Origin of the sequence: Amycolatopsis camponoti (genome assembly GCF_902497555.1) — a bacterium.
Taxonomy (GTDB): domain Bacteria; phylum Actinomycetota; class Actinomycetes; order Mycobacteriales; family Pseudonocardiaceae; genus Amycolatopsis; species Amycolatopsis camponoti.
On record NZ_CABVGP010000002.1, the window covers coordinates 1822064 to 1876231 of the forward strand.

The following is a 54168-nucleotide window of genomic DNA, read 5'->3' on the forward strand; positions in this document are numbered from 1 at the left end:
TGATCTCGGCGTTCTCGACGATCCGGAACGCGATCTTGCCCTCGATCTTCTCCGGCACGAAGCCCGGCATGTCCTTCTCGACGACGAAACCCTTGACGTGGTTGTCGTCGACGTCGCGCGCCCAGACGACGATGTAGTCGGCGAAGGTCGCGTTGCCGATCCACTTCTTGGCGCCGTTGAGGATCCAGCTGTCGCCGTCGCGCTTGGCTGTGGTGCGCATGCCACCGGCCACATCGGACCCGCCGAGCGGCTCGGTCATCGCGAACGCGCCGATCTTGTCCATCGCGGCCATCTCGGGGAGCCAGCGGTCACGCTGTTCCTGGTCGCCGCCGGAGTAGATCGAGTACATCGCGAGTCCGTTGTGGACACCGAAGAACGTCGCGACCGAGGCGTCGATGCGGCTCATCTCCATCGCCATCATGCCGGTGAGCAGGTGGCTGACCGCGGGCTTGTGCTCGCCGTAGCCCTCGTAGGGCAGGCCGGCGAGGCCGCTCTCGCGGAACATCCCGATCAGTTCCTTCGGGAAGGTGCCGGCTTCCCAGTTCTCGTTCACCAGCGGCTTGACGTCGTTGGTCATGAACTCGCGGGCCTGCACGAGCAGCTTGCGCTCGTCGTCCGGGAGCAGTGCCTCGAAGTCGTAGAAGTCGGCGGTCAGCTTGTCCTTGAGCGGTTCCATGTCAGTTCTCCTCCACTGCGTGCAAAACGGCGAGCTGCTTGCGGTCGCGCGTCTCGGCGAGTTCCGAGTACGTGGAGGAGCCGTAAGCCTGTTCGACGGCTTCGATGAGCCGTTCCTGCTCTTCCGGGCTCTGGCTGGGGGTGCCCAGGCCTGCCCACATCTTCTTCATGGACTTGCCGATGTGCTCGGCCATGTGCCGGTAGCCGCCGGGGCCGCCACCGAGGTGCGAGCCGAGGAACGGCCCGACGGTCGCCCAGCGGATCCCGAGCGAGTTGGTGATGACCTTGTCCAGGTCCTCCGGCGTCACCACGCCCTGCTCGACGAGGTAGATGGCCTCGCGGCTGAGCGCGTTCTGGAGCCGGTTGCCGACGAACCCGGGGATCTCCTTGCGCTCCACGACCGGCGTCCGGCCGAGGGAGGTGTAGAACTCGACGGCCTTGTCCACCGACTCCTGGCTGGTGTGCTCGCCGGGGACGACCTCGACCAGGGGGATCAGGTGCGGCGGGTTGAACGGGTGTCCGATGAGGACCCGCGTTCCGTCGATCTCTTCGGTGAAGGCCGTGGACGGAATGGCGCTCGACGAACTCAGCAACAGTGCGTGGGCCGGGGCTTCCTGCTCCAGCTTGGCGAACAGGTCCTTTTTGAACTCGACGCTCTCGGGTCCGTTCTCCTGCACGACATCCGCGTCGCGCACGGCTTCGGCCACGTCGGTGGCGATGCTCACCCGGCTCGCCAAGTCGGCGGCGGTCGTGCCGAGGTGCGGGGCGAACGTCTTCAGTGCGTCCGCGATGGCTTCGGCGAGGTCGGGGCGGGGATCGGTGACCCGGACGGTCAGGCCGTGGTGGGCGAACAGCGCCGTCCAGGACAGGCCGATGGTGCCGGCACCGATGACTGCGGCGTTCTTCATGACTGTGTCATTCATACAAGCGCTCCCTTCAGGTAGTCGAAGACCGGCTTGACCGGGGCGAGCGTCAGGTCGGTGAGGATGTGGCTCGCGGAGACGACCTCCAGCACGGGCAGGTCGGCCAGCGGGGCCAGGACGTGCTGGAACAGCTGCAGCCGCGCGGGGCCGGTGTAGGCCTCCTTGACCACTACGTCGGTGATCTCGGTGCGGACCAGCTCCTGCACGCGGGGCGCGCCGTCGTAGCCGGGGATCGTCTTGAGCATGAACGTCGGGACCGTGATCTGCTGCTCGGCCGCGCGGGCGTCCAGCTCGTGGTGCTTGTAGCCCATGGTCGCGGTCGCCACCCGGAGCGTCCCGTAGTCCAGCGTGCCCACGAGAACGCCGTTGTCGACATAGAGGTTCGGCGACCCGACGGTCTTCGGGTACGCGCTGACCTCGCGGCCGGACGCCGTCGCCGGGAAGTTGTCGAGGTACATCGCGTGCAGGTACTCGCCGCGCTCGCCGTCGAAGCTGACCTCGATCGCCTGGCCGGACTCGGTGTACGGGCCGTAGCCGGAGACGTCGCCCATCTTCATGACCTCGAAGCGCACCAACGGTTCTTCGACCTGAAGGGGCTCCGGGACGACGGCGCGCAGGGCGTCGGCGTCGGTCCGGTAGACGATGTTCAGGTACTCGCGGTTGGTGAACCTCGGGACCACCGGCGCGAACGCCGGGGCGGTCAGGGGAGTGGTCACGTGCTGCCGGACTTCTTCGATCTTCATTCGCCTGTCCACTTCGGAGCGCGGCGCTCGGCGAAGGCGGTCATGCCCTCGCGGACGTCTCGGGACTGCATCAGTTTCTTGACTTCCTCGCGCTGCACGGCTTTCGGATCCGCCGCGCGCACGATCTTCTTGACGGCGGCGAGCGCGAGGGGCGCGTTCTCCGCCAGCTTCTCGGCCAGCTGGAGCGCGACGGCGGCGGCGTCGCCGGCCGGGGTCACGCGGTTGACCAGGCCCAGCTCGCCGGCGCGGTGGCCGGTGACCGGCTCGCCGGTGAGGAGGAACTCCATCGCCAGGTGGTGCGGGATCCGCTTCGGCAGCCGGAGCACGCCACCACCGGCGGCGATCAGGCCGCGCTTCACTTCCGGGAGGCCGAACTTGGCGTTTTCGGCGGCGACGATGAGGTCGCAGCCGAGCGCGAGTTCGAACCCGCCACCCATCGCGAACCCTTCGACCGCGGCGATCAGCGGCTTGGCCAGCTCGGCTTCGGTCAGGCCGCCGAACCCGCGTCCCGGGATCTCCGGTGACTCGCCCTTGAGCGCGGCCTTGAGGTCCATCCCGGCGCTGAAGGTGTTCTCGGCGCCGGTGAGGACACCCGCCCGGAGCGTGGGGTCGCTCTCGAGGTCGTCGAGGGCGGCGGCCAGCTGGGTCGCGACGGCGGCGTTGACCGCGTTGCGGGCCTGCGGCCGGTCGATCGTGATCAGCAGGGTGCTGCCGATCCGTTCGGTGCGTACTTCGGTCATGGTCTTGCTTCTTTCAGTTCAGTTCCGCGAGGACTTCGGCGGTGTCCTGGCCGGCCAGCGGGGCCAAGCGGCGGATCGAGCCGGGCGTCGCGGAGAACTTCACCGGGATGCCGACCGTGCGGATGGCGCCCTCGCTCGGGTGCTCGACGGTGTCGAGCAGGTGGCCGTCGCGGACGTACGGGTCCTCGTGCGCGTGGTCCAGTTCGAGCACCGGCGCCATCGGGATGCTGTGCTTCGCGCAGACCTCGGACCACTCTTCGGTGGTCAGCGCCGGGGCGCACGCGGCGATCTGCTCGGTCAGCCACTCGTTGTCGACGCGGTCGATGGCCTCGCCGTTCACGCGCGGGTCCTGCGCGAGGTCGGGGCGCTCGGCAGCGGCGAAGAAGTCGCGGAAGTTCTTCGGGTTGTAGGGGATGACGCAGGCGAGGCCGTCCTTGGTGCGGACCGCGGCGTGGCCCTTCGTCATCGACAGCGCGAACCCGGTGGGGCCTTCGGCCGGCTCGTAGGTGTGCCCGGCGAGGTGCTCGACCAGGTTGAACGCGAGCAGCGTGTCCGTCATCGGGATCTCGATCTGCTGGCCCTGGCCGGTCTTGTCGCGGTGCACCAGCGCGGCGAGCACGCTGTAGGCGATGGTCAGCGACGACACCTTGTCGCCGATGATCGTCGGCAGGTAGACCGGCTCGCCCAGTGCCCGGTTGGTGACGTCGACCAGGCCGGAGGAGGCCTGCACGGTCTCGTCGTAGGCGGCGTTGCCGGCGCGGTCGGAGTCGCCGCGGAAGCCCTGCGCGTGGGCGTAGACCAGGCGCGGGTTGCGCTCGGCGACGTCGGCGTAGTTCAGCCCGAGGCGGCTCAGCGCGCCAGGGCGCATGTTGGTGATCAGCACGTCGGCGGTGTCGATCAGCTTGAGCGCCTGCTCGCGCTCGGTTTCGTCCTTGAGGTTGAGGGCCACGCTGCGCTTGTTGCGGTTGACGTTCAGGTTCAGCGGCGTCATGCCCGGCGTGGTGCGGTACTGGCCCACCCGCACGGTGTCCGCGGGGGACTCGATCTTGATCACGTCGGCGCCCAGGTCGCCGAGGATCTGGGCCGCGTACGGGCCCATCACCACGGTGGAGAGGTCGATCACACGCACGCCGTCGAGCGGGCCGGTGCTGTTCGTCATCTTTTCGTCCTTTCGCGCCTTGCTGTTTCGCTCTACTTACGAACGTAGGCGCGGGCGGCGCGAAAGGGAATGATCATGATGCGAACAATGGTATGACCGCGGTGGTCATACCATTTGTCTAGGTGGTGATCGGGTTTTTGAAGACGTCTTTCGCGGCTTCGACGAGCTCCTGCAGGTCGCCGTCGGTGCGGTCGCGGCGCCAGAGCAGGCCGGTGTCCAGCTGGGGGCGGAAGTCGGTGAAGGGGAGGACGATGACGTTGTCGAGCCGGTAACCGTGCATCGGGCTCTTGTCGTCGAGCATGGAAATGGAAAAGGCTTCGCCGCTGGAAATGATTTCCGACGTCCCGCCGTAGCCGGTATTGGTCAGGCGAATCCGTTTCTTGATGCCGAGCTCGTTCAATTGGTGGTCGAGCTGGTCGAAGTACGCCGGCGTGATTTCCCCAGGTGAGGCCACGTACGGGAATTCGGTCAGCTCGGCGAGGCTCACCGAGTCCCGGCCGGCGAAGAGATCGGCCGGGACGACCGCGCCGAGCCGTTCCGACATCACCGGCACCTGGTCGAGCGCGGGATCGGTGACCGGCAGCCGGGCCAGCGTGAGGGCGAGCTTGCCCTCGTGCACGCCCTGGACGAGGTCGGCGGTGGTGCCGGGCCAGCGCTTCAGCTCGTACCGTTCGCGAACGCGCCCGGCGAGGGTGTTGACGCGGTCCCGCAGGTCGGGGTGCACCCCGGCGGGCATGCCGAGGAAAACGGTGCTGCGCTGCGGCTCGGTCGCCTCCTTGAGCCGCCACGGAATGGCGTTGACCTGCTCGAGGACGTCCCGGGCGAGCGGCAGCAGCGCGGCCCCGGCGGCGGTGAGCGTGACGTGGTGGGTGCTGCGCTCGAACAGCTGCTGCCCCAGCTCGTGCTCGAGGTCCTTGATCCGCTGGCTGAGCGGGGAGGCGGCCATGTGCAGCTTCCGCGCGGCCGCGGAGAAGTTCAGTTCCTCGGCGACCGCGACGAAGTAGCGCAGGTGCAGCATCTCCATGACCTCGACCCTACGGCCCGCACCGTGTCGTCCACCCAGGTACGCGTGTCGTCCACTCCGGTACGCGTGTCGTCCCTCCAGACACGCGAGTTGACCCTCCAGACACGCGAGTTGACCCTCCGATCACGCCAGTTCCGTCTCCGATCACGCGAGTTCCGTGTGCCGGAACGGACGACACGTGTGTCTGGATGGACGACACGTATACCTGGACGGACGACACGGGTGTTCAGGGGGGCGACGCGCCTCGGCGGACCATCCCCAGGAGGTGGGGTGTGCGGGGTCCGGCGCCGGACAACGCGATGCCCGTGGCGAGCAGGAGGAGGTCCAGCTCGGTGACGTCGACGGCCACCGCCCCGGCGGTCCGCGCGCGGTCGAGCAGGGCGGCGGCGGTCGTGTTCATCGCCGCGTGCCAGCCGGCGAACAGGCTCTCGTGGTCCCCCGCGGGATCGGTCAGCGAAAGCGCGAGGGCGCGCTTCGTCCGCACGTGCTCGACGAACAGCCCGAGCCAGGCGAAGAGCGCTTCGCCGGGGTAGTCGGCGTCGAGGTCCGCGCGGCTTCTCAGCTCCGCGACTTCGTCGGCGTACACCGCGACGACCAGCTCGCGCCGGTTCGGGAAGTGCCGGTACAGGGTGGCGTTGCCGACGCCGGCGCGACGGGCGATGCGGTCGAGCGGCGCGTCCGGGCCGTCTTCGGCGAAGACCTCCTTCGCCGCGGCGAGCACGAGCGCCTGGTTGTCCCGCGCGTCCGATCGGCGGGCCCGTGCGGTCATGCTGCTCCTTGCCAAGTGGGGATGTCCCCGGTTAGCGTAGCGGAACACTAACCGGGGAACTCCCCACTTGAGGAGTGAGCATGGATGCCGCCGAGGTCCACCGCCGCTTGGTCGCGTTGACGCCGTTCACCGCGGAGAGCCTCGCCGAAGGCCTGCGCTACATCGACCCGCAGGTGGTCGACCACCGCGGCGGCGCGGGCGGCGACCACCACGGCATCGACGCCTGGCGCGCGAAGTGGGAGGCCATGCTCGGCGGCGAGTTCTTCGCGGACTTTCGCGACGTCGGCGTGCGGGTCGAGCAGAACGTCGCCGACGGCGAGTTTTCGGTCAACCGCTACACGAGCACGGGAACGCAGCTCTCGACCGGCCGCAGCTACGCCGTGACCAGCATGGACATGATCCGCGTCCGCGACGGCCGGGTCGTCGAGCACTGGGCCCTGATGGACGTGACGGACCGCGCGGCCCAGCTGGCCCCGCCGGTCAGCCCAGGTGCAGGGGAACCGTCGCGTCCGACGCCGCCAGGGGGAACGTGATCGTGAAGGCCGCGCCGCCCTCCGGGGCCGGGCCCGCGGTCAGGGTTCCGCCCATGCGCGTGACCAGGCCGTGGACCAGGGCCAGCCCGATGCCCGACCCGACCGGACGGCGGTCGCGGTAGCGGGCGTTCAGCACGCCGCGCTCGAACGCCACCGCGTAGTCCTCCGGCGCCAGGCCGGGGCCGCCGTCGCGGACCGAAACGTGAGCGGAAGCACCGGACACCGACAGCGAAAACACCATGGGGGCGCCGGCCGGGGTCACCCGCAATGCGTTCTCCGCCAGCCCGTCGACCACCTGACGCAGCCGCCGCGCGTCCGCCAGGACCGGGACCGGCGAAGACGGCACCGAAACGGACAACCGCACGTCCTCCCGCGCGCACCGCAGCTGCCAGACGTCGGCGCAGTCGCGCACCAGCGCACCCAGGTCCAGCGACGCGACGTCCAGCCGGAACTCGTCGGCCCCCAGCCGGGCCAGCTCCAGCAGGTCCGTCACCAGCCGCTCCAGCCGCACCGCCTCGCGTTGGATCGTCTGACCGGCCCGGACCGCGTCGGGACCGGTCGCGACGCCGTCCGCGATCGCCTCGGCGAACCCCGTCACGGCGGTCAGCGGCGTTCGCAGCTCGTGCGACACCGACAGCAGGAAGTCCCGCTGCCGCGCTTCGCTCACGGCCAGCGCGTCGGCCAGCGAGTTCAGCGACCCGGCGACCTCCGCCACCTCGCGCGGCCCCTCCACCGGCACCCGGACGTCGCGCCGGCCCGCCCGCAGCGATCCCGCGGCCAGTGCGGCCCGCCGCAGCGGACGGCCGAGCAGCCGGCCCGAGAACCAGCCCGCGAGCGCGGCCACCAGCAGCCCGATGCCCAGCGCCAGCGCGATGCTGCGCACCAGCGCGCGTTGCGTCGCTTCCGCACTGCGAGCCGGCTGCACCAGCGCGAACGCCGCCCCGCGCGTGCCGACCACCCGCGTCTCGACGAGGTACTGCGCGCCGCCGGCCGTGACGCGCCCGGAGTGGTCCGCGCCGAGCCCGAGCTTGCCCGCGGCCTGCACGGCGACCGCGTCGCCCGCCGCCGGCCCGCCCGCGCGCCGGACCACCACTGAGATGCCCTGCCCGCGCACGACGTCGGCCACCTTGCCGACGCCGAGCCGGTTCCCGATGCCGGTCTCGTCGAGCTGCGACGCGACGACGTCGGCCTGCGCGGCCAGCGACGACTGCAGCACGTTGTCCGCCGTCGTCCGGATCAGCCGGGCCGCGACGAGCCCCGCGACGATCACCGCCACGCCCGCGACGGCGAGGCAGACCAGCGTGATCCGCCCGGCCAGGGTGCCGCGGTACCTCATGCCTGGTCCGCCGCGTAGCCGATGCCGCGGACCGTCCGGATCGGACTCGACGCACCCAGTTTCGCCCGCAGCTGCGCCACGTGGACGTCCACCGTCCGCGTGCCGGCCGCGGCGGCGTAGCCCCAGACGGCGCTCAGCAGCTGGTCGCGCGAAAGCACCTGCCCCGGGTGCCGGAGCAGGTGCGTGAGGAGGTCGAACTCGGTGGACGTCAGGGAAACCTCGGCGTCTCCGGCCCAGGCGCGGCGGCTGGTGAGGTCGACGCGCGCGCCGCCCACGGCGAACGTCTCGGCAGCCGGTGCCGCCCCCGACGCGCGCCGCAGCACCGTCCGGACCCGGGCGGCCAGCTCGCGCGGGCTGAACGGCTTCGTCAGGTAGTCGTCGGCGCCGATCTCCAGGCCCAGCAGGCGGTCCAGCTCGTCGTCGCGGGCGGTGACGAACAGCACCGGCGTCCAGTCCCCGCCCGCGCGCAGCGTCTTGCAGATCTCGATACCGTCCATTCCGGACAGTCCGATGTCGAGCACGATGGCCACCGGCTTGAGCCGCCGGACGGCGTCGAGCGCCCGGCCGCCGTCCGGCTCGACGTGCACGCCGAAGCCGTCGCGCTTGAGGTAGAGCGCCGCCAGCTCGGCGATCGCGGCCTCGTCCTCGACCACGAGGACGAGGCCGCGCCCCGGTGACCCCATACCCGCTCCCGTCTCCGCCGTCACAGACGAGGAGACGCTAGCCGGTCAGGGCGAGCCATCGCTGTTCATGTCGGATTCGATGCCGTTCAGCGTCGACTCGACCCCGCTCAGCTCGGACGACGCCGGGGAGGTGCCGGAGTCCGGCGAGCCCATCAGGTTGTCGCGGCAGGCCGAGCAGCCGAGCGCGATGAGCGCGGCGGCCCCGACCGCCGCCGCGACCCTCGCGCCCCTCACTTGGCCGGCTTGCAGTGCGCGGACGCGAAGGCGTCGAGCTTCTGCTTCGCCGTGGTCAGCTCACCGATCTTGCCCTGACGCTTGGTGGCGCGGTCGTCGAGCTTCTTGGCGCGGTCCTCGTGCCCGGCGGTGCGCTGGTCCTGGGCGCGGGCCTTGAGGTTGGCGACCGAGCCGGCCACCTCCGGTCCGCCGTTGATGCGCTTCTGCAGGTTGTCGGCCTTCTTCTGCAGCTTCGGCACCCAGTCGCCGCAGACCTGCTGCGACTCCTCGGGGCTGAGCGTGATCGGCGCGACCGGCGCCGGCGACGTCGTCTGGGCCGAGGCCAGCGGCGCCGCCACCAGCAGGCAGGCCGCGCTCCCGCAGCCCGCCAGCGCCAGCCGCGTCCAGGTGGTTCCTCGCATCGTGTCTCCCTTGGGTGAGGTGCTTACGGGGAGAACTTTCGCGGTGCGGTGTACGGGCGACGTCCGCCCAGTGTTCGGGCTTTGTAAGGTCGAGCCGGCACCCCGAAGCTTGATTGTGACTACGGCCGGCCGCACCGCGTCAAGGCGGGAAAGATGCCTTGACCCGGCACCGCCGGCCGTGTTCTGGCTTCGGATCGGGGTGCGGGGGAGGTCTGGGTTCTCGCTCGTCCTCGTTCTTCGTGACCCAGGCGTGTCAGTAGCGCGCCGTGAACTGCTCCATCGCCGCGTTCACGGCGTCCAGGTCACCCGTCGTGACGAGGTCCAGCAGCAGGCCGCGCGTCACGGCCAGGCCGAGCCGGGCGTGTGCCGGTCGGTCGGCTTCGGGAACTCCGCGCTCGGCCAGCAATGCCTCGATCGGGCCCAGCCAGTCCTCGATGACGCCGTCGAGGAACTCGGCCGTTCCCGGGGTGCCGCCTAGGGCCTGGCCGTAGAGCTGGAAGAAGAGCTTTTCGTTGGCGCGCAGGTCGTCCGCGGTGAGCCGGCGCCAGAACTCCGCCGGGTCCAGGCCGGCCAGCGCCGCCCGCTGGCGGGCTTCGACCTCGCGCGCGACGGCCGTGAGCAGGCCTTCCTTGGAGCCGAAGTGGTAGATCAGCATCCGGTGGCTGGTGCCGAGGTCGGTGGCCAGCGCCCGCAGGCTCTTGCTCGCGCCGCCGTGGTGGGCGATGCGGTCGATCGCCGCGTCGAGGAGCTTCGCGCGGGGGCTTGCGTCGATCATGTACCAAATGGTACACGTACCAAATGGTACAGAGAATCTCGGTCCGCGGGGTGACGGCCGCGGACGCCGACACGGTGTACGCGTTGCTGCGGGACGGCGCGAGCTGGCCCCGCTGGTCGCCCCTGGGGTCGTTCGAGCTGGTCCGCGAAGGCGAGGGCGAGCCCGAAGGCCTCGGCGCCATCCGGCTGTTCCGGACCGGCGGCATCCGCTCGTACGAGAAGATCGTCGCGCTCGAACCCGGCCGCCGGTTCGGCTACGCACTGGATCACGGCCTGCCGCTGCGGGACTACGTCGCCTACGTCGACCTCGCGCCGGTGGACGGCGGCACGGAGATCCACTGGCACTCGACGTTCACGGCGAAGATCCCCGGCACCGGCTGGTTCTACCGCCGGTTCCTCGGCCGCTTCATCGGGCGGGTGGTCGCCGGGCTGGTCGACGCGGCCGGGGTGCGCGCGGCCCCATAAAGTGGGCGCATGTCAGCGCCACGACGGGGATCGACCGGCCGCACCCAGGAGGAACGCAGCGCGGCGATGCGCGTCCGGCTGCTCGACGCGACGATCGACTGCCTCGTCGAGTACGGCTACGCGGGCACGACGACCACGCGGGTGGCCGACCGCGCCGGCGTCACGCGCGGCGCGCAGGTGCACCACTTCCCGACGAAGGCCGACCTGGTGACCTCGGCGATCCGGCACCTGGCCGAGAAGCGCACCGAGGTCGCGATGGCCGAGCTCGACCGGCTGCGCGCGTCCAGCGACCCGGTCGGCGACGCGCTGCAGCTGATGTGGGAGATGCACCAGGGGCCGGTGTTCTCGGCGACGGTCGAGCTGTGGGTCGCCTCCCGCACGGACCCGGAGCTGCGCGGTCAGATGGCGGCGGTCGAGCCGATCGCGACGTCGAGTCTCGTGGAGTTCGGCAAGGCGCTGCTGCCGGAGCACGCGGCGCACCACGAGTTCCTGCACGCGGTGTACACGGCGATGGACGTCGTGCGCGGCATCCTCATCGCGAGCTGGGCGACGCGGGGCCAGGACGAGCTGGAGGCCCGCTGGGAGCGCGGCCGCCGGCACCTGCGCCTGCTGTTCACGACCTTGATGGCCGCTACCGCCTGAACGGCGTGTTACTCTCCCTGGGAAAGTAAGGAGACGCGCTGTGCTGTCGAACCCGTACGACCGCAACTGCCCGACCCGCCAGCTGCTCGACCGCATCGGCGACCAGTGGACGGTGCTGATCGTCGGCGCACTGAGGGACGGGCCGCTGCGGTTCACCGAGATCGGGCACCGGGTCGACGGGATCTCGCAGAAGGTCCTGACCCAGACGCTGCGCAGCCTGGTCCGCGACGGGATCCTGACCCGCACGGCGTACGCGGTGATCCCGCCGAAGGTGGAGTACGAGCTCACGACGCTGGGCCGTAACCTGTCCGAGCCGCTGGAGGTGCTGGACCAGTGGGCGAGGCAGCACATGACGGCGGTCCAGGAAGCCCGGGACGCCTACGACGCGGAGCACACCCCCGCGTCGGCCTGAGGTTCGGCGTTCGCCGAAGCGTCGCGCACCTAGATTCGAAGCCATGGACGAATTCCGTGCCCTGCACGTGCCCGGTGCCCCGCTGCTGCTGCCGAACGCGTGGGAGTTCGGCGTCGGCGCTTTCCTTGCCGCACAGGGGTTTCGCGCCCTCGGCACGACCAGCCTCGGTGTGTCCGCGGCGGCCGGTGAGCCCGACGGCGCGCCGTCGACGCGGGACGCCACCGTCGCCCTCACCCGCCGCCTGGCCCGGCTGGACGTCCTGGTCAGCGTCGACATCGCCGACGGCTTCAGCGCCGACCCCGCCGCCGTCGCCGACCTGGCCGCCGAACTCGCCGACGCCGGTGCCGTCGGCGTCAACCTCGAAGACGGCCGTGCCGACGGCTCGCTCGCGCCGGTCGAACACCACAAAGCGCTGGTCAAGGCGGTGAAGGACCGTGTCCCGGAGCTGTTCCTCAACGCCCGCACGGACACCCACTGGTCCGGCGACCGCTCGATCGACTCCGCCGAAACGCGCGTGCGGGCCTACGCGGAAGCCGGCGCCGACGGCGTCTTCGTGCCCGGCCTGGCCGACCCCGCGGACGTCGAGCGGATCGTCGCCGCCGGGCTCCCGGTCAACCTGCTGTTCCTGCCCGGGAAGGTCACCTTCGCCGGGCTGGCGGAGCTGGGCGTCGCGCGGGTCAGCCTGGGTTCGCTGCCCTACCGCGCGGCCCTCGCGGCGGCGGCCGGCACGGCGCTGGCGGTCCGTGACGGCGGTGACCTCCCGCTGAGCCCGCCGAGCTACGCCGACGTCGTCGCGCTACTGCCGTAAACGCCGTAAACGGGTTGCCCCGGTCTGCTTGGGTCGGGGCATGCGCGCCTTCGGAACCGACTTCGCCGTCCCGCCCGGCTACCTGAACACGCCCAGCGTGGGCATCCCGCCCGCGCCGGTGGCCGCCGCGGTGGCCGGGTCGGTCGAACGCTGGCGGACCGGCGCGACCCGGCCGGGGGAGTTCGACCAGTACGTCGACCGGTCCCGGGCCGGGTTCGCGCGGCTGCTCGGCGTCGAACCCGGGCGCGTCGCGATCGGCGCGTCGGTCTCGCAGCTGGTCGCGAACGTCGCCGCCGCGCTGCCCACCGGCACCCGCGTGCTCGCCGCCGAAGGGGACTTCACCAGCGTGACCTTCCCCTTCGCGGCCACTCCCGGTGTCACGGTGACCGAGGTGCCGCTGGACCTGCTGCCCGAGCGGGTCGAGGGCCACGACGTCGTCGCGGTGAGCGTCGTCCAGTCCGCCGACGGCCGGATCGCGGACCTCCCCGCGCTGCGGGCCGCCACCGAGGCCGCCGGGGCCGCGGTGCTGCTCGACGCCACCCAGGCCGTGGGCTGGCTGCCGCTGGACGTCGCCTGGGCGGACTGGGTGGTCGCGGCGGGCTACAAGTGGCTGCTGTCGCCGCGCGGCTGCGCGTGGCTCGCCGTGCGGCCGGACGCGCACGAGCGCACCCGGGCGGTCGCGGCGAACTGGTACGCGGGGGACGACCCGTGGGCCACGGTCTACGGCCTGCCGCTGCGCCTGGCCGGCGACGCCCGCGCGTTCGACCTCTCGCCGGTCTGGCTCGCCCAGGTCGGCGCGGCGGCCGCGCTGGAGTACCTCGGCGGCCTCGACCTCGCGCAGGTCGAAGCGCACAACGCCGGCCTGGCCGACCAGCTGCTCGAGAAGCTCGGATTGCCCCCGCGCGGCAGCGCGATCGTCTCGCTCGACGCCGATCCGGAGCGGGTCGCGGCGGCGGGGATCGTCTCGAGCGTCCGGGGCGGCCGGGTGCGCGTCGGCTTCCACCTCTACAACACCGCTGACGACGTCGAACGCGTCTTACCCGCATTCGAGTGAACGCGGCTGAGCGGGTGAACTACCGTATGGCCCCGTGGTTGGTGCGCATTTCACCCCAGGCCCGTCCGACACGGCCCCGCTGGGCGCGGTGCCCCCGCAGCCCCGGCCGCCCGTGCCGGGACCGCCGGCGCGCGACACCCGGTCCCTGCTGCTCAGGGGCGCCGGGCTGGTCGCGATCGCCGTCGTCTCCGGGCTGCTGTGGTTCCTGATCCGGCACGACTCGACACCCGACGAGCCGGTCGCGCAGCCGCCGGCCCAGAACACCGGGAAGTACCAGTTCACGCTGGTGGCCGGGCCGGCGAAGTCCAACGAGTGCGCCACGAAGTCGTACGGCAAGACGCACGACTTCTTCCAGGACAACGAGTGCCAGTCGCTGGTCCGCGCGCTCTACACGACGGAGTCGGGCGGCGCGAAGGCGCTGGTGTCGGTGGTGCTGGTCGGGATGCCGGACTCGACGAAGGCGAAGGCGCTCAAGACGCTGACCGAGCAGGACGGCACCGGCAACGTCACGGACCTGGTGAAGGACAAGACGTTCACCGGCGACGACGTCCCGAGCGTGAGCGGTTCGGACGCGGCGTACGCGTCGAGCGTGGACGGCACGAACACGACGATCGTGCTGGCCGACTTCTACGCGAAGCACAAGGACAAGAAGCTGATCGAGGCCATCGCGGACGACGCCGTGCGCCTCTCGGCCGACCTCAAGGGCTGACCCGCTCTCCCGAAAGCCGTGAAGGCCGGCAAGAAGGCCTTCACGGCTTTCGGCAGGGGCTCAGCTCGCCTGGCCGGGCATGGCGATCGCCACCGGCTTCTCGCCCGCCTCGGACCGCCACGGCGTGCCGCGCCGCGATGCCGCCACCAGCGCGTGCAGCGCGGTCGTGCGCAGGGCCTTGTCGTCGGTGTGGTTCACCACCGCCAGCCACGCCGACGCGCAGTCTGCCTCGGCCGTCGCGACCACCAGCGACGCCGACTTCGCGTCCGTCACCGGCTTCTTCGGCACGTACGCCGCTTCGGGCGCGACAGGCGTCGCCCCGGAGGCGGCCAGCATCGTCTGCAGCAGGTCGCGGCGGACGGCGTGCTCCGCCGCGCCCGCCTTCTCGCCCTCGGCGAAATCGTCCGGCAGGAACGCGCTGACCAGCCCGTACACCCAGACGGCGGCGTGCTCGGCGGCGAGCGCGGTCTGCAGCGGGTCGACCGCCTCCGCGGGCACGGCGGCGGCCGACCCGGCGATCGCCGGGGCGTCCTCGCCGGGGCCGAGCGCCGGGGCGGTGCGCTGGAGCGCCGCGCAGCCCGCCGCCACCGCCGCGACGATCCCGGCGCGGTAGCGCGGCAGCCCGCCGACGAGGTCTTCGGCCTGCTTGCGCGCGGTCGCCAGCCGCTCCTTGAGGTCGCCGAGGGCGGCCGGCGCCGGGGGCGTCGGGGACGGCGACGGTTTCGGCCGGTTCAGCCGGTCCACTTCGGACTTCAGCGCGGCCGCGTGCGCCGCGCGCGCGTCGGCGAGCTGGCCGGCGGCGTCGGCGTCGCCGCCCTTGGCCAGCGCTCGCGCGGCGGCGGCGTCCGCCTCGGCGGCGGCCAGCAGCGGCTGCAGCGGGTCGGGGCTTTCGTCGTAGCCGGGCCCGCACGCGGCCAGGGGGACGGCCAGCGCGGCCAGCGCCCCCGCGCGGAGGGCGGCACGACGGGTCAGGTCGGTCGGTCTTCCGGTCACGTCGGCCCATCCTGCCAGGCCCCGGGCCGCCACCGCCGCTCGCGCGTGCCGAGGGGGCGACCGGATAAGCTGGTCCACCACCGACCCGCAACCCCAGCCCGAACCAAGGAGAGCCCCACGTGCCAGGAGAACTCGCCAGCCGGCTTCAGCCGATAGTGGCCGAAGCCGTCACCGCCGCGGGTTTCGACCTCGATTCGTTCGAGGTGCAGCAGGCCGGCCGGCGGCAGCTGGTCAAGGTCGTCGTCGACGCCGACGACGGTGTCGGGCTGGACGAGGTCGCCGAGGTCAGCCGCAAGGTCTCGGCGGCACTCGACGAAAACGAGCACGTGCTCGCGAGCGCGTACACGCTGGAGGTCACCTCACCGGGGCTCGACCGCCCGCTCACCGAGCGGCGGCACTGGCGCCGCGCGCGCTTCCGCCTGGTGAAGGTCACCCCGGCGGAAGGCGCGGCTTTCATCGGCCGGGTCGGTCACGCGGGCGCGGACGCCGCCCGCGTCCTCGAAGGCGGCAAGATCCGCGACGTCCGCTACGCCGAGGTGGCGAAGGCGGTCGTGGAGATCGAGTTCAAGCAGCCGCCCGCCGAGGACCTGAAACTGCTCGAAGACGACGCGTCCGGCATGATCGCCGCCGAGACGGAGAAGGGGTCGAAGTGAACGTCGACATCGCCGCGCTGCGGGCGATCGAACGGGACAAGGACATCCCCTTCGAGACGGTGATCGAGGCCATCGAGACGGCCTTGCTCACCGCGTACAAGCACACCGAGGGGCACCAGCCGCACGCCCGCATCGACATCGACCACAAGACCGGCCTGGTGCGCGTGCTCGCGCGCACGCTGACCCACGAGGGCGAGACCGACGAGGAGTGGGACGACACTCCCGAGGGCTTCGGGCGGATCGCCGCCACCACCGCGCGCCAGGTCATCCTGCAGCGGCTGCGTGACGCGGAGCACGAGAAGACCTTCGGCGAGTTCTCCACCAAGGAGGGCGAGATCGTCGCCGGCGTGATCCAGCGCGACGCCCGCGCCAACGCCCGCGGCATGGTCGTGGTCCAGGTGGGTGACACCGAGGGCGTGCTGCCGTCGGCGGAGCAGGTGGCCGGCGAGTCGTACGAGCACGGCAGCCGGATCAAGGCGTACGTGGTCACCGTCTCGCGCGGCAACCGCGGCCCGCAGATCACGCTCTCGCGCTCGCACCCGAACCTCGTGCGCAAGCTGTTCGCGCTGGAGGTCCCGGAGATCGCCGACGGGACGGTCGAGATCGCCGCCGTCGCGCGCGAGCCGGGGCACCGCACGAAGATCGCCGTGAAGTCCACCGTGGCGGGCGTGAACGCCAAGGGCGCCTGCATCGGCCCGGTCGGCGCGCGCGTGCGCAACGTGATGAGCGAACTGGCCGGCGAGAAGATCGACATCATCGACTACTCGGAGGACCCGGCCCGGTTCGTGGGGAATGCCCTGTCGCCGGCGAAGGTTGTTTCGGTACGAGTAGTGGACGAGCGGGCGAAGACCGCCCGCGTCGTGGTGCCGGACTTCCAGCTGTCGCTGGCGATCGGCAAGGAGGGCCAGAACGCCCGCCTGGCCGCCCGCCTGACCGGCTGGCGGATCGACATCCGCAGCGATGCCGCGCCGGTGGACGACGAGGGTGATCAAGACCACGCCGGTCCGTCGCGGCCCGCCGCGACAACCGGTTCGGCTGAGTGAAGGTCGAAGCGCTAGACTCAGGAGTGGTTCGAAGCCCGCGGCGGGTAGCCGAGCACCAGCCCCACCGAGAATCCCCGGTGCGGACTTGTGTCGGCTGCAAGCGGCGGGCCTTGATCGGTGAGCTGTCGCGCGTGGTCGCGGTGGCCGGACGGGTGGTCGTCGACGGACGTCGTCGGCTCCCCGGTAGGGGGGCCTGGTTGCACCCCGACCCGGACTGCCTGGCCAAGGCCGAACGGCGGCGAGCTTTCCCGAGGGCCCTGCGGGCTCCGGGAGCGCTCGACGTCCAGGAGGTCCGTGAGCACGTCGAGCGCACTAGGCACCACGAAGCCGGGACGTCCCCGGCTCCGGGAGAAACGAAGGAAGCAGGTCGACCCGTCATGAGTCAGCCGTGAAGCTGAAGCCATGAGCGTCAGACAATAAGGACGAGGTCAGCGGGTTTTCCGCCTGGCCTCCCCTAGATGAGGAGAGCTGTGCCAGGCAAGGCCCGCGTACACGAGCTCGCTAAGGAGCTCGGCATCACCAGCAAGGACGTTCTCGCCAAGTTGAAGGAACAGGGCGAGTTCGTGAAGTCCGCGTCGTCCACGGTCGAGGCGCCCGTCGCCCGCCGTCTCCGCGACGCGTACGCGCCCAAGGGCGCCAAGAAGCCCGCACCGACCCCCGGCCCGTCGGCGCGCCCCGGGCCCCCGGCCGCCAAGCCGGGCGCTCCCGCGCCCAAGCCCGCGTCGCCCGCTCCCCAGCAGCAGGCGCCCGCGGCGAAGGCCGCTCCGGCGGCCCCGCAGCAGCAGGCACCGGCCTCGCGGCCGGCCGCCGCACCGGGCGGCCGTCCCTCGGGTCCCGGCCCGCGGCCCGGTCCGCGTCAGCAGCCGGCCGCGCCCGCTCCCCAGGAGCAGGTCCCGGCCGCGAAAGCCGAAGCGCCCGCCGCACCCAAGCAGGAGACCCCGGCCGCGCCCTCGGGCAACACCGGTTCGGTCGTCCCGCCGAAGCCGCAGGGCCCCAAGCCCGGCGGTCCCAAGCCCGGTCCGCGCACCCCGCGGGTCGGCAACAACCCGTTCGGCGTCGGTTCCGGCGCCCCGCCGCGCCCCCAGGGCCCGCGGCCCGGTGGTGGCGGTCAGGGTGGCGACACCCGTCCGCCGCGTCCCGGTGGCGGCCAGGGCGGCGACCGCCCGGCCCCGCGGCCGGGTGGCGGCGCCGGTGGCAACCGGCCCAGCCCGGGCAACATGCCCCCGCGGCCCAACCCCGGCATGATGCCGGGCCGCACGCAGCGTCCCGCCGGTCCCGGTGGCGGCGCCCGCGGTGGTCCCGGTGGCGGCGCTCGCGGCGGCCCTGGTGGCGGCGCGCGTGGCGGTCCCGGTGGCGGCGGCGGCGGTTTCCGCGGCGGTCCCGGTGGCGGCGGCGGTGGCGGTGGCTTCCGCGGCGGTCCCGGTGGCGGTGGCGCCGGCGGTGGCGGCGGTTTCCGCCCGGGTGGCGGCACCGGTGCCCCGGCGGGCGGCGGCGGTTTCCGTGGCGGCGGCGGTGGCCGTGGTGGCCCCGGTGGCCGTGGCGGTACCGCGGGTGCCTTCGGGCGTCCGGGTGGTCCCTCGCGCAAGGGCCGCAAGTCGAAGCGGCAGAAGCGCCAGGAGTACATGGACAACATGCAGGCGCCCAGCGTCGGCGGCGTCCGCTTGCCCAAGGGGCAGGGCGAGACGATCCGGCTGCCGCGGGGTGCTTCGCTGACCGACTTCGCCGAGAAGATCGACGCCAACCCGGCTTCGCTGGTGCAGGTGCTCTTCCACCTCGGCGAGATGGTCACCGCGACGCAGTCCGTGTCGGACGACATCCTCGAGCTGCTCGGCGGCGAAATGAACTACACGGTTCAGGTCGTCTCGCCGGAGGAAGAGGACCGCGAGCTGCTGGAGACCTTCGACATCACCTACGGCGACGACGCGGGTGGCGAAGAGGATCTGCAGGTCAGGCCGCCGGTCGTGACCATCATGGGTCACGTCGACCACGGTAAGACCCGCCTGCTCGACACGATCCGGAAGACGAAGGTCCGCGAGAGCGAGGCCGGCGGCATCACGCAGCACATCGGTGCGTACCAGATCGAGACCGAGCTCGAGGGCAACCCGCGCCTGATCACCTTCATCGACACCCCGGGTCACGAGGCGTTCACCGCCATGCGTGCCCGTGGTGCGAACTCGACCGACATCGCGGTGATCGTGGTGGCGGCCGACGACGGTGTGATGCCGCAGACGGTCGAGGCGATCAACCACGCGCAGGCCGCCAAGGCCCCGATCGTGGTCGCGATCAACAAGATCGACAAGGAAGGCGCGAACCCGGACAAGATCCGGCAGCAGCTGACCGAGTACGGCCTGGTCGCCGAGGAGTACGGCGGCGACACGATGTTCGTCGAGATCTCCGCGCGGCAGAACATCAACATCGACGGCCTGCTCGAGGCGATCCTGCTGACCGCCGACGCCGCTCTGGACCTCCGGGCCAACCCGGACATGGAGGCCCAGGGTGTCGCGATCGAGGCGCACCTCGACCGCGGCCGCGGCCCGGTGGCCACCGTCCTGGTCCAGCGCGGCACGCTGCGCGTCGGCGACTCGGTCGTGGCGGGTGACGCCTACGGCCGCGTCCGCCGGATGGTCGACGAGCACAATGTCGACGTCACCGAGGCGCTGCCGTCGCGTCCCGTCCAGGTCATCGGGTTCACCTCGGTGCCGGGTGCGGGCGACACCTTCCTGGTGGTCGACGAGGACCGCGTCGCCCGGCAGATCGCCGAGCGCCGCTCCGCTCGTACTCGCAACGCGCTCAACGCGTCGCGTCGCAAGCGGGTCAGCCTCGAGGACCTCGACTCCGCCTTGAAGGAGACGAACAGCCTCAACCTGATCATCAAGGGTGACAACTCGGGTACCGTCGAGGCCCTCGAAGCCTCGCTGCTCCAGCTGGACGTCGGTGAAGAGGTCGAGCTGAACGTGGTCCACCGCGGTGTCGGTGGCGTGACCGAGTCGGACATCGACCTGGCGACCGCGTCCGACGCGATCGTCCTCGGGTTCAACGTCCGCGCCCAGGGCAAGGCGACCGAGCGGGCCACCCGCGAGGGCGTCGACGTCCGGTACTACACGGTCATCTACCAGGCGATCGACGAGATCGAGCAGGCCCTCAAGGGCATGCTCAAGCCGGAGTACGAAGAGGTCGAGCTGGGCCGCGCGGAGGTTCGCGAGGTCTTCAAGTCCTCCAAGATCGGCACGATCGCGGGTTGCCTGGTCATGTCCGGCGAGATCCGGCGCAACGCGCGGGCCCGGCTGCTGCGCGACGGTACTGTCGTCGCGGAGAACCTGCCGGTCAGCTCGCTGCGGCGGTTCAAGGACGACGTGGTCGAGGTCCGCGAGGGCTACGAGTGCGGTCTCACCCTCGGTTCGTACGGCGACCTCAAGGTCGGCGACCTGATCGAGACGTACGAGCAGCGCGAGAAGCCGCGGGCGTAAGGCTCGGTGGTGGGAGGGGCGTGCTCGCGGACTGCGCTCGCCCCTCCCACCTCATCGTGTCCTTTGGGGGTCGAACCCCCAAACCCCCGCCAGGGGGCAAACCCCCGCCAGGGGGCAAGCCCCCTGGACCCCCGGGTGGTCCCTACTACACCAACCTCACTTGCCTATGTTCGTCGGAGCCCTCGAGCTCGACATCCTGCTCGGCGACGTCCATTCGTTGAAGCAGAAGAGATCCGTGGTCCGGCCGGTACTGGCGGAGGTGCGCAAGCGCTTCGCCGTGTCGGTGGCCGAAGCCGGGCACACCGATCTGCACCGCCGGACCCTCATCGGGGTGGCCGTGGTCGCCGAAGGTGGCGAGCACGTCCGTGACGTGCTCGACTCGTGTGAGCGGTACGTGGCGAGCCGGCCGGAGTTCGAGCTGCTCACCGCACGCCGCCGGCTGCTCGGTCCAGAAGACTAGGAGAAAGACATGGCTGATCCTGCTCGGGCTCGCAAGCTCGCCAAGCGGATCTCGCAGATCGTGGCGTCCGCGATCGAGCACGAGGTGAAGGACACCCGGCTGGACTACGTGACCATCACGGACACGAAGGTCACCGGCGACCTGCACGACGCCACGGTGTACTACACGGTGCTCGGCGAGAAGCTGGACGTCCCCCCGGACTTCGCCGGCGCCGCCGCCGCGCTCGAATCGGCGCGCGGGATGCTGCGCACGAAGGTCGGGCAGGGCACCGGGGTCCGCTACACGCCGACGCTGACGTTCGTCGCGGACACCATTCCCGAGGAGTCGAAGCGGATCGAGGACCTCCTCGCGAAGGCCCGCGAGGCCGACGCGGAGGTCGCGCGTCGCTCGGCCGGGGCTCAGCACGCGGGCGAGCCCGACCCGTACAAGGCCCCTCGCGAAACCGAGGACGAGGACGAACTCGCGGAGGAGGAGAGCCGGGGCTGACCCGTGCTCTCCCGCCGCGGCCTGCTCGCCGGCAGCGCGCTGACGCTGCTGGCGGGCTGCTCGTCTTCCGAACCGGCTCCGGGCCCACCGCCGGTGCCGGCGCCGACCGGCCCGTCTCCGCTGCGCGACCCGGTGACGGTCCAGCGCATGCCCTCGGCCGCCCGCGGCACGGACGTCGACCTGGTCCTGATCACTCCCGAAGGCGTTCCGTCGTCGGGATTGCCGGTGTGCCTGGCCCTGCACGGCCGCGGCGCCCGTGCGCGGACGTTCCTCGACCTGGGCGTCCCGTCCGCGTTGACGGAGGCGGTGCGCGCGGGCATCCCCCCGTTCGCGGTGGCGGCCCTCGACGGCGACCACTACTGGGTCGACGTAGGTGCCGGCGACGACCCGCAGCGCATGCTGACCGACGAAGTCCCGGCTTGGCTGGCGGCCCGCGACCTGCGTCCGCCGTCAGCGGTGTTCGGCATTTCCATGGGCGGCTTCGGCGCACTGCGTTTCGCCCGCGCCCACCCGGACCTGAAGGCGGTCGCCACGGCGAGCGCGGCGCTGTTCGTGAGCTGGCCGGACGCCCGCAGCCGCAAGGTGTTCTCGGGCGAGGACAACTGGCGCGCGGAGGAACCGTTGCTGCACACGGCAGACCTGAAGGCGGAGAGCCTGGGCATCTGGTGCGGCGACGCGGACCCGTTCCTGGGCGCGGACCGCAAGCTGGTGCGGGCGGTGAATCCCGCGGTGGCCGCCTTTTCCCCGGGCAAGCACGAGGACGCCTACTGGCGCGGAATCCTGCCGGAGGTCCTGAAGTTCTTGGGGCAGCGGCTAAGCTGACGCGCGCGCGAACAGGATGGCCTGCGACACCGTGTTTTCCGGGTTCAGCGCCCATTCCGCCTCGACGGTGAACCCGGCCGCCCGCACCCGCTTCGCCAGCCACCACGGTTGCCGGAGGTGGACGTGGACCCGCATCGGGTGCCCGCCGTACCCTTCGGTCTTCAACCGGCTCCCCACGCCCACGTGATACCCGATCACCAGCAGCCCACCCGGCCGCAGCACCCGCCGGAAATGGTCCAGCGCCACCGGGACCTCGTCGTCCGGGACGTGGATCAGGGACCAGAACGCCAGCACCCCCGCCACCGATGCGTCCGGCAGCGGCAGGTCCGTCATCGAACCCACCTCGAACCGCTGTCCCGGGTGCTCCCGGCGGGCGATGTCGATCATCGCCGGTGACAGGTCGATGCCGGACGCTTCGACGCCGAGCGACGCCAGAAAGGCCGTGAACTGCCCCGGCCCGCAGCCGACGTCCACCGCCGGCCCGTCGACCTCGGACGCGAACAGCGTCAGCGCCGCCTTCATGTGCGGCTGGGACGACAGCGCGTCCGAAACGAAGTCCGCGTAGCTCGAAGCCACCGTGTCGTACGACGTGCGCGTGTCCGCGAGCCAGGTCATCGGACGCGCAGCCCGTCGAGGACCAGGCCGAGCGCGCGCCGCCAGTCCGGGGTCGCCGTCGCCGCCGCGAACACGATCGCCAGGTCCTCGCCGCGGAAGTCCGGCCGCAGCGCTCCCGCCTCCTGGGCGCGCGAGATGATCCGGCCGATCCGGGAAGCGTTGGCCTGCTTGGCCTTCTCCAAGCCGGACGTCCGGTCGAACGCGCGCGTGCACACCTGGGTGAAGCCGCGGTCGCTCACCTGCATCAGGACCGACCGCTCGAGGAACAGCACGAAACCGTCCCAGGGATCGTCGAGGGCGAGGGCCTCTTCGGCCGCTGCTCGCGCTTCCTCCAGCGTCGGCAGGAACGCCGCTTCGACCAGGTCGGCCCGCGTCGGGAAGCGGTTGTAGAGCGTGCCGATCGCGACCTCGGCGCGGCGGGCGATCTCGTCGAGCGGGGCGTCGACGCCCTTGGCACCGAACACCTCCCGCGCGGCCGCGACCAGCGCCTCCCGGTTGCGCCGGGCGTCCGCGCGCAGGGGGCGTTGCTCGACCGTCACACGCCGGAGTATAGCCAAGCCGGACGTTCCTCCCACGCGCGAGAAGCCCGCCCGGTTGCCTCCTGATCGGAACCTCACAGTGCCCGCCGCCCGCGCCGGGCGGGAGCACAATGGGACTCAGCGGGGGCTCACCCGCACCGAGGCGGCCACCGAGGGAGGTCGGCACCCGTGCACTCCGACCTTTCGCCGGCCGGCCGGACCGGAGTCCTCCTGGTCGGCACCCGCGGGCAGCGGGGCCCCGGGGAGGTGCTGATCAGGATCCGGGGCGGACTGGAAACCTTCCTGGCCTGGTCCGACACGGAGCTGCCGAAGGGGGCGACCGTCCTGGTCGTGGAATCCCGGGGCCGGCGCACGGTCGACGTCGTGGCGTGGGACGCCTCGGAACCCCCTTCCCAGTAGAAGGACAGGCCATGTTCGGATATCGCGTTCCCGCCCCCAACGAGGCGATGCTCATCTCCGGGGGCAAGCACAGCCAGGGCGCGTCGCCGTTCCGGGTCGTCACCGGCCACGGCGCGTTCGTCATGCCGGTCTTCCGGAAAGTCCGGTTCCTCACGCTTTCCATGAACGAAGCCGAAGTGACCGAAGTGTGCGTCACGAAACAGGCCATCGCGCTCACGGTGCGGGCGGTGATCGCGTTCAAGGTCGGCAACGACACCGAGAGCATCGTCAACGCCGGCCAGCGCTTCCTCTCCGACCAGGACCAGATGTCCGTGCTGACCGGCCGGATCTTCGCCGGGCACCTGCGCTCGATCATCGGGTCGATGACCGTCGAGGAGATCATCACCGAGCGGCAGAAGCTGGCGACCGAGGTGCTGGACGGCTCGGCGGTGGAGATGGCGAAGATCGGGCTCACCGTCGACGCGCTGCAGATCCAGTCCATCGATGACATGAAGCTCGGCTACATCGCCGCGATGGCCGCGCCGCACAACGCCGCGATCCAGCGGGACGCCCAGATCGCCCAGGCCGTGGCGAACCAGGCGGCGGCGGAGGCCGAGCAGAAGTCGCAGCGGACGCAGGCGGAGTACGCCCGGCAGACCTCGATCGTGCAGGCGCAGTACCGCGCCGAGGTCGAGGCGGCCCAGGCGGAAGCCGCGCAGGCCGGGCCGCTGGCGCAGGCGAAGGCGCAGCAGGAGGTCATCGACGCGCGCACCGAGCTGGCCCAGCGCGAGGCCGAGCTGCGTCAGCAGCAGCTGGTGGCCGAGGTGATCAAGCCGGCCGACGCGGAGGCCGAGCGGATCCGCATCCTGGCGCTGGCCGAGGCGGAGAAGATGCGCGTGCAGGCGGAGGCGGCCGCGTCGAACAACCGGGTCGCGCTCGACCGGATGCTCATCGACCAGCTGCCGCAGATCGTCAAGGAAGCCGGGCGCGGGCTGTCCGGCGCGAACGTCAACATCCTCAACGGCGCCGACGGCCTGGGCGAGATGGCCGCGGGCCTCGTCGGCCAGGGACTGTCCATCTTGGACTCGGTGAAGCGCGGCCTGAGCACGCCGCCGGCTCCGGCGGGAGCGCCGGAGGACAACGGACAGGCGCCGGTGAAGGGCGAACTCACCCAGTAGCGCTCAGGAAGCGGGCTTCACCGCGACGACCAGGTCACGCAGGATGGCCTGGTCGACCCGGTGGGTGAACTCCGCCCACGGCCCGCCTTCGCGGACGTCGAGCCCGGCCTTGCGCAGCACCTCGACGAGTTCTTCCCGCGGCAGCACGGTGGTGTTCCACGAGATGCCGAGCGCCCCGCCGGGCCGCAGCACGCGCGTCCACACCGGGACGGCCGCCGCGAGCAGGTCGCGCGGGCTGCGCTGCAGGCCGGCTTCGCGGTGGCTGCCGTGCTGCACGCCGTACGGCGCGTCGGTGACGATCACGTCGCAGGAGTTCGCCCGCAGCACCTCGTCGGTGGTCAGCGTGTCGGCCTGGAAGTACGTGAGCTTGCGGGTCTCGCCCGCCTTGTAGTCTTCCTTGCTCAGCGCGTACTCGATGTCGAGCCGCCGCCCGAGGCGGACCTTGTTGCGCCGCAGCTGTCCCGAGTCGGCGGTGTGCTTGACGCGCTTGTTCCGCAGCCACGTCTTGATGAACGCCTCGTAGGCTTCGAAGTCCTTGGCGTCGACGTCCAGGCCGGTGGCGTGCAGACCGTACATGATCGCCTGGTTGAGCGTGGTGCCGCGGCCGCACAGCGGGTCGAGCAGGTACTTCGGCTTGGCCGAGAAGGGGTCCGCCGTCGCCAGCAGGGTGACGTTCAGCAGCAGCTTCGTGAACGACTCGTTGGTCTTGCCCGCGTACTTCAGGATGGTCAGCAGGTCCGAGTCGGCCTTCGCCAGCGGCGTCACGGTGACCGGGCGCAGGACGCCGTCACCCAGCTCGAACAGCGCGTACAGCGACGACAGGTTCGACAGCAGCGCGAGGTCGGCCTCGCCCAGCGCCGACGAGCTGGTGAAGCGCACGTAGCCGACGCCGCCGAGCTCGACCTCCTCGATCCCGGACAGCTCGGCCGACAGCGCCGCGCCGAAGATCGCCAGCTCGGCGCGCAGCAGCGCGGGGGAGGAGGCGGCGTAGACCCGGTTGGCTGACGGGTGGACCAGGATCACGTACTCAGGCATCCCGCAGAGCGTAGCGTGACGCACCGTGACCCCTACTTTGGCGCAGGACATCCGGGACGCGGCCGCGCTGCTCGCGTCGGCCACCGACGTGACGGTGCTCGGCCACGTCCGCCCCGACGCCGACGCGCTGGGCAGCGCCCTCGCCCTCGGCCGGGCGCTGCTCCAGCGCGGTGCGAAGGTCCGCGTCTCCTTCGGCGAGCCCGACGAGGCGCCGGAGACGCTGCGGTGGCTGGACGAGGACGGGTTGCTCACCCACCCGGACGACCTGCCCGACACCGAGGCGCTGCTGGTCTGCGTGGACACGCCGGTGCCGAAGCGGCTGGGCCGGCTCGCCGGGCGCGTCGAGCTGGCCGGTGCGGTGCTGGTGATCGACCACCACGCGACCAACACGTTCTACGGCGGCTGCAACGTCGTCGACGAGTCCGCCGAAGCCAGCGCGATCCTGGTGTTCCGGATCCTGGACGCGATGGGCGTCGAGCCGGACGAGCCGATCGCGCGCGGGATCTACGCGGGGATCGTCACCGACACGAGCGGGTTCCGCCGCGCGAGCCCGGAGACGCACCGGATGGCGGCGCGGCTGCTGGAGGCGGGCGTCGACGCCGAAGCGGTGGTGCGGCGGATCGTCGACGAGCGGCCGTTCGCGTGGCTGCCGATGCTGTCGTCGGTGCTGCGCGAGGCCGAGCTGGAGCCGGAAGCCGCGCAGGGGCGGGGATTCGTTCACGCGGTGGTCCGCGTCGACGAGGCCCGGACGGTGCGCGGCGAAGAGGTCGAGTCGGTGATCGACGTCGTCCGCTCGGTGCGCGAGGCGGCCGTCGCGGCGGTGCTCAAACAGGACGTGACGAACCCCGCGCAGTGGCAGATCTCGTTGCGCAGCATCGGGATCGACGTCTCGGCGGTGGCGGCGGAGTTCGGCGGCGGCGGGCACCGCCAGGCCGCGGGCTGCACGATCGCGGGCACCGCCGAAGAGGTACTGGCCGGGTTGCGGGAGGCACTGGAGCGGGCGCCGCTGCTGTGAGCTTCGCGGCGCTCCCACCGGCCGGAACTGTCGGTGCCGGCGGTTAGAGTCCGGTTCGTGGTGAACGTGGAGGAGACGGAGCGGATCCCGGCGAAGCGCGTGCTCGGCCTGGCCGTGCCCGCGCTGGGGGTGCTGGCGGCCGAGCCGTTGTACGTGCTGGTCGACACCGCGGTGGTCGGCCACCTGGGCGCGCTGCCGCTGGCCGGGCTCGCGCTCGGCGGCGTCGTGCTGGCCCAGGTGTCGAGCCAGCTGACGTTCCTGTCGTACGGCACGACGTCGCGCACGGCCCGGCTGCACGGGGCCGGCCGCCGGGCCGACGCGGTCCGCGAGGGCGTGCAGGCGACGTGGCTCGCGGTGTTCGTCGGGCTGTTCGTGCTGGTCGCCGGGCAGCTGCTGGCCTGGCCGATCGCGCGGGTGCTCTCGGGCAGCGACGAGGTCGCGGCCGCGGCGGTGTCGTGGATCCGGATCGCGCTGTTCGGGGCGCCGCTGATCCTGGTCACCATGGCCGGCAACGGCTGGATGCGCGGGGTCCAGGATTCCGCGAAGCCGTTGCGGTACGTCCTGGCGGGCAACGGGATCTCGGCCGTGCTCTGCCCGGTGCTCGTCTACGGGGCCGGGCTGGGGCTGGAGGGTTCGGCGATCGCGAACGTCGTCGCGCAGGTGATCTCGGCGGCGCTGTTCTTCGCGGCGCTGGTGCGCGAGAAGGTCGGCCTGCGGCCGGACTTCAAGGTGATGCGCGCGCAGCTCGGCCTCGGCCGCGACCTGGTGCTGCGCAGCCTGGCGTTCCAGGCGTGCTTCGTCTCGGCGGCCGCCGTCGCGGCCCGGACGTCGACCGAGGCGGTGGGCGCGCACCAGGTGGTGCTGCAGCTGTGGACGTTCCTGGCGCTGGTGCTGGACTCGGTGGCGATCGCGGCGCAGTCCCTGGTGGGGGCGGCGCTGGGCGCGAACGCGGCCCGGCAGGCGCGCGGGGTCGCGTCGCAGATCACCGGGTACGGGCTGCTGCTGGGGTGCTTCCTGTGCGTGCTGTTCGCGGCGCTGTCGTGGGTGCTGCCGCACGCGTTCACGTCCGACCCGGGCGTGCTGGCGGAGATCCCGCACGCGTGGTGGTTCTTCGTGGCGCTACAGCCGATCGCGGGGGTGGTGTTCGCGCTGGACGGCGTCCTGCTGGGCGCGGGTGACGCGGCATTCCTCCGCAACGCGACCCTCGGCAGCGCGGCGCTGGGTTTCCTGCCCCTGATCTGGGCGTCACTGGGCTTCGGCTGGGGCCTGACGGGCATCTGGACCGGCCTGTCCCTCTTCATGGTCCTCCGCCTGGCCTTTGTCCTGGCCCGCTGGCGCTCCGGAAACTGGGCGATAACCGGCGCAGTCCGCCCGGCTTGACCGTGCGCCGCGGGGCATCAAGCGTGATCAGGCGGGCATCGCGTGTGTCTGGAGGGGCATCACCCGTGATTGGGAGGGCATCGACGTGATGCCCCTCTGATCACACGTGATGCCCCTTCAATCACACGTGATGCCTCTCTGATCACGCGAGAAGCCCGTTTACGCTCGGGCTCGGCGGGCGTGGCGGACCCGGCGGTCCACCATCCGGCGCAGGAACGGCGCGGCCAGCGGGCCCAACGCCGCGAGCAGGGCCACCGACCGGTCCGGGTACACCGCGTACCGCTCCCGCTCCACCGCCCGGACGATCGACGACGCCACGGCCTCGGCCGCCATCGGGCGGATCGTCCCGCTGATCGCCGCCGTCTCGGCCGGCTTCCAGCGGTTCTCCTCGGCCAGCTGCGGCGTGTCGACGTCCGGCGGGTACACGCACGCGACGTGCACCCCGGCCGGGTTCAGCTCGTCGCGCAGGGCCTCCATCAGCCCCCGCACCGCGAACTTCGCCGGCGCGTACGCCGTGTACCCGTAGATCCCCAGCACCGCGGCCGCCGACGAGATCGCCACGATCGACCCGGTCCGCCGCCGGACCATCGACGGCGCCACCGCCCGGACCGCGTGCAGCGTCCCGAAGTAGTCGACCTCCACCATCCGCCGGAAGACCTCGTCGTCCAGCTCCAGGAACTCGCCCGGACGCGCCTGGCCCGCGCACGTCACCAGCACGTCGCACGGCCCCGCCGCCTCGACGAGCGACGAGAAGGCCGCGGTCACGTCCTCCTGCACCGAGACGTCGGCGACGGCGGTCCGCACCGAGGCACCGCGTGACTTCAGCGACACCGCGGCCTTCCGCAGCCGCGACTCGTCCCGCGCCACCAGCGACACGGTCGCGCCACGCGAAGCCAGCGCCGCCGCCGTCGCCAGCCCGATCCCGCTGGACCCGCCGGTGATCACCGCGTGCGCCCCGTGCAGGCCGGTCACGAAACCACCCCCGAACGCGAATGAGATTCACATACAACCATGTGGTGAACGCCACCGGGATAACAGCTATGTTTCGTCGTTGCTTAGGCGCTACAAGTAGTAGGGACGGCAGCGCAGGCGTCCGCACGAACAGCACGCCGAACAGCCGAATCCCTGGAGGTCCCTGTGCCGCCCGCCACCGGCCGCGCCACCGCCCGGTCCTGGCTCATCTGGCTCGCCGCCGTCACCGTCTACCTCCTCGCGGTCTTCCACCGCACCTCCTTCGGCGTCGCCGGGCTGCAGGCGGCCGAGCGCTTCGGCGTCGGCTCGGCCGCGCTCGGGACGTTCACCGTGCTGCAGGTCGGCGTGTACGCCGCGATGCAGATCCCGACCGGCGTCCTGGTCGACCGCTACGGCCCCCGCCGCGTCCTCACCGTCGCGGTGCTGGTCCTCGGCGCCGGCCAGCTCCTCCTCGGCGTCGCCCACTCCTACGGCCTCGGCCTAGTCGCCCGCGGCGTGCTCGGCCTCGGCGACGCGCTCACCTTCGTCAGCGTGCTGCGACTGGTCGCCGCCCACTTCCCGGGCCGCCAGTACGCGCTGCTGACGTCGTTCACCGCGGCCGTCGGCTACATCGGCAACCTCGCCGCCACCGTCCCGCTCTCGCTGGTGCTCGACAGCGCCGGCTGGACCCCGACCTTCCTCGCGGTCGGCGCGATCACCGTCCTGTACACCGTGGTCGTGACGCTCCGGGTCCGCGACGTCCCGGCCGGCGTCACCCAGCCCGCGCGCGAAGCCGTCCGCCCGCGCCAGCTCGCCCACCAGGTCGCCGAGGCGTGGCGGACGCCGGGGACGCGCCTGGGCTTCTGGGTCCACTTCAGCACGATGTTCGCCCCCAACGCCCTGACGCTGCTGTGGGGCGTGCCCTGGCTGGTGCAGGGCCAGGGTCAGTCGATGGCCACCGCGAGCGCGCTGCTCACCGTGTTCGTCTTCGGTTCGATGGCCGGCGGGCCGCTGCTCGGCGGCGTGATCGGCCGGCGCCCGTCGCTGCGGATGCCGCTGGTCGGCGGGTACATCGGCGGGGCCGTGCTGATCTGGGCGGTGCTGCTGAGCTGGCCCGGGCAGGTGCCGGTCGGGCTGCTGGTGCCCGCGTTCGCCTTCCTCGCCCTCGGCGGCCCGGCGTCGATGATCGGCTTCGCGCTCGCCCGCGACTACAACCCGCTCAGCCGGGTCGGCACGGCGACCGGCGTGGTCAACGTCGGCGGTTTCGTGGCGACGACCATCGCCGCGCTGCTCGTCGGCGTGCTCCTGCAGTGGACCGGCGGGAGCTTCCGGATCTCGCTGCTGGCGATCGTCGCGATCCTGGCGCTGGGCACCTCCCGGATGCTCGTGTGGTGGCGCCGGACGCGCGCCCACCTGTTCCTCGCCGAAGCCCGCGGCGAGGAACTGCCGGTGCGCATCACCCGCCGCCGCTGGGACGCCGCCTTGCCCGAGACGCCGATCGTGGCCGCCTGACCAGCGCTTGCAGGAGGTGCGGGGCCACGGCGAACCCGCGCCGCTCGTAGGCCGGCACGGCCCGCGGCGACGAGTGCACGGTGACCCGCTCCAGCCCGAGTTCCCCGGCCAGCCGCAGGACGGCCTCGATCAGCCGGCCGCCGAGGCCGCCGTCGCGGGCTTCCGGCACGACGTACACGCATTGCACGTCGCCGGCGGCCCGCGCGAACGCCGCGGGGGTCGGCACGCGCGGGGTGATCACCAGGAAGGCCATCCCGAGCACGGTTTCCCCGCGCACCAGGACGAGGCAGCGGTGCGTCGCCGCGTTTTCGGCCGCCCACGCGGCGAACTCGCGCACGAACACCGCCCGTCGCTCGTCGGGCAGGCCGTCCCGCTCGGCCACCCAGCGCCACCGGAGCCCGGCGACGGCTTCGAGCTCGGCGGGCCGGGCGGCCCGGACTTCGATCTCCGTCACGCCCCCATGGTGGCCCGGCCGAGCGGCCTGATCGAACCACGACCGGCGGCCGCTAGGGTTTGCCGCGTGTCGAGCCCCAAACCGCCCCGCCGTCCCGCCCCGCCGCCCGGTCTCGTGATCGTCGACAAGCCCGCCGGCATGACGTCGCACGACGTCGTCGCCCGCGCCCGCCGCATCATGGGCACCCGCAAGGTCGGGCACGCCGGCACGCTCGACCCGATGGCGACCGGCGTGCTGGTGCTCGGCATCGAGCGCGCCACCAAGCTGCTCGGCCACCTGGCGCTGGACCGCAAGACCTACCTGGCCACGCTCAGCCTCGGCAGCAGCACGACGACCGACGACGCCGAGGGCGAGATCCTCGGCACGGCCGAAACGAAGGACGTCACCGACGACGCCATCGCGAACGGCGTCGAGAAGCTGACCGGCGCCATCCAGCAGGTGCCCAGCGCGGTGAGCGCGGTCAAGATCGACGGCAAGCGCGCGTACGCCCGCGTCCGCGCCGGCGAGGACGTCGTCCTCCCGCCGCGCCCGGTCACCGTCTACCGCTTCGACGTCCTCGGCGTCCGCCACGAGGAGGACCACGTCGAGGTCGACGCCGTCGTCGAGTGCTCGTCGGGCACCTACGTCCGCGCGCTGGCCCGCGACCTCGGCGCGGACCTCGGCGTCGGCGGCCACCTGAAGGCGCTGAGGCGCACCACGGTCGGCCCCTTCACCCTGGCGAAGGCGAAGACCCTCGACCGGCTCGAAGAGACGCCCGAGCTGAGCCTGGACCTCGACGCCGCGGTCGCCGCCGCCTTCCCGCGCCGCGATCTGGACGCGGCGTCGGCGAAGGCGGTCCGCCACGGCCAGCGCATCCCGGCCGTCGGCGTCGAGGGCACCTACGGGCTCTTCGGGCCCGACGGCCGGGTGCTCGCCCTGGCCGCCGACGAAGAAGGCGTGTCCCGGGCAGTGGTCGTGTTGCTGCCCGCCTAGGGTGGCGGGTGAGAGACGGGAGTTCGACGTGCTGCGGTGGCGTGGGCTGGGGGATCTCCCCGGCGGCTGGGGCCGGTGCGTGGTCACCATCGGCGTGTTCGACGGTGTCCACCGCGGGCACCAGGAGCTGGTCGGCCGGACCGTGGCCGCGGCGGCCGAACGCGGGCTGCCGAGCGTCATGCTGACGTTCGACCCGCACCCGTCGGAGGTGCTGCGCCCCGGGAGCCACCCCGCGCAGCTGACCACGTTGCGGCGCAAGGCGGAGATCGTCGAAGGCCTCGGCATCGACGTCTTCTGCGTGCTGCCCTTCACCCTGGAGCTGTCCCGGCTGCAGCCGGAGGAGTTCGTGCACGAGGTGCTCGTCGACCGGCTGCACGCGGCCGCGGTGATCGTCGGCGACAACTTCACCTTCGGCGCCAAGGCCGCGGGCGACGTCGCGCTGCTGCGCACCCTCGGCCGCCGGTTCGGTTTCGCCGCGTACGGCGCCGAACTGCAGGGCAAAGAACTGTCCGAAGAGGACCAGTCGGCGATCACGTTCTCGAGCACCTACGTCCGGTCGTGCATCGACGCGGGCGACGTCGTCGCCGCGGCCGAGGCGCTGGGCCGCCCGCACCGCCTGGAGGGCATCGTCGTCCGCGGTGACGGCCGGGGCCACGAGCTCGGCTACCCGACGGCGAACCTGTCGACGCCGCGCTTCGCCGCCGTTCCCGCCGACGGTGTCTACAGCGCCTGGTTCACCCGCTCGGCCGACCCCTCGCGCCGGTTGCGCGCCGCCGTCTCGGTGGGCACGAACCCGACGTTCTCGGGGCGCGAGCGGACCGTCGAGGCGTTCGTCCTCGACGTCGACGAGGACTTCTACGGCCAGCACGTGGCGATCGACTTCGTGACGCGGCTGCGCGACCAGGTCCGGTTCGCCGACTCGGCCGGGCTGGTCACCCAGATCGACGACGACGTGATCGAGACGAGAAAGGCACTGGAGCTGCCCTCGGACGCCCCGACCGGGGGCGAATAGGGCGGTTTCGCGTTCACGCGCGTGACAGCGGTGGCAAGATGCTCACGGACGGTGTGCGCAGGTAGCGGGCCGAGTGGTTTAGGGGAGCGGAACTGGTGGAGGACCACAAGATCGTCCAGCGGAACATCGCGCTGCAGCGAGAGTGGTACGGCGAACCTCTGGGCGATCGGGTCCGCCGGCTCGTCGTGGCGTTCGACGTTTCGCAGGCGTTCCTGGCCGAGGTCCTCGGGATCAGCGCCCCCATGCTCAGCCAGGTGATGAGCGGGCGGCGGGCGAAGATCGGCAACCCGGTCGTGCTGGCCAGGATGATCATGCTCGAGCGCAAGATCCTGGTGCCCGAGGTCGCCGCGGGCAACCGCGACGCGATGCTGGCCGCGATGGAGGACGTCCGCGACTCCCGGCCCACCGTCGGCCGCGACAACATCCCGGTGGTCAACGAAGACCAGAAGGTCCTCACCTACCTGCGCGACCTGGCCGAGGACGAGGACCTGAGCGAGGCCGCCAAACGGCTCGACGACGAGTTCCCGGCCATCGCCGACCTGCTGCGTCGGGCGGGCCACGGCGCCTGATGCCGGCCCTGTTCAGCGCGCTCGTCCCGCCGGACGACGTCGTCGAAGCCGTCGCCGAAGCGCTCGGTGACCCCGGGGAGGGCCTGCGCTGGGAGCCGCCGGAGCGCTGGCACGTCACCCTCGCCTACTACGGGCCGGACGACGTGGGCACCCGCGCCGCCTGGCTGGCGGAGCGGCTGGCCGGGCGGCCCGCCGTCGACGTGCGGCTGGAAAAGGCCGCGACGTTCCCCGGGGTGCTGTGGTTGACTGTTGCCGGCCCGGACCTGACGCCGCTCGCGCTCGCCGCGGGGGCCGGTGCCGAGGCGAGGCCGTACGTGCCCCACCTCACGCTGGCGCGGTTCCCCCGGGAAGAACCGGGGCTCGCCGGGCGTTGGGAAGAAGGTCTGTCGACTTTCACCAGCCGGAGCTGGAAAGCCACCGAAGCGGTGCTGATGACCAGCGAGCGCGAACCGGGCGGAACCCGCTACCGGGTCGCCCGCGCGTTCGGGCTCTCCGGCTGAAGGCCCTGCTCAGAAGGCCTGCCGGGGTGACTGGTAACCTCACGAGCGGGTCCGGCTGCAGTCCGTGGCGGCCGTGACCGACTTCCCGGCGTGCATCCGCGTCCGGGGCCGCACGGCACTGATTATTTCGAGGAGCAACACAAGTGGCGCTGTCCACCGAAGACAAGAAGTCGATCCTGGCCGAGTACGGCGTGCACGACTCGGACACGGGATCCCCCGAGGCCCAGGTCGCGCTGCTGACCAAGCGGATCGTCGGCCTCACCGAGCACCTCAAGGCTCACAAGCACGACCACCACTCGCGTCGCGGGCTCCTGCTGCTGGTCGGCCGTCGCCGCCGGCTGCTGAACTACGTGATGAAGGTGGACATCGAGCGTTACCGTGCGCTGATCCAGCGCCTCGGCCTGCGCCGATAGCTTCAAACCGAGGGGGAGTGGCCGATGGCTGCTCCCCCTCGGTGCAGCAAGACCGAACGGCGCGAGCGCGCACGGGGAACCCGTCCGCCGGTCCTCGGTAGTGGCTTCCGGGAAGAGTCCCGGGGGCTTCGATCGAAGACCGGCATCACTCCTCGAGCGTCCTCAAGCGAAACGGGTCCCAGGGTGGGAGACTCGCGCCGACTGAAGGAACCAAAGAGGAGAAACATCTATGACCGACTCCACCGGAGTCACCGTGCACGAGACCGAAGCCGTGATCGACAACGGCAAGTTCGGCACTCGCACCGTTCGTTTCGAGACGGGCCGCCTGGCCAAGCAGGCTGCCGGCGCCGTCGTCGCGTACCTCGACGAAGAGACCATGCTGCTCTCGGCGACGACCGCGTCGAAGCACCCGAAGGACCACTTCGACTTCTTCCCCCTGACGGTGGACGTCGAGGAGCGCATGTACGCGGCCGGCCGCATCCCCGGCGCGTTCTTCCGTCGCGAGGGCCGTCCCTCGACCGACGCGATCCTGACCTGCCGCCTGATCGACCGGCCGCTGCGCCCGTCGTTCACCGACGGTCTCCGCAACGAGATCCAGGTCGTCATCACCGTCCAGAGCCTCAACCCGGACGACCCGTACGACGTGCTGGCCATCAACGCCGCGTCGGCGTCGACCCAGATCGCCGGCCTGCCGTTCTCGGGCCCGGTCGGCGGCGTGCGCGTCGCCCTGATCGAGGACCAGTGGGTCGCGTTCCCGACCTGGTCGCAGCTCGAGAAGGCGACCTTCAACATGGTCGTCGCCGGCCGCATCGTCGGTGACGACGTCGCCATCATGATGGTCGAGGCCGAGGGCACCGAGCACACGCTCGACCTGATCGCCGACGGCGGCAAGGCGCCGGACGAGGTCTCGGTCGCCGAGGGCCTCGAAGCGGCCAAGCCGTTCATCAAGGTGCTGTGCGAGGCCCAGCAGAAGCTGGCCGACGTCGCCGCCAAGCCGACCGGCGAGTTCCCGGTCTTCCTGCCCTACCAGCAGGACGCCTTCGACGCCGTCGCCGCGATCGCGACCGACGACCTGGCGAACGCGCTGCAGATCCCCGGCAAGCAGGCCCGTGACGCCGCGACCGACGAGGTCAAGGCCGCCGTCCTGGAGAAGGTCGGCGTCGGCGAGGGCGAAGCCTTCGAAGGCCGCGAGAAGGAGATCGGCGCCGCGTTCAAGGCGCTGTCCAAGAAGGTCATGCGCAAGCGCGTCCTCACGGACAAGATCCGCATGGACGGCCGTGGCCTCACCGACATCCGGTCGCTCGCGGCCGAGGTCGCCGTGATCCCGCGGGCGCACGGTTCGGCGCTGTTCGAGCGCGGCGAAACCCAGATCCTGGGCGTCACCACGCTGAACATGCTTCGCCTGGAGCAGCAGATCGACTCGCTGTCCCCGGAGACGCACAAGCGCTACATGCACCACTACAACTTCCCGCCGTTCTCCACCGGCGAGACCGGCCGCGTCGGTTCGCCGAAGCGCCGCGAAATCGGCCACGGCATGCTCGCCGAGCGCGCCCTCGTGCCGGTGCTGCCGAAGCGTGACGAGTTCCCGTACGCGATCCGCCAGGTCTCCGAGGCGCTGGGCTCCAACGGCTCGACCTCGATGGGCTCGGTCTGCGCGTCCACGATGGGCCTGTACAACGCCGGCGTGCCGCTGAAGGCGCCGGTCGCGGGCATCGCGATGGGCCTCATCTCCGACGAGGTCGACGGCGAGACCCGCTACGTCGCGCTGACCGACATCCTCGGTGCCGAAGACGCCATGGGCGACATGGACTTCAAGGTCGCCGGCACCAAGGACATCATCACCGCCCTGCAGCTGGACACGAAGCTCGACGGCATCCCCTCCGAGGTGCTCGCCGCCGCGCTGAAGCAGGCGAAGGACGCTCGCCTCACCATCCTGGAGGTCATCGCCGAGGCGATCGACGGCCCGGACGAGATGAGCCCGTACTCGCCGCGCGTCACCAGCGTGAAGATCCCGGTGGACAAGATCGGCGAGGTCATCGGCCCGAAGGGCAAGATGATCAACTCGATCACCGAGCAGACCGGTGCCGACATCTCCATCGAGGACGACGGCACGATCTACGTGGGCGCGGCCGACGGCCCGTCGGCGGAGGCGGCGATCGACCTGATCAACGCCATCGCCAACCCGCAGCTGCCCAAGGTCGGCGAGCGCTTCCTCGGCACCGTGGTGAAGACGGCCGCGTTCGGCGCGTTCGTCTCGCTGCTGCCGGGCAAGGACGGCCTGGTGCACATCTCCAAGCTGGGCAACGGCAAGCGGATCGCCAAGGTCGAGGACGTCGTCAACGTGGGCGACAAGCTCCGCGTCGAGATCGCCGACATCGACAACCGCGGCAAGATCAGCCTGATCGTCGTTCAGGAAGACGACGCTGCCGCGGCCCCGGCGCCCGCCGCCGACGCCGAGACGGCCGACGCCAAGTAAGACCAGTTCCGCTGAAGGCCTCCTGATCCGCTCGGTGCGGGTCGTGAGTGAGAAACAGGGTTAGAACACTGTTTCTCACTCACGACCTCGGCGGCAGGGGGCCTTCGCGGCATCGTGAGTAAGGATCCCATGGCACGGCAGGTTTCCGGGCACGAGCAGCCCGTCGGTACCACCCGCACGCTGGAGTCCACTCCGGACGGTGCGGTCGTCAAGCGCAGCGTCCTGCCCGGCGGTCTGCGCGTGATCACCGAGCACGTCCCGGCGTCGCGCTCGGCCACGGTCGGGCTGTGGGTGGGCATCGGCTCCCGTGACGAGCCGGACGCCGTCGCCGGTGCCGCGCACTACCTCGAGCACCTGCTGTTCAAGGGCACGAAGAACCGCGACGCCACGCAGATCGCCGAGGAGATCGACGCCGTCGGCGGCGAGTTCAACGCCTTCACGGCGAAGGAGCACACCTGCTACTACGCGCAGGTGCTCGACGCCGACCTCCCGCTCGCCGTGGACCTGGTCACCGACGTCGTGTTCGAGGCGCTCTGCACCGACCGCGACATGGACATGGAACGCAGCGTCGTCCTCGAAGAGATTTCGATGCGCGACGACGACCCGGAAGACCTGCTGCACGAGACGTTCGTGAGCGCGATCCTCGGCGACCACCCGCTGGGCCGCCCGGTGCTGGGCACCGAGAAGTCGATCATCGGCATGGCTCCGGCCGCGTTGCGCAGCTTCTACAAGCGCCGCTACACGCTGCCGCGGATGGTGCTCGCGGTGGCCGGCAACGTCGACCACGGCCAGGTGCTTCGCCTGGTGCGCAAGGCGTTGCGGGACAAGCTGGCCGGTTCGGCGACGCCGCTCGCGCCGCGCGAGGGCCGGGCCCGGATCAAGACCGTCCCGAAGCTCGCCCTGCACACCGACGACACCGAGCAGGCGCACGTCATGCTCGGCCTGCGGTCGCTGTCGCGCCACGACGAGCGCCGCTTCGCGCTGTCGGTGCTCAACGCGGCGCTCGGCGGCGGTATGTCGTCCCGGTTGTTCCAGGAGATCCGTGAGCAGCGCGGGCTGGCCTACCAGGTGTACTCGTCGGTCGCGAGCTACGCCGACACCGGGCACCTGGCCGTGTACGCGGGCTGCCAGCCGGAGAAGCTCGGCGACGTCGCCGGCGTCATCCGCGAGATCCTCGACAAGGTCGGCGTCGACGGCCTGACCGACGCCGAGGTCGCCCGAGCCAAGGGCCAGCTGCGCGGCGGGCTCGTGCTGGGGCTGGAGGACACGTCGTCGCGGATGTCGCGGATCGGCAAGAGCGAGCTCAACTACGGCCGCTACCTGGGCGTCGACGACACGATCGCCCGCATCGACGCCGTCACCACCGAAGAGGTGTGTGCGCTCGCTCGCACTTTGTTCGCCCGGCCGGGCGGGGTCTCGGCGGCGGCGGTCGTGGGGCCGTACGCTCACGCCGACGACCTTCCTGACGACCTGCACGAGGTGATCGCTTCATGACCATCAACGTCGGTGTGCTCGGTGCGCGCGGCCGGATGGGCGCGACGGTGGTGAACGCCGTCGAAGGCGCCGGGGACATGAAGGTCGTCGCCGCGTTGGACGCGGGCGACGACTTCTCGGCGCTGGCCGAGGCCCAGGTCGTCGTCGACTTCACCCACCCCGACGCCGTCATGGACAACCTGAAGTACCTGGTGGAGCACGACATCCACGCGGTCGTCGGCACGACGGGTTTCAGCGAGGACCGTTTGGCTTCGCTGCGCTCCCTGCTCGAGCCGAAGCCCTCGCTGGGCGTGCTGATCGCGCCGAACTTCGCCCTTGGCGCGGTTCTGGCGATGCGGTTCGCGGCCCAGGCGGCGAAGTTCTACGCTTCGGCCGAGATCATCGAGCTGCACCACAACCGCAAGGCCGACGCGCCCTCCGGCACCGCCGCGCACACCGCCCGGATGATCGCCGCGGCGCGCGCGGAGGCGGGCGTGACGCCGGGCCCGGACGCGACGACGTCCGAGCTGGACGGCGCCCGCGGCGCGACGGTCGAGGAGGTCCGCGTGCACTCGGTCCGGTTGCCGGGCCTGGTCGCGCACGAGGAGATCCTGTTCGGCGGCGAGGGGGAGACCCTGACCATCCGCCACGACTCCCTCGACCGGACGTCGTTCATGCCGGGCGTGCTGCTCGGCGTGCGCACGGTGGTGGCGCGTCCCGGCCTGACGGTCGGCCTGGAGAACGTGCTCGACCTGTGAAGGCTCGCAACGTCGCGCTGCTGATGACGGCGGCGCTGGTCGTCTACCTGGTCCTGCTCGCCGACCGGGCGTTCGCGCTGTTCGCGTCCGGCACCGGCGCGGGTATCGCGCTCGGGGTCGGCGTGCTGCTGCTGCCGATCCTGGGGATCTGGATCGTGGTCGTGACCTGGCGCAACGGCCTCCAGATCCAGCGGCTCTCGCGGCGGCTGGATTCCGAAGGTGCGCTGCCGGACGTCTCGGACCTGCCGCGCCGGCCCTCGGGGCGAGTGGACCGTGACGCGGCCGACGCGTGGTTCCAGGACCGCCGCGCGGAGGTCGAGGCGGACCAGGAGAACTGGCGTGCGTGGTACAAGCTGGCGTACGCCTACGACATCGCGGGAGACCGGCGACGGGCCCGCGAGACGATGAAGAAGGCCGTGGAACTGGAAGCCGCCGACCGCTGAGTTTTGCGCTGCTCCTCCGGGTGTGGCATTTCGCTGACAGTTGTCGTTCATTCGGGAAATGCGCGGTGTTCGTACCATCGCCCGCATGACACCGACTTCGTCTTCTCCCGGTTTGCGGGCGTTGTCCGCGTCGTTGCGCGAAGTGCGTGAGGCGCGGAAGTTCGGCTTGCGTGAGCTGGCGCGGGCGCTGGAGATCGATCCGCGGTTGTTGTCCCAGTGGGAACTCGGGATGCGCGTGCCGCCGGTGGAGGAGGTCGCGCGCATCCTCGGCTACCTGCGGACGGATCAGGTGACGGTCACGCGGATCCTCTTCCTGGCCAAGCACGCCAAGGACCCCAACTGGCTGGATGCCAATCCCGCTGATCTTCCTGCAGCACTCACGGCGGTCATGCAGTGTGAGCGCTCGGCGAGCCTGATCACCAACTGGTCGCCGCTGATCATCCCGGGATTGCTGCAGACTCCCGACTACGCCCGCGCGCTGCTGGCCGCTTCCGACATCAAGGTGGCGGATGTCGATGCGCGGCTGGTGGCCCGCTTGGAGCGGCAGCGGATTCTCACCGGGCACGATCCCGTTCGCCTCAACGTGATCGTCTCGGAGCTGGCGATCCGCGAGGTGGTCGGCGATGCGAACATCATGTCCGACCAGATCGACCACCTGCTCGCCTTAGCTGTTACATCTAACATTTCAGTGCGCATCGTGCCTGCGGACATCGGCTATTACCCGGGCAAGATCGGCATGTTCACCTTGTACGACTTCCCTGATGCGACCCCGATCGTTCTGCTGGAGCACTATCACGCAAGCGGCTTTGTCCACGATTCGGCGGGTACCGCCCCCTATCAGAAGCTGGTTAAGCTGTTGAGCCACAAGGCTTTATCCGAGGACGCCTCGCAAGCCCTGCTTCGGGAGGCGGCGCGTTAGGGGGCATCGTGTCCACGTGGCGAAAGTCGAGCTACAGCGCGAACGAGGCTGAGTGTGTCGAGGTGTTGCTCGCCGGAACCGTCGGCGTGCGGGACACGAAAGCCCGTCACCTCGGCGAACTCACCGTCTCCCGCGCCGCCTGGACCGCGCTGGTCTCCGAAATTTCAGTGGTGCAGCCAGCCCGCGAACACCGCGGGTGAAGCGGCTATCAAACTGAAGCGGATCCACCTTCCGGCGAAGCCCGTGGTCAAGAACGTCACGAGCCGCATGCGGACCACGCCGGCCAGCACGCTCGTCGCCATGAACGGCGGCAGGCCCACCAGGGAGCTGACTCCGTAGGTTCCCGCCATCCAGTGCGGGTGCCGGTGGCAGCGCTCGCGCAGCCGGTCGACCCAGCCGCGGATCCGCTTGGTCCGCAGTTCCCAGCGCACGCGCCGCGCGGTCATCGGCCGCTCGCGGTGGAGGCGGTCGTGCAGCCACTTCGGCAGCTTGATCGTGCCGCGCGCGGCCAAGAAGTACAGCGACTTGCCGGCGATCTGCCCCACGGCGACGGCCGCGCCCAGCCACAGCCAGTGCAGCCCGGGCTGGCTCGCGCACAGCCCGATCAGGAACACCTCGGCGTTGATCAGCGGCACGATGGCCGAACCGAACGCGACCCCCAGTGTCAGCAGGATCCAGCTCATCGTGTCACCTCCCACACTCGTTCGTGTTCTTCCAAGTTATCAGTTCGAAACCTGGAGTCACTGGGGTTAACCCCCCTATGCGGTAGGGGGGTGGTACCAGAAGATCACCTGCCGGACGGCTTCCGGCCACCTTCCCTTGCCAGGCTGACGGGGTGCCCGCCGACCTTTCCCGAACGCCCGCCGACCGATTCGGCGCCCTCTGCCGGGCGATCGTGCGCGTGCTGCCATGGGGCCTGTCGCGGATCGTGGCCCCGACGTTTCTCGGCTTCTGCCTCATCAACGGGTTCACGTTCGGCGTCGACCTGGGGCTGCTGACCGTCTTCCACGGGGTGGCCGGCTGGCCCGTGTGGCTCGCGATCACGGCGTCCTACGTCTGCGCGTTCGGGCTGAGTTTCGCGCTGAACCGGACGTTCAACTTCCATTCCCACGCCGCGATGGGAAAGCAGCTGGTGCTTTACATCCTCGCGATTGCTGTCAATTACGCGGCGTTTTTGCTGGGTGTGGGCGCGGGCCTGACGGCGCTGGGCGTCGAATACCACCTGTCACGGGTGCTCGCGGGTGCGTGCGAGGGCGTGTTCATGTACGCCGTGATGCGGTGGGTGATCTTCCGGGACGCCGGCTCAGGCGAGCGCGAGGTCGAGCGTGCCGGTGAGGCGGACCTCGCGGACCATGCGGTCGCCGGTGTCGAGGGTGCGGACCGTGCCGTCGGGGTTCCAGCCGGCCCGGCGGTAGAAGCCGAGGGAGGCGTGGTCGCCCTGGGCGACCCAGGCGATGCCGCGGCCGGCGCCGTCGGCCCGCAGGCCCGCGGCGGCCGTCGCGAGTAGGCGTCCGGCGTGCCCGCGGCGTCCCCACCGCGGCTCGACGAGCAGGGTGGCGACGAAGCCGGTGGTGCCGGCGTCCTCGGGCAGGCTGCCGTCGGCGGCGGCGATCTCGTCTTCGGGGGCCCGGCCCGCGACGACGAACCCGACGGTGAACTCGCCCTCGGTGGCCACGTAGACCTGGCTGGCCGGGTGGTCGATGGTCTCGGTCCAGGTGCCGACGAGGTCGGCGGCGTCCAGCTCGGCCAGCGCGTTCTTGCCCAGGAGGTCCTCGTAGGCGGCGTGCCAGGTGTCGCGCTGGATGCGGGCGATCTCCGCGGCGTCGGACAGGTCGGCGGGACGGACGGCGGCGTCGCTCATACCCGGAAATTAGTACAGCGGAGCGCAGCTCCTCCGTTGAGGGCGGTGGTGGGGGCATGGATGGACTATCGGTGCGCGTTTTTGTCGGTGGTGGGTGGCACCATGACGGGACCATGCAAACGATCAGCGTCACGACGGCCCGGAAGACCTTCCTGGCCGCACAGGGCTTCGCCGACCCACGTCCGTCCGGTCCGGCTTCGCGGCGGCACCTGAAACGCGTGCTTTCGCGCGTCCAGCTGCTGCAGCTGGATTCGGTGAACGTCGCGGTCCGGGCGCACTACATGCCGGTGTTCTCGCGGCTGGGCGCGTACGAGCCCGTGCTGCTGGACGACGCGGCGTGGTCGCACTCGGCGCGTCAGCCGCGGCTGCTGGTCGAGACGTGGGCGCACGAGGCGAGCTTGCTGCCGGTCGAGGACTGGCCGCTGATCCGTTCGGGCGCGAAGCGTGACGGCTGGTGGAAGCACTACGGGCCGCTGATCGAGAAGTCGCCGGGCCTGGTCGAAGAGATCCTGTCGGTGGTGAAGGAGCTGGGCCCGATCGGCGCGGGCGGCATCGAGCGCGAGGTGGCGGCGGACGCGCAGCGTCGCGGCCCGGGCTCGTGGTGGGAGCGGTCGGAGGTCAAGCGCGTCTGCGAGTACCTGTTCGGCATCGGCCAGCTGACCACGGGCACGCGCCGCTCGTTCGAGCGGCTCTACGACCTCACCGAGCGGGTGGTCCCGCCGGAGATCCTGTCGCGCACGGTGTCGGCGGAGGAAGGCGCGCGGGGCTTGATCGAGCGGTCGGCGCGAGCGCTGGGCGTGGCGACGGAAACGGACCTGCGCGACTACTACCGCCTGGGCCCGGCCACGGCCCGTCAGGCGGTGTCGGAGCTGGTGGAGTCGGGAGTCCTGGAGCCGGTGGCGGTCCACGGCTGGAAGGCAACGGCGTACCGCCACATCGAGGCGCGCACCCCCCGCGCGGTGACCGGCCGGGCGCTGCTGTGCCCGTTCGACCCGCTGATCTGGGAGCGCGCCCGCACGGAGCGGCTGTTCGGGTTCAGGTACCGCATCGAGATCTACGTCCCGGAGCCGAAGAGGGTGTACGGGTACTACGTGTTCCCGTTCCTCCTGGACGGCTCGCTGGTGGCCCGGGTGGACCTGAAGTCCGACCGCGCGGCGGGGGTGCTGAGGGTCCAGGGAGCGTTCGCCGAGGAGGGCGCGGACGTGGCCAGGGTGCTCCCGGAGCTGGCGGCGGAGCTGCGGCACATGGCTTCGTGGCTGGGCTTGTCCGGCGTGGCCGTGGGTTCGCGAGGTGATTTGGCTCCGGCGTTGAAGAAGCTGGCTCAGTAGCTTGCGGTCTGGGCCGTTTCGGTGGCGAAGTCGTCGGCGAGCCGGGTGATCGTGGTGCGGCCTTCGAGGCGGGTGAGCCAGTCGTAGGGCAGGACTTCCTCGCCTGACGCCGCGCCGAGGAGGTTGCCGCAGATCGAGCCCGTCGAATCGCTGTCACCGGAGTGCGTCACGGCCAGGCGAAGCTTTTCCTTGACCAGCGCGGACTTCAGGTGCGGGACGGGCGCCAGCGCGACGTAGACCGCGATCGCCAGCGCCTCTTCGGCCACCCAGCCACTCCCGAGCGACTCCACCTTGTCCGGCCCGGGATCGCCGGCTTCGACGAGGTCGAGCGCCCGGCACAGGGCGGCGGTCGTCTCGTCGTGGCCGGGATACCGGGCCAGCAACCGCATCGACCGCAGCACGGCGCCTTCCACGGACTCGCCTTCGAAGAGACAGGCGATCATCGCGGCGAAGGCGCCCGCGGCGTAGTAGGCGGTCGGGTGCCCGTGGGTGATCTGCGCACAGTTGGCCGCCAGCACGAAGGCGCCGTCCGGCCGCCCGGCGAACCCGAACGGCGCCGAGCGCATGACGGTCCCGCAGCCCTTGGAGTCCGGGTTGACCGGCCCGGGCCGGCCAGTCAGCTCGGCGTAGGGCTGTGGCGTGAAGGAGGCCCGCAGCCCCGAAAGACAAGCGCGCCCCGGCCCTCGCCGCGCGTAGAGCCACGGCTCCAGCCGCAGCTGCCCGGTCCGGTGCCCGTCGTCGGCGGGCGGGGGAGCCGGGTGCTCCTGGGTGTCGAGCCAGCGCAGGTAGCCCTCACGGACCAGCGCCCCCAGCGCGCCGCTGATGCCCTTCGCCCGGGCACGGACCCAGCCGCGCTGAAACCCTTCGAGGCCGAACAGCGTGAGCTGGGTGTCATCGGTGATCTCGGCGACGCCGTAGGCGTTCGGCACCAGCTCCACCGGCTGCCGGATGTTCGCCAATGGCTCGAGTTCGACCGGCTTGCCGAGGGCATCGCCGAGAGCGCCGCCGAGCAGGCAGCCCCGCAGCCGGGTCCGGTACACGGCGTCGGCGGTCCCCGCGAAGGTCATGCGGCCATCCTGACAGCAGGAACGCGGTCGGCCCCGCGCCGCAGGGGCAAGGCGGTGGTCGGCCGGTCAGGGCGGCTGTTGTGGGTGCCGGAGGTCGGCTGTGCTGAGCCGGTCGCTCTTGCGTCGCGAGGGTGGGGTGTTCCCGACCGGTCGGGGCGGCTGTTGTCGGCGCCGGAGGTCTGTTGTGCTGAGCCGGTCGCTCTTGCGCCGCGAGGGTGGGGTGTTCCCGAGTACCGGTTGTGGGAGGTCGGGGCGGCTGTTGTCGTCGTCGCAGGTCGGCTGTGCCGAGCCGGTCGCCGCCCCGGCGCGGCGAGTGCACGCCACCCCCTTGCCCGGGCGGCCGCGGGAGTCGCCCTGGCACAAAAAACGGGTCGTTCCCGGCCCCCACCGGGAACGACCCGTTCCCCCTTACTCAGCCGGCCGCGCGCGTCACCACGGCGTTGCCGGAGCCCGTCCTCGCCCTCACCTTCAGCTTCACTCCACCCGACGGCGCGCTGTCCGCGATGTCCAGCTCGCTGGACACCTTCCCGCCGCTCGACGTCAGGTCCACCTCCGCCGCCGTGCCGCCGCGGATGCCGATGCGGACTTCGCCCGAACCCGTGATCAGGTCGAGCGTGCCCGAGGCCGCGTCCGCCACCGACAGGTCGCCGCTGCCCGTGCGGGCCATCACCTCGCCCGAGACCGCGCCCAGCCAGACGTCGCCCGTGCCCGTCGCCAGCGTGGCCGAGCCCGCGATCGACGACGCCTCCACGTGGCCGCTGCCGCTGCGCAGCTGCAACCCGCCGAGCGTCGGGCCGAGCTTGATGCCGCCGCTGCCCGTGCGGATCGTCGCCGAGCCGTCGGCGCGGTCGAGCTTGACCTCGCCGGAGCCGGTCAGCAGGTCGACGCGCCCGGCCGAGCCGGTCACCGTGACGTCCGCCGCGCCCGCCCGCACCTCGACGTGCGAACCCGCCGGGGCGCGCACGGTCACCGACAGCGCGACGTTGCGCAGCTGCCACGCCTTCGGCGCCTGGACGACCAGGCGGTTGCCCAGCTTCTCGATCCGGCTCTGCCGCACGGCCTCGGCCGGGTCCGCCCCCGACGGGTCCACGCCCAGCTGGTCGCCGAAGCGCTCGCCGACCCAGGACAGCAGGCTGTTGACCCCCGCCACCCACGGCTGCTGCTCGCCCCGGTCGTGCCGCAGCTCGACGCGGGCACCGGAGTCGCCTTCCAGCACGACCTCGACGCGCCCGATCGTCACGCCGAGGTCCAGCTCCAGCGGGACGTCGGTCTCGAACTCGTCGATCCGGACCAGCTCGCCGCCGGACTCCTCGGGAGTTTCCTCGGCCGATGTCGTCTCTTCGTCACTCATCTTCGATCCCCTCAGCCTTCGACCCAGCCGTGCAGGTGCGACCCGGGCCGCTCGCCCTTGCCGTGGTGCTTGGCGCCGCCGCCGAGCGCGCCGTGCCCGAGCGCCCCCTGCACCGCCTGGGAGACGAACGTGTTCAGGGAGACGCCCTGCGCCTGCGCCGCGCGCTCGGCCTGGCCCTTGATCTGCTCGACCAGGCGCAGCGTGATGCGCGAGATGTCACCGCCGTCGATCGGTGGTGGCGGAGTGGTGTCACGTGGTGTCGCCTGTGGCGGCGCCTCTTCGGCGGCCCCGGAAACGACCACGCGGACGTCCCGGCCGTCCAGCCGCACGTCGACCACCTGGCCGGGCAAAGCGGCCGTGACCTCGGCGGCGAGGTCGGCGAGGGCGTTCATGAGCGTCAGGCGGACGGCGGGTTCGAGCGCGGAAGACAGCAGCGCGGCCGCCCGCCGGGTGTGCTCGTCCCCGGCGGCAGCCGTGTTCGCGAGGTCCTCGCGAAGGTTGGCGATGTACGGCGTCAGGTCCATGACACCACTATGACGTCATCCGTGGTGTCAGTCAAGGAAGCCTGTCCCCCGGGAGTGGGGGACCGCACGCGGTTAGGCTGCGTGGGGAGCTTGCGGAAGGAGTGCGGACGTGGCCGAAACCGTGTCACCGAGGGTGCAGCTGATCGCGAAGACGGAGTTCTTCCCGCCCGCGGACGTCCCGTGGACGACCGACGCGGACGGCGGCGAGGCGCTCGCGGAGTTCGCCGGCCGTGCCTGCTACCAGTCCTGGACGAAGCCGAACCCCGCCACCGCGACCAACGCCGGGTACCTCGAGCACATCATGGACGTCGGCCACCTTTCGGTGCTGGAGCACGGATCGGTGACCTTCTACCTCACCGGCATCTCGCGTTCCCTGACCCACGAGCTGATCCGGCACCGCCACTTCTCGTACTCCCAGCTCTCCCAGCGGTACGTGCCCGAGCGCGACGCCGAGATCGTCGAGCCGGACGTCATCGCGAACGACCCCGTGCTGCACGAGAAGTTCCTCGCCGCGGCCCAGGCGAGCGTCGACGCCTACACCGAGCTCCTCGCCGGTCTCGAGGAGAAGTTCGCCGACGTCCCGAGCGCGACGCTGCGCCGCAAGCAGGCCCGCCAGGCCGCGCGCGCCGTGCTGCCGAACGCGACCGAGACGCGCATCGTCGTCACCGGGAACTACCGGGCCTGGCGGCACTTCGTCGCGATGCGCGCCACCGAGCACGCCGACGTCGAAATCCGGCAGCTGGCCGTGGAATGCCTGCGGCACCTGCAGAAAGCCGCGGCGAACGTGTTCGCCGACTTCACCATCTCGACGTTGCCGGACGGCACCGAGATCGCTACGAGCCCGAAGGTGTTCGAAGGCTGATGAAGCGCCTCGCGATCGACGTCCGTCCCGGTGAGTACGCGGTCGTCCGGCTGCCCGCCGACGCCCCGGTGCCCGCGGAGCTCCTCGCTCCCGGCGAGCCCGCGTTCGTCTCGGTGACCCGGACGCCCGAAGAGCTGTCCGTGATCTGCCCGGCCGGGCGCGAACCGGCCGGCGGCACGGCGTCCGAGGACGGCTGGCGGCTGCTCTCGGTCCGCGGGCCGCTCGAGTTCACGCTCACCGGCATCATCGCCGCGCTGGCCTCGGAGCTGGCCGCGGCCGGCGTCGCGCTGTTCTCGATGTCCACGTTCGACACCGACCACATCCTGGTCCGCGCCACCGACCTCGGCCACGCCGTCAAGGCGCTGCGCGAATCCGGCCACGAAGTCGACCACTCCTGACCCGTTTTCCGGGTACCCGGGGGCGACGGTGGGAGCCGTCACCCTTGAAATCGAAAGTTCGGCACGCCTAAACTTCGATTTGGGTTCCCCGACATCCGGTTTGAGAGGCAGGCGCCATGGCGGTCACCGAGGCGGCGCGACCGAAACTCGCGTCGCGCTTGCGCGCCGGGTCGGCCCTGCTGGGCCCGGCGTTCGTCGCCGCGATCGCCTACGTCGACCCGGGCAACGTCGCGTCCAACATCAGCGCCGGCGCCCGCTACGGCTACCTGCTGGTCTGGGTGATCGTCGCGGCGAACCTGATGGCCGTGCTCGTGCAGTACCTGTCGGCGAAGCTCGGCCTGGTCAGCGGGATGTCGCTGCCGGAGGCCCTGCGCGCCCGGCTGTCCCGGCGCGCTCGGCTCGCCTACTGGCTGCAGGCCGAGGTCGTCGCCATCGCCACCGACCTCGCGGAGGTCGTCGGCGGCGCCATCGCCCTCTACCTGCTCTTCGACCTGCCGCTCGTCGCCGGCGGCCTGGTCACCGGCGCCGTCTCGCTGACGCTGCTGGCGGTCCAGGACCGCGGCGGCCAGCGGACGTTCGAGCGCGTCGTCACCGGCCTGCTGCTGGTCATCGCGGTCGGGTTCCTGGCCAGCCTGTTCGTCGAGCCGCCGTCGGCATCGGGCACGCTCGGCGGGCTGGTGCCGATGTTCGACGGCTCCGGCAGCGTCCTCATCGCCGCCGCGATGCTGGGCGCGACGGTCATGCCCCACGCCGTCTACCTGCACTCCGGCCTGGTCCGCGACCGGCACGGCCTCCCGGACGTCACCACCCGCCGCCGCCTGCTGCGCGCCACCCGCGCCGACGTCGGGCTGGCGATGCTGCTGGCCGGCGCGGTGAACCTCGGCATGCTGCTGCTCGCCGCGACCAACCTGCAGGGCCAGGAGGGCGTCGACAGCATCGAGGGCGCGCACGCCGCGGTCGCGGTGGCCCTCGGCCCGGGCATCGCACTGCTGTTCGCGATCGGCCTCCTGGCGTCGGGCCTGGCGTCGACGTCGGTGGGCGCGTACGCGGGCGCGATGATCATGCAGGGGTTGCTGCACAAGCGGATTCCGCTGGTCGTGCGCCGTCTCGTCACGCTGATCCCGGCGATCGTCGTGCTCGCCCTCGGCGCCGATCCGAGTGCCGCGCTGGTCGTCTCGCAGGTCGTGCTGTCGTTCGGGATCCCGTTCGCGCTGGTACCGCTGATCCGGCTGACAGCGGACCGTGATCTGATGGGCGCGGACGCCAACCGCAGGCTGACGACCATCGCGGCATCGCTGATCGCGGTGGTGATCATCGCGCTCAACCTGGTGCTGGTCTATCTCACCTTCACCGGCTGAGCCCCACGAACAGGAGGCCGCGGCCATGGCCTGGAGCTTCGCCCTCAACGCCGAATGCGGTGGGCGGGAAACCCACGCCCGGGACCTCGCGCGCCACTTCGACGGGTTCCCGTCCCGCATCTTCTCCGATGGCGGCAGCGGCTGGTGGTGCGGGATCGCGCCCGAAGAACCCGGCGGCAAGGGCATCGCGTCCGCCGAGGACGCGACGGCCATGACCGCCGCCGGGCGGCGGCTCTACTGGCTGCTCCGCACGGCGCCGCCGGTCTACCGCTACGCGCTGGCGGGGGTCGACACCGACAAGTTCCGCACCTACGCCGAGCTGATGGCCGAGAACGACCTGACGCGCTTCCCGGGTCTCGTGGTCAGCGAGGACATCTGGGCCGCGACCGGCAAGCGGGCCGCGTTCAGCGACTTCGCCCCGGGCTACCGGTGGATCCCGTACCGCGGCGAGGCGTACACCGCACCCCGATGAACTCCGCATAATCACGAATTCGGCGGAACCCCCAGCGGCGCCCGGCGGTCCGACTAGCATCTGCGCGACCGCCGCTAGAAGGAGCACCGTGACCGACGAACAGACTCGGCCGTACCCACCGCAGGCGCCCGTCACGCCTGGTCAGCGGGTTGTCGCCGGCCGTTACGCGCTCCTCGGCGAGCTCGGCCGCGGCGGCATGGGCGTCGTGTGGCGGGCGCAGGACCAGGTCATCGGCCGGCAGGTCGCCGTCAAGGAGCTGCGGCTGCCCGACGCCGAGTCCGCCGCCGTCTTCTCCGAGCGCGCGCTGCGCGAGGTGCGCACCGGCGGGCGGCTCAACGACCCCGCCGTCGTGACCGTCTACGACGTCATCACCGACGGCGGCACGACGTTCATCGTGATGGAGCTCGTCGAGGCGCCGTCGCTGGCCGACCTCGTCCGGCAGCGCGGCCCGATGCCCGCCGCGCAGGCCGCGCTGATGGGGGAGCGGGTCCTGGCCGCGCTGCAGGCCGCGCACGCCGCCGGGATCGTGCACCGGGACGTCAAGCCGGCGAACATCCTGGTCGCGCCGGACGGCCGCGTGAAGCTCACGGACTTCGGCATCGCCCACGCCATCGACGACCCGCGCCTGACCACGAGCGGCATGATCGTCGGCTCGCCCGCGTTCATGGCGCCGGAGCGCGTCGAAGGCCGCGAAGCGCTGCCCGCGTCCGACCTGTGGTCCCTCGGCGCGACGCTGTTCTTCGCCGTCGAAGGCTCGATCCCGTTCGAGCGCGCGACCACGGCCGCGACGCTGCACGCGATCATGACCGAGATCCCGTACCTGACCCGCGGCCAGGGCCCGATCGCCGCGGCGATCCTCGGCCTGCTCGTCGCCAACCCCGACGCGCGGCTCACCGCGGCGCAGGCGCAGAACCTGCTGACGACGGCGCAGGGCATGCGGCCGACCCCGCCGGGCGGCACGGCGATGGTCAGCCCGATGACGCGGGTCGCACCGCAGCCGCCGAAGAAGGACCACCGCGCCCTGTGGATCTCGGTCGCCGCCGTGGCGGTCGTCGGTGCCCTGGTCGGCGGCTTCTTCGCGGGCAAGGCGTTCGAGGCCCCGGCTGTCGACGAGCAGAAGCTGCCGACGATGACCTTCGGCCTCGGCGGGCAGATGCGGGTCGACGCCAGTTCGAGCTACCTCTGCTACAACGCCCCGGTCCAGGACGGCGGCGTCATCAGCGACGCGAACGACGGCGACTGCAAGGAGAGCCACACCCTCGAGATCTACGACGCCGGAGACGTCATCGGCACCGCGAGCTGGTCCGACAGCGACGCGGCCATCGCCGGCTACCCGGGCCTGGCCGCCACCACCGCGGCCGCCGAAGCCCGCTGCGCGGCCTCGTTCCGCTCGTCGATCGTCCCCGCGACCCAGCGCGACGGCCTCAAGTACCGGGCGCTCGTGCCGACCCAGGCGCAGTGGCAGAGCGTCCCGACCGAAAGCGGTGAGTACCCGACGCGCGAGTTCTACTGCGTGCTGGCCAAGGCCGACGGCGGACCGATCTCCGCGCCGATCGTGACCAAGGTCAAGTAGAAGTTCCGCGACGAGCGGCCGGGTCCCGGAAATCCTCCGCACTTCCTCGGACGTGACCAGGTCGGCGCGGTTTTCGTCGGGGGGACGGGGTACCGTCTCAGCATGTCCAACCCACCTACCGCCGCGCCCGGAAGACCCTTCGGGCGCGTGCTCACCGCGATGGTCACCCCCTTCGACGCCGAAGGCGCACTCGACCTGAAGCGGGCGCAGGAGCTGGCCGAGCACCTCGTGGAGCTGGGGAACGACGGCCTCGTCATCAACGGCACCACCGGCGAGAGCCCGACCACGAGCGACGCGGAGAAGCAGGAGCTCATCCGCGCCGTGGTCGAGGCCGTCGGCGACCGGGCGACCGTCGTGGCCGGCGCGGGCACCAACAACACCGCGCACAGCATCGAGCAGGCGAAGCAGGCCGAAGCGGCCGGCGCGCACGGCCTGCTGGTCGTCACCCCGTACTACTCGCGGCCCAGCCAGGCCGGCCTGCACGCGCACTTCACGGCGGTCGCGGACAGCTCCGGCCTGCCGGTGATGCTCTACGACATCCCGCCGCGCTCGGTCGTGCCGATCGAGGTCGACACGCTGCTGCGGCTGGCCGAGCACCCGCGGATCGTCGCGGTCAAGGACGCCAAGGGCGACCTGATCGCCGGCTCCGAGGTCATCGCCAACACCCACCTCGCCTACTACTCCGGTGACGACGGGCTGAACCTGCCGTGGATCTCCGTCGGCGGCACCGGCGTGGTGAGTGTGATCGGTCACGTCGTCGCGGGCCGGATCCGCGCGATGATCGACGCCTACGAGAACGGCGACACGTCCACCGCGCGCACCAACCACCGCGGCATGCTGCCGGTGCTGCGCGCGATGTCGCGGGTCGGCGGGGTCGCGTTCAGCAAGGCGGCGCTGCGGCTGCGCGGCTTCGACGCCGGCGAGCCGCGGCTCCCGATCGTCGCCCCGACGGCCGAACAGACGGCCCTGATCGCCGGTGATCTCGGGCAGGGCGGCGTGCCGCTGGGCGACACGGCGGCCCAGGACTGGCATGGTGAGCGGGTGGCACAAGCAGATTCGAGGGCCGCCTACGTGGCGCCGACCTCGCACACCAGCGTTGGGACCCTGCCTCGGTGAGCTCACTTCCCCCCGGTCCAGGCCCCACCAACGCCCCGCCCGCACTGCCCGCCGGAGCCTTGCGCGTCGTCGCGCTGGGCGGTATCGGCGAGGTCGGGCGCAACATGACCGTCTTCGAGTACGCCGGCCGGCTGCTCATCGTCGACTGCGGGGTGCTCTTCCCCGAGGACGACCAGCCCGGCGTCGACCTGATCCTGCCCGACTTCCGCGCGATCGAGGACCGGCTCGACGACATCGAAGGTCTGGTGCTCACCCACGGGCACGAAGACCACATCGGTGCCGTCCCGTTCCTCCTGCGCTTGCGGCCGGACCTGCCGATCTACGGCTCGAAGTTCACCAACGCCCTGCTCGCGGCGAAGGCCAAGGAGCACCGGCAGCGGCCGAAGCTGATCCAGGTCCGCGAGGGCGAGCGCCGCGACGTCGGCGTGTTCAACCTCGAGTTCTTCGCGGTCAACCACTCCATCCCGGACGCGCTGGCCGTCGCCATCCGCACCCCGGCGGGCGTGGTGCTGCACACCGGTGACATCAAGCTGGACCAGCTCCCGCTCGACGGCCGCCTCACCGACCTGGCCGGCTTCTCCCGGCTCGGCGACGAGGGCGTCGACCTGTTCTGCGTCGACTCGACCAACGCCGAGGTGCCCGGGTTCGTCATGCCCGAGCGCGACATCGGCCCGGTCCTCGACGACGTCATCCGCCGCGTCGACCAGCGCGTGATCGTGGCCTGTTTCGCCAGCCACGTCCACCGCGTCCAGCAGGTGCTCGACGCCGCCCAGCGGCACGGCCGCCGGATCGCGTTCGTCGGCCGGTCGATGGTCCGCAACATGGGGATCGCGGCCGAGCTGGGCCTGCTCAACGTGCCGGACGGCCTGCTCGTCGACCTCGACCAGGCCAGCAACCTGCCGGAGAGCAAGGTCCTGTTCGTCTCGACGGGTTCGCAGGGTGAGCCGCTCTCGGCGCTGTCGCGGATGGCGCGCGGCGAGCACCGGCAGATCTCGATCCGCGCGGGCGACACCGTCGTGCTGGCCAGCTCGATGATCCCGGGCAACGAGACCGCGGTGTTCGGCGTGGTCAACGGCCTGACCCGGCTCGGCGCGAACGTCGTCCACCAGGGCAACGCCAAGGTGCACGTGTCCGGCCACGCGTCGGCGGGCGAGCTGCTCTACCTGTACAACGCGGTCCGGCCGAGCAACGTCATGCCGGTGCACGGCGAGTGGAAGCACCTGCGCGCGAACGGCGAGCTGGCGATCCGCACCGGCGTCGCGCCTGACAACGTCGTGATCGCCGAGGACGGCGTGGTCGTCGACCTGGTCGACGGCAAGGCCTCGCGCACCGGGCGCGTCGAGGTCGGGCACGTCTACGTCGACGGCCTCTCGGTCGGCGACGTCGGCGAGTCGACCCTGTCCGACCGGTTGGTGCTGGGCGAGGGCGGGTTCATCTCGATCAGCGTGGCGGTGGACTCCAGCACGGGCCGCCCGGTCAGCGCCCCGACGGTGTCCGGCCGCGGCTTCTCCGACGACCCGAAGGCGCTCGACGCCGTCGTGCCGCTGGTGGAGATGGAGCTGGCGCGCACGGAGTCCGAGGGCATCACCGACACGCACCGGATCGCGCAGGCGGTCCGCCGGGTGGTCGGCCGCTGGGTGGCCGACACCTACCGTCGC

The 54168-nt window shown here is 71.5% G+C and carries 61 protein-coding genes and 1 pseudogene (2 of these 62 only partly in view); 39 read left to right on the plus strand and 23 right to left on the minus strand.

The features are described from left to right. The 7 genes from AA23TX_RS28850 to AA23TX_RS28880 form a co-directional block, all read right to left on the minus strand. Window positions 1-676, minus strand: the 5' portion of a protein-coding gene (locus tag AA23TX_RS28850; protein WP_155545932.1) for an acyl-CoA dehydrogenase family protein. Its footprint begins 515 nt before the window's first position; 676 of the gene's 1191 nt are visible here — the first part of the coding sequence; it begins with the start codon at window positions 674-676; the stop codon falls past the left edge of the window. Between the two features lies 1 nt (window position 677). Further along, window positions 678-1583, minus strand: coding sequence for a 3-hydroxyacyl-CoA dehydrogenase NAD-binding domain-containing protein (locus AA23TX_RS28855; RefSeq protein WP_155545933.1), 906 nt, complete (start codon window positions 1581-1583; stop codon window positions 678-680). A gap of 11 nt (window positions 1584-1594) precedes the next feature. Then, window positions 1595-2341 carry an acetoacetate decarboxylase gene (locus tag AA23TX_RS28860; protein ID WP_155545934.1) on the minus strand — a complete coding sequence of 249 codons (747 nt, stop codon included), beginning with the start codon at window positions 2339-2341 and terminating at the stop codon, window positions 1595-1597. Continuing rightward, complete coding sequence (locus tag AA23TX_RS28865) at window positions 2338-3081, minus strand: crotonase/enoyl-CoA hydratase family protein (protein ID WP_155545935.1); 744 nt, start codon at window positions 3079-3081, stop codon at window positions 2338-2340. Before AA23TX_RS28865 ends, AA23TX_RS28860 begins: the two co-directional genes overlap by 4 nt. A gap of 13 nt (window positions 3082-3094) precedes the next feature. Continuing rightward, window positions 3095-4240: a CaiB/BaiF CoA transferase family protein gene (locus tag AA23TX_RS28870; RefSeq protein ID WP_155545936.1), complete on the minus strand. Its 1146-nt coding sequence runs from the start codon at window positions 4238-4240 to the stop codon at window positions 3095-3097. Between the two features lie 118 nt (window positions 4241-4358). Beyond that, window positions 4359-5264 carry a LysR family transcriptional regulator gene (locus AA23TX_RS28875; protein WP_155545937.1) on the minus strand — a complete coding sequence of 302 codons (906 nt, stop codon included), beginning with the start codon at window positions 5262-5264 and terminating at the stop codon, window positions 4359-4361. Window positions 5265-5490: 226 nt separating this feature from the next. Continuing rightward, window positions 5491-6033, minus strand: a complete 543-nt coding sequence (locus tag AA23TX_RS28880; RefSeq protein WP_155545938.1) for a TetR/AcrR family transcriptional regulator — start codon at window positions 6031-6033, stop codon at window positions 5491-5493. An 80-nt stretch (window positions 6034-6113) separates the two neighbouring features. On the opposite strand from AA23TX_RS28880, the gene AA23TX_RS28885 reads away from it, so the two are divergent. After that, a complete protein-coding gene (locus tag AA23TX_RS28885; protein WP_155545939.1) occupies window positions 6114-6566 on the plus strand; it encodes an ester cyclase in 453 nt (150 codons plus the stop codon). Here the strand turns inward: AA23TX_RS28885 and AA23TX_RS28890 are convergent. The 5 genes from AA23TX_RS28890 to AA23TX_RS28910 all read right to left on the minus strand — a co-directional run bounded on the left by AA23TX_RS28890 (window position 6514) and on the right by AA23TX_RS28910 (window position 9995). After that, window positions 6514-7902, minus strand: a complete 1389-nt coding sequence (locus tag AA23TX_RS28890; RefSeq protein ID WP_155545940.1) for a HAMP domain-containing sensor histidine kinase — start codon at window positions 7900-7902, stop codon at window positions 6514-6516. The two genes, AA23TX_RS28885 and AA23TX_RS28890, sit on opposite strands and share 53 nt — an antisense overlap. Beyond that, window positions 7899-8585, minus strand: a complete 687-nt coding sequence (locus AA23TX_RS28895; protein ID WP_155545941.1) for a response regulator transcription factor — start codon at window positions 8583-8585, stop codon at window positions 7899-7901. The genes AA23TX_RS28890 and AA23TX_RS28895 overlap by 4 nt, the downstream gene beginning before the upstream one ends. A 45-nt stretch (window positions 8586-8630) precedes the next feature. Next, window positions 8631-8819 carry a hypothetical protein gene (locus AA23TX_RS28900; RefSeq protein WP_155545942.1) on the minus strand — a complete coding sequence of 63 codons (189 nt, stop codon included), beginning with the start codon at window positions 8817-8819 and terminating at the stop codon, window positions 8631-8633. Beyond that, window positions 8816-9220, minus strand: coding sequence for a hypothetical protein (locus tag AA23TX_RS28905; protein ID WP_155545943.1), 405 nt, complete (start codon window positions 9218-9220; stop codon window positions 8816-8818). Before AA23TX_RS28905 ends, AA23TX_RS28900 begins: the two co-directional genes overlap by 4 nt. A gap of 253 nt (window positions 9221-9473) precedes the next feature. Continuing rightward, window positions 9474-9995 carry a TetR/AcrR family transcriptional regulator gene (locus tag AA23TX_RS28910; RefSeq protein WP_155545944.1) on the minus strand — a complete coding sequence of 174 codons (522 nt, stop codon included), beginning with the start codon at window positions 9993-9995 and terminating at the stop codon, window positions 9474-9476. A 23-nt stretch (window positions 9996-10018) separates the two neighbouring features. Between AA23TX_RS28910 and AA23TX_RS28915 the strand changes: the two genes are divergently transcribed. The 6 genes from AA23TX_RS28915 to AA23TX_RS28940 all read left to right on the plus strand — a co-directional run bounded on the left by AA23TX_RS28915 (window position 10019) and on the right by AA23TX_RS28940 (window position 14084). Then, window positions 10019-10459, plus strand: a complete 441-nt coding sequence (locus tag AA23TX_RS28915) for an SRPBCC family protein (protein ID WP_155545945.1) — start codon at window positions 10019-10021, stop codon at window positions 10457-10459. A gap of 66 nt (window positions 10460-10525) precedes the next feature. Next, a complete protein-coding gene (locus AA23TX_RS28920; RefSeq protein ID WP_155547375.1) occupies window positions 10526-11101 on the plus strand; it encodes a TetR/AcrR family transcriptional regulator in 576 nt (191 codons plus the stop codon). Between the two features lie 40 nt (window positions 11102-11141). Next, window positions 11142-11513 (plus strand): winged helix-turn-helix transcriptional regulator, encoded by a 372-nt coding sequence (locus AA23TX_RS28925; protein WP_155545946.1) that lies wholly within the window; start codon window positions 11142-11144, stop codon window positions 11511-11513. A gap of 43 nt (window positions 11514-11556) precedes the next feature. Continuing rightward, window positions 11557-12321 (plus strand): isocitrate lyase/PEP mutase family protein, encoded by a 765-nt coding sequence (locus AA23TX_RS28930; RefSeq protein ID WP_155545947.1) that lies wholly within the window; start codon window positions 11557-11559, stop codon window positions 12319-12321. Window positions 12322-12361: 40 nt separating this feature from the next. Further along, entirely contained in the window at window positions 12362-13375 is a 1014-nt protein-coding gene (locus AA23TX_RS28935; protein WP_155545948.1) for an aminotransferase class V-fold PLP-dependent enzyme, read from the plus strand. 34 nt (window positions 13376-13409) lie between these two features. Then, window positions 13410-14084, plus strand: coding sequence for a hypothetical protein (locus tag AA23TX_RS28940; RefSeq protein WP_230862754.1), 675 nt, complete (start codon window positions 13410-13412; stop codon window positions 14082-14084). A 60-nt stretch (window positions 14085-14144) separates the two neighbouring features. On the opposite strand, the gene AA23TX_RS28945 is transcribed toward AA23TX_RS28940, so the two are convergent. Beyond that, window positions 14145-15077 carry a ferritin-like domain-containing protein gene (locus AA23TX_RS28945; protein ID WP_155545949.1) on the minus strand — a complete coding sequence of 311 codons (933 nt, stop codon included), beginning with the start codon at window positions 15075-15077 and terminating at the stop codon, window positions 14145-14147. A gap of 119 nt (window positions 15078-15196) precedes the next feature. On the opposite strand from AA23TX_RS28945, the gene rimP reads away from it, so the two are divergent. The 7 genes from rimP to AA23TX_RS28980 all read left to right on the plus strand — a co-directional run bounded on the left by rimP (window position 15197) and on the right by AA23TX_RS28980 (window position 22008). After that, a complete protein-coding gene (gene rimP / locus AA23TX_RS28950) occupies window positions 15197-15730 on the plus strand; it encodes a ribosome maturation factor RimP (RefSeq protein ID WP_155545950.1) in 534 nt (177 codons plus the stop codon). Further along, window positions 15727-16773: a transcription termination factor NusA gene (gene nusA, locus AA23TX_RS28955; RefSeq protein ID WP_155545951.1), complete on the plus strand. Its 1047-nt coding sequence runs from the start codon at window positions 15727-15729 to the stop codon at window positions 16771-16773. The genes rimP and nusA overlap by 4 nt, the downstream gene beginning before the upstream one ends. Before the next feature lie 140 nt (window positions 16774-16913). Next, a complete protein-coding gene (locus AA23TX_RS28960) occupies window positions 16914-17165 on the plus strand; it encodes a YlxR family protein (protein ID WP_230862952.1) in 252 nt (83 codons plus the stop codon). Window positions 17166-17243: 78 nt separating this feature from the next. Then, window positions 17244-20240, plus strand: a complete 2997-nt coding sequence (infB, locus tag AA23TX_RS28965; protein ID WP_155545953.1) for a translation initiation factor IF-2 — start codon at window positions 17244-17246, stop codon at window positions 20238-20240. 166 nt (window positions 20241-20406) lie between these two features. After that, window positions 20407-20700, plus strand: coding sequence for a DUF503 domain-containing protein (locus AA23TX_RS28970; protein WP_155545954.1), 294 nt, complete (start codon window positions 20407-20409; stop codon window positions 20698-20700). A 9-nt stretch (window positions 20701-20709) separates the two neighbouring features. After that, window positions 20710-21186: a 30S ribosome-binding factor RbfA gene (rbfA, locus tag AA23TX_RS28975; RefSeq protein WP_155545955.1), complete on the plus strand. Its 477-nt coding sequence runs from the start codon at window positions 20710-20712 to the stop codon at window positions 21184-21186. A gap of 3 nt (window positions 21187-21189) precedes the next feature. Then, window positions 21190-22008: an alpha/beta hydrolase gene (locus AA23TX_RS28980; RefSeq protein ID WP_155545956.1), complete on the plus strand. Its 819-nt coding sequence runs from the start codon at window positions 21190-21192 to the stop codon at window positions 22006-22008. On the opposite strand, the gene AA23TX_RS28985 is transcribed toward AA23TX_RS28980, so the two are convergent. Beyond that, window positions 22000-22623 (minus strand): class I SAM-dependent methyltransferase, encoded by a 624-nt coding sequence (locus AA23TX_RS28985; protein ID WP_155545957.1) that lies wholly within the window; start codon window positions 22621-22623, stop codon window positions 22000-22002. The two genes, AA23TX_RS28980 and AA23TX_RS28985, sit on opposite strands and share 9 nt — an antisense overlap. Beyond that, a complete protein-coding gene (locus AA23TX_RS28990) occupies window positions 22620-23162 on the minus strand; it encodes a TetR/AcrR family transcriptional regulator (protein WP_155545958.1) in 543 nt (180 codons plus the stop codon). Before AA23TX_RS28990 ends, AA23TX_RS28985 begins: the two co-directional genes overlap by 4 nt. Window positions 23163-23330: 168 nt before the next feature. Here AA23TX_RS28990 and AA23TX_RS28995 point away from each other — a divergent pair, with 168 nt between their 5' ends. Together AA23TX_RS28995 and AA23TX_RS29000 are read left to right on the plus strand one after the other, a co-directional pair. After that, window positions 23331-23561 (plus strand): NfeD C-terminal domain-containing protein, encoded by a 231-nt coding sequence (locus tag AA23TX_RS28995; protein ID WP_155545959.1) that lies wholly within the window; start codon window positions 23331-23333, stop codon window positions 23559-23561. An 11-nt stretch (window positions 23562-23572) separates the two neighbouring features. After that, window positions 23573-24718, plus strand: a complete 1146-nt coding sequence (locus AA23TX_RS29000) for an SPFH domain-containing protein (protein WP_155545960.1) — start codon at window positions 23573-23575, stop codon at window positions 24716-24718. A 3-nt stretch (window positions 24719-24721) separates the two neighbouring features. On the opposite strand, the gene AA23TX_RS29005 is transcribed toward AA23TX_RS29000, so the two are convergent. Beyond that, window positions 24722-25753 (minus strand): TRM11 family SAM-dependent methyltransferase, encoded by a 1032-nt coding sequence (locus tag AA23TX_RS29005; protein ID WP_196425574.1) that lies wholly within the window; start codon window positions 25751-25753, stop codon window positions 24722-24724. A gap of 25 nt (window positions 25754-25778) precedes the next feature. On the opposite strand from AA23TX_RS29005, the gene AA23TX_RS29010 reads away from it, so the two are divergent. Together AA23TX_RS29010 and AA23TX_RS29015 are read left to right on the plus strand one after the other, a co-directional pair. Beyond that, window positions 25779-26768 (plus strand): DHH family phosphoesterase, encoded by a 990-nt coding sequence (locus AA23TX_RS29010; protein ID WP_155545961.1) that lies wholly within the window; start codon window positions 25779-25781, stop codon window positions 26766-26768. 60 nt (window positions 26769-26828) lie between these two features. Then, window positions 26829-28148 carry an MATE family efflux transporter gene (locus tag AA23TX_RS29015; protein WP_155547378.1) on the plus strand — a complete coding sequence of 440 codons (1320 nt, stop codon included), beginning with the start codon at window positions 26829-26831 and terminating at the stop codon, window positions 28146-28148. A 159-nt stretch (window positions 28149-28307) separates the two neighbouring features. Here the strand turns inward: AA23TX_RS29015 and AA23TX_RS29020 are convergent, their stop codons facing one another. Beyond that, window positions 28308-29120 carry an SDR family oxidoreductase gene (locus tag AA23TX_RS29020; protein WP_155545962.1) on the minus strand — a complete coding sequence of 271 codons (813 nt, stop codon included), beginning with the start codon at window positions 29118-29120 and terminating at the stop codon, window positions 28308-28310. A 165-nt stretch (window positions 29121-29285) separates the two neighbouring features. On the opposite strand from AA23TX_RS29020, the gene AA23TX_RS29025 reads away from it, so the two are divergent. Then, entirely contained in the window at window positions 29286-30611 is a 1326-nt protein-coding gene (locus AA23TX_RS29025) for an MFS transporter (protein ID WP_155545963.1), read from the plus strand. Here AA23TX_RS29025 and AA23TX_RS29030 read toward each other — a convergent pair. Next, window positions 30556-31065: a GNAT family N-acetyltransferase gene (locus tag AA23TX_RS29030; RefSeq protein ID WP_155545964.1), complete on the minus strand. Its 510-nt coding sequence runs from the start codon at window positions 31063-31065 to the stop codon at window positions 30556-30558. The genes AA23TX_RS29025 and AA23TX_RS29030 overlap by 56 nt on opposite strands. A gap of 66 nt (window positions 31066-31131) precedes the next feature. On the opposite strand from AA23TX_RS29030, the gene truB reads away from it, so the two are divergent. The 11 genes from truB (at window position 31132) to AA23TX_RS29085 (ending at window position 40800) form a co-directional block, all read left to right on the plus strand. Beyond that, window positions 31132-32037, plus strand: coding sequence for a tRNA pseudouridine(55) synthase TruB (gene truB, locus AA23TX_RS29035; RefSeq protein ID WP_155545965.1), 906 nt, complete (start codon window positions 31132-31134; stop codon window positions 32035-32037). A gap of 28 nt (window positions 32038-32065) precedes the next feature. Next, entirely contained in the window at window positions 32066-33049 is a 984-nt protein-coding gene (locus AA23TX_RS29040) for a bifunctional riboflavin kinase/FAD synthetase (RefSeq protein ID WP_196425575.1), read from the plus strand. Between the two features lie 95 nt (window positions 33050-33144). Beyond that, window positions 33145-33618, plus strand: coding sequence for a helix-turn-helix domain-containing protein (locus tag AA23TX_RS29045; RefSeq protein ID WP_155545966.1), 474 nt, complete (start codon window positions 33145-33147; stop codon window positions 33616-33618). After that, window positions 33618-34118: a 2'-5' RNA ligase family protein gene (locus tag AA23TX_RS29050; RefSeq protein ID WP_155545967.1), complete on the plus strand. Its 501-nt coding sequence runs from the start codon at window positions 33618-33620 to the stop codon at window positions 34116-34118. Before AA23TX_RS29045 ends, AA23TX_RS29050 begins: the two co-directional genes overlap by 1 nt. A gap of 143 nt (window positions 34119-34261) precedes the next feature. Continuing rightward, the gene (rpsO, locus tag AA23TX_RS29055) at window positions 34262-34531 is read left to right on the plus strand and encodes a 30S ribosomal protein S15 (RefSeq protein WP_155545968.1); all 270 of its coding nucleotides are present in this window, start codon (window positions 34262-34264) and stop codon (window positions 34529-34531) included. A gap of 229 nt (window positions 34532-34760) precedes the next feature. Next, window positions 34761-37007: a polyribonucleotide nucleotidyltransferase gene (locus tag AA23TX_RS29060; protein ID WP_155545969.1), complete on the plus strand. Its 2247-nt coding sequence runs from the start codon at window positions 34761-34763 to the stop codon at window positions 37005-37007. A gap of 129 nt (window positions 37008-37136) precedes the next feature. Further along, window positions 37137-38501 (plus strand): M16 family metallopeptidase, encoded by a 1365-nt coding sequence (locus AA23TX_RS29065; RefSeq protein ID WP_155545970.1) that lies wholly within the window; start codon window positions 37137-37139, stop codon window positions 38499-38501. Further along, the gene (dapB, locus tag AA23TX_RS29070) at window positions 38498-39238 is read left to right on the plus strand and encodes a 4-hydroxy-tetrahydrodipicolinate reductase (protein WP_155545971.1); all 741 of its coding nucleotides are present in this window, start codon (window positions 38498-38500) and stop codon (window positions 39236-39238) included. Before AA23TX_RS29065 ends, dapB begins: the two co-directional genes overlap by 4 nt. Then, complete coding sequence (locus AA23TX_RS29075) at window positions 39235-39681, plus strand: tetratricopeptide repeat protein (protein ID WP_196425576.1); 447 nt, start codon at window positions 39235-39237, stop codon at window positions 39679-39681. The genes dapB and AA23TX_RS29075 overlap by 4 nt, the downstream gene beginning before the upstream one ends. An 85-nt stretch (window positions 39682-39766) precedes the next feature. Continuing rightward, window positions 39767-40600 (plus strand): Scr1 family TA system antitoxin-like transcriptional regulator, encoded by an 834-nt coding sequence (locus tag AA23TX_RS29080; protein ID WP_196425577.1) that lies wholly within the window; start codon window positions 39767-39769, stop codon window positions 40598-40600. 8 nt (window positions 40601-40608) lie between these two features. Continuing rightward, window positions 40609-40800 carry a DUF397 domain-containing protein gene (locus tag AA23TX_RS29085; protein WP_338422517.1) on the plus strand — a complete coding sequence of 64 codons (192 nt, stop codon included), beginning with the start codon at window positions 40609-40611 and terminating at the stop codon, window positions 40798-40800. Here the strand turns inward: AA23TX_RS29085 and AA23TX_RS29090 are convergent. Next, on the minus strand, window positions 40765-41283 hold the full coding sequence (locus AA23TX_RS29090; protein WP_155545972.1) for a YqaA family protein: 519 nt from the start codon (window positions 41281-41283) through the stop codon (window positions 40765-40767). The genes AA23TX_RS29085 and AA23TX_RS29090 overlap by 36 nt on opposite strands. A gap of 245 nt (window positions 41284-41528) precedes the next feature. Between AA23TX_RS29090 and AA23TX_RS50315 the strand changes: the two are divergent. Next, a pseudogene (locus AA23TX_RS50315) lies at window positions 41529-41879 on the plus strand (GtrA family protein); the annotation flags it as partial. A gap of 24 nt (window positions 41880-41903) precedes the next feature. On the opposite strand, the gene AA23TX_RS50320 reads toward AA23TX_RS50315, so the two are convergent. After that, window positions 41904-42461 (minus strand): GNAT family N-acetyltransferase, encoded by a 558-nt coding sequence (locus AA23TX_RS50320; protein ID WP_155545973.1) that lies wholly within the window; start codon window positions 42459-42461, stop codon window positions 41904-41906. Between the two features lie 113 nt (window positions 42462-42574). Here AA23TX_RS50320 and AA23TX_RS29105 point away from each other — a divergent pair, with 113 nt between their 5' ends. Beyond that, window positions 42575-43789, plus strand: coding sequence for a winged helix-turn-helix domain-containing protein (locus tag AA23TX_RS29105; RefSeq protein ID WP_155545974.1), 1215 nt, complete (start codon window positions 42575-42577; stop codon window positions 43787-43789). On the opposite strand, the gene AA23TX_RS29110 is transcribed toward AA23TX_RS29105, so the two are convergent. The 3 genes from AA23TX_RS29110 to AA23TX_RS29120 form a co-directional block, all read right to left on the minus strand. Further along, on the minus strand, window positions 43783-44856 hold the full coding sequence (locus AA23TX_RS29110) for an ADP-ribosylglycohydrolase family protein (protein WP_155545975.1): 1074 nt from the start codon (window positions 44854-44856) through the stop codon (window positions 43783-43785). The two genes, AA23TX_RS29105 and AA23TX_RS29110, sit on opposite strands and share 7 nt — an antisense overlap. 412 nt (window positions 44857-45268) lie before the next feature. Further along, window positions 45269-46207 carry a DUF4097 family beta strand repeat-containing protein gene (locus AA23TX_RS29115; protein WP_155545976.1) on the minus strand — a complete coding sequence of 313 codons (939 nt, stop codon included), beginning with the start codon at window positions 46205-46207 and terminating at the stop codon, window positions 45269-45271. Window positions 46208-46218: 11 nt separating this feature from the next. After that, window positions 46219-46731 carry a toxin-antitoxin system HicB family antitoxin gene (locus AA23TX_RS29120; protein WP_155545977.1) on the minus strand — a complete coding sequence of 171 codons (513 nt, stop codon included), beginning with the start codon at window positions 46729-46731 and terminating at the stop codon, window positions 46219-46221. Window positions 46732-46840: 109 nt separating this feature from the next. Between AA23TX_RS29120 and thyX the strand changes: the two genes are divergently transcribed. The 7 genes from thyX to AA23TX_RS29155 all read left to right on the plus strand — a co-directional run. After that, the gene (gene thyX, locus AA23TX_RS29125; RefSeq protein ID WP_155545978.1) at window positions 46841-47593 is read left to right on the plus strand and encodes an FAD-dependent thymidylate synthase; all 753 of its coding nucleotides are present in this window, start codon (window positions 46841-46843) and stop codon (window positions 47591-47593) included. Then, window positions 47593-47991: an ACT domain-containing protein gene (locus tag AA23TX_RS29130; protein ID WP_155545979.1), complete on the plus strand. Its 399-nt coding sequence runs from the start codon at window positions 47593-47595 to the stop codon at window positions 47989-47991. The genes thyX and AA23TX_RS29130 overlap by 1 nt, the downstream gene beginning before the upstream one ends. 116 nt (window positions 47992-48107) lie before the next feature. Beyond that, on the plus strand, window positions 48108-49349 hold the full coding sequence (locus tag AA23TX_RS29135; protein WP_155545980.1) for an Nramp family divalent metal transporter: 1242 nt from the start codon (window positions 48108-48110) through the stop codon (window positions 49347-49349). A gap of 25 nt (window positions 49350-49374) precedes the next feature. After that, window positions 49375-49821, plus strand: coding sequence for a hypothetical protein (locus AA23TX_RS29140; protein ID WP_155545981.1), 447 nt, complete (start codon window positions 49375-49377; stop codon window positions 49819-49821). A gap of 88 nt (window positions 49822-49909) precedes the next feature. Then, window positions 49910-51394, plus strand: a complete 1485-nt coding sequence (locus tag AA23TX_RS29145; protein WP_155545982.1) for a serine/threonine-protein kinase — start codon at window positions 49910-49912, stop codon at window positions 51392-51394. A 102-nt stretch (window positions 51395-51496) separates the two neighbouring features. Continuing rightward, entirely contained in the window at window positions 51497-52510 is a 1014-nt protein-coding gene (dapA, locus tag AA23TX_RS29150) for a 4-hydroxy-tetrahydrodipicolinate synthase (protein WP_155545983.1), read from the plus strand. After that, window positions 52507-54168: the 5' portion of a ribonuclease J gene (locus AA23TX_RS29155; protein ID WP_196425578.1), read on the plus strand. Its footprint extends 36 nt past the window's final position; the window shows 1662 of its 1698 coding nt (coding positions 1-1662); its start codon is at window positions 52507-52509; the stop codon falls past the right edge of the window. Before dapA ends, AA23TX_RS29155 begins: the two co-directional genes overlap by 4 nt.

What these genes read in the sequence shown, in the direction of transcription:
- AA23TX_RS28930 (WP_155545947.1), top strand. Translation starts at nt 11,557, where the DNA reads ATGGACGAATTCCGTGCCCTGCACGTGCCCGGTGCCCCGCTGCTGCTG.
- AA23TX_RS29130 (WP_155545979.1), top strand. Translation starts at nt 47,593, where the DNA reads ATGAAGCGCCTCGCGATCGACGTCCGTCCCGGTGAGTACGCGGTCGTC.
- AA23TX_RS29005 (WP_196425574.1), bottom strand. Translation starts at nt 25,753, where the DNA reads ATGCCTGAGTACGTGATCCTGGTCCACCCGTCAGCCAACCGGGTCTAC.
- AA23TX_RS29120 (WP_155545977.1), bottom strand. Translation starts at nt 46,731, where the DNA reads ATGGACCTGACGCCGTACATCGCCAACCTTCGCGAGGACCTCGCGAAC.
- AA23TX_RS29000 (WP_155545960.1), top strand. Translation starts at nt 23,573, where the DNA reads ATGTTCGGATATCGCGTTCCCGCCCCCAACGAGGCGATGCTCATCTCC.
- AA23TX_RS29090 (WP_155545972.1), bottom strand. Translation starts at nt 41,283, where the DNA reads ATGAGCTGGATCCTGCTGACACTGGGGGTCGCGTTCGGTTCGGCCATC.
- AA23TX_RS28855 (WP_155545933.1), bottom strand. Translation starts at nt 1,583, where the DNA reads ATGAAGAACGCCGCAGTCATCGGTGCCGGCACCATCGGCCTGTCCTGG.
- AA23TX_RS28870 (WP_155545936.1), bottom strand. Translation starts at nt 4,240, where the DNA reads ATGACGAACAGCACCGGCCCGCTCGACGGCGTGCGTGTGATCGACCTC.
- AA23TX_RS29135 (WP_155545980.1), top strand. Translation starts at nt 48,108, where the DNA reads ATGGCGGTCACCGAGGCGGCGCGACCGAAACTCGCGTCGCGCTTGCGC.
- AA23TX_RS28860 (WP_155545934.1), bottom strand. Translation starts at nt 2,341, where the DNA reads ATGAAGATCGAAGAAGTCCGGCAGCACGTGACCACTCCCCTGACCGCC.
- AA23TX_RS29060 (WP_155545969.1), top strand. Translation starts at nt 34,761, where the DNA reads ATGACCGACTCCACCGGAGTCACCGTGCACGAGACCGAAGCCGTGATC.
- AA23TX_RS28880 (WP_155545938.1), bottom strand. Translation starts at nt 6,033, where the DNA reads ATGACCGCACGGGCCCGCCGATCGGACGCGCGGGACAACCAGGCGCTC.
- AA23TX_RS29105 (WP_155545974.1), top strand. Translation starts at nt 42,575, where the DNA reads ATGCAAACGATCAGCGTCACGACGGCCCGGAAGACCTTCCTGGCCGCA.
- dapB (WP_155545971.1), top strand. Translation starts at nt 38,498, where the DNA reads ATGACCATCAACGTCGGTGTGCTCGGTGCGCGCGGCCGGATGGGCGCG.
- AA23TX_RS29115 (WP_155545976.1), bottom strand. Translation starts at nt 46,207, where the DNA reads ATGAGTGACGAAGAGACGACATCGGCCGAGGAAACTCCCGAGGAGTCC.
- AA23TX_RS28915 (WP_155545945.1), top strand. Translation starts at nt 10,019, where the DNA reads ATGGTACAGAGAATCTCGGTCCGCGGGGTGACGGCCGCGGACGCCGAC.
- AA23TX_RS29065 (WP_155545970.1), top strand. Translation starts at nt 37,137, where the DNA reads ATGGCACGGCAGGTTTCCGGGCACGAGCAGCCCGTCGGTACCACCCGC.
- AA23TX_RS29140 (WP_155545981.1), top strand. Translation starts at nt 49,375, where the DNA reads ATGGCCTGGAGCTTCGCCCTCAACGCCGAATGCGGTGGGCGGGAAACC.
- AA23TX_RS29080 (WP_196425577.1), top strand. Translation starts at nt 39,767, where the DNA reads ATGACACCGACTTCGTCTTCTCCCGGTTTGCGGGCGTTGTCCGCGTCG.
- AA23TX_RS28890 (WP_155545940.1), bottom strand. Translation starts at nt 7,902, where the DNA reads ATGAGGTACCGCGGCACCCTGGCCGGGCGGATCACGCTGGTCTGCCTC.
- AA23TX_RS28885 (WP_155545939.1), top strand. Translation starts at nt 6,114, where the DNA reads ATGGATGCCGCCGAGGTCCACCGCCGCTTGGTCGCGTTGACGCCGTTC.
- AA23TX_RS28905 (WP_155545943.1), bottom strand. Translation starts at nt 9,220, where the DNA reads ATGCGAGGAACCACCTGGACGCGGCTGGCGCTGGCGGGCTGCGGGAGC.
- AA23TX_RS28875 (WP_155545937.1), bottom strand. Translation starts at nt 5,264, where the DNA reads ATGGAGATGCTGCACCTGCGCTACTTCGTCGCGGTCGCCGAGGAACTG.
- AA23TX_RS28865 (WP_155545935.1), bottom strand. Translation starts at nt 3,081, where the DNA reads ATGACCGAAGTACGCACCGAACGGATCGGCAGCACCCTGCTGATCACG.
- AA23TX_RS28970 (WP_155545954.1), top strand. Translation starts at nt 20,407, where the DNA reads ATGTTCGTCGGAGCCCTCGAGCTCGACATCCTGCTCGGCGACGTCCAT.
- AA23TX_RS28985 (WP_155545957.1), bottom strand. Translation starts at nt 22,623, where the DNA reads ATGACCTGGCTCGCGGACACGCGCACGTCGTACGACACGGTGGCTTCG.
- AA23TX_RS28910 (WP_155545944.1), bottom strand. Translation starts at nt 9,995, where the DNA reads ATGATCGACGCAAGCCCCCGCGCGAAGCTCCTCGACGCGGCGATCGAC.
- AA23TX_RS50320 (WP_155545973.1), bottom strand. Translation starts at nt 42,461, where the DNA reads ATGAGCGACGCCGCCGTCCGTCCCGCCGACCTGTCCGACGCCGCGGAG.
- AA23TX_RS29110 (WP_155545975.1), bottom strand. Translation starts at nt 44,856, where the DNA reads ATGACCTTCGCGGGGACCGCCGACGCCGTGTACCGGACCCGGCTGCGG.
- AA23TX_RS28895 (WP_155545941.1), bottom strand. Translation starts at nt 8,585, where the DNA reads ATGGGGTCACCGGGGCGCGGCCTCGTCCTCGTGGTCGAGGACGAGGCC.
- AA23TX_RS28920 (WP_155547375.1), top strand. Translation starts at nt 10,526, where the DNA reads ATGCGCGTCCGGCTGCTCGACGCGACGATCGACTGCCTCGTCGAGTAC.
- AA23TX_RS29050 (WP_155545967.1), top strand. Translation starts at nt 33,618, where the DNA reads ATGCCGGCCCTGTTCAGCGCGCTCGTCCCGCCGGACGACGTCGTCGAA.
- AA23TX_RS28935 (WP_155545948.1), top strand. Translation starts at nt 12,362, where the DNA reads ATGCGCGCCTTCGGAACCGACTTCGCCGTCCCGCCCGGCTACCTGAAC.
- dapA (WP_155545983.1), top strand. Translation starts at nt 51,497, where the DNA reads ATGTCCAACCCACCTACCGCCGCGCCCGGAAGACCCTTCGGGCGCGTG.
- rbfA (WP_155545955.1), top strand. Translation starts at nt 20,710, where the DNA reads ATGGCTGATCCTGCTCGGGCTCGCAAGCTCGCCAAGCGGATCTCGCAG.